46 protein-coding genes (1 of these 46 cut by a window edge) are annotated in these 44892 nt (G+C 73.6%); 14 read left to right on the top strand and 32 right to left on the bottom strand.

Translation table 11 applies throughout. The features are described 5' to 3' along the window. Positions 1 to 439: 439 nt before the first annotated feature. The gene (tyrS, locus tag AB0P35_RS24540; RefSeq protein WP_363514209.1) at positions 440 to 1705 is read right to left on the bottom strand and encodes a tyrosine--tRNA ligase; all 1266 of its coding nucleotides are present in this window, start codon (positions 1703 to 1705) and stop codon (positions 440 to 442) included. Between the two features lie 246 nt (positions 1706 to 1951). On the opposite strand from tyrS, the gene AB0P35_RS24535 reads away from it, so the two are divergent. Beyond that, entirely contained in the window at positions 1952 to 2461 is a 510-nt protein-coding gene (locus tag AB0P35_RS24535) for an HNH endonuclease (protein ID WP_363514190.1), read from the top strand. Between the two features lie 108 nt (positions 2462 to 2569). Here the strand turns inward: AB0P35_RS24535 and AB0P35_RS24530 are convergent, their stop codons facing one another. From AB0P35_RS24530 to AB0P35_RS24500, 7 genes are all read right to left on the bottom strand, one after another. Next, positions 2570 to 4654: a PQQ-binding-like beta-propeller repeat protein gene (locus tag AB0P35_RS24530; RefSeq protein ID WP_363514187.1), complete on the bottom strand. Its 2085-nt coding sequence runs from the start codon at positions 4652 to 4654 to the stop codon at positions 2570 to 2572. Positions 4655 to 4751: 97 nt separating this feature from the next. Continuing rightward, the gene (locus tag AB0P35_RS24525; protein ID WP_363514184.1) at positions 4752 to 5048 is read right to left on the bottom strand and encodes a 4a-hydroxytetrahydrobiopterin dehydratase; all 297 of its coding nucleotides are present in this window, start codon (positions 5046 to 5048) and stop codon (positions 4752 to 4754) included. A 113-nt stretch (positions 5049 to 5161) separates the two neighbouring features. Beyond that, a complete protein-coding gene (locus AB0P35_RS24520) occupies positions 5162 to 5923 on the bottom strand; it encodes a sulfite exporter TauE/SafE family protein (protein WP_363514181.1) in 762 nt (253 codons plus the stop codon). Positions 5924 to 6065: 142 nt separating this feature from the next. After that, entirely contained in the window at positions 6066 to 6890 is an 825-nt protein-coding gene (locus AB0P35_RS24515) for an NAD(P)H-binding protein (RefSeq protein WP_363514178.1), read from the bottom strand. Between the two features lie 106 nt (positions 6891 to 6996). Beyond that, positions 6997 to 7989 carry an SPFH domain-containing protein gene (locus AB0P35_RS24510; protein ID WP_095872634.1) on the bottom strand — a complete coding sequence of 331 codons (993 nt, stop codon included), beginning with the start codon at positions 7987 to 7989 and terminating at the stop codon, positions 6997 to 6999. A gap of 9 nt (positions 7990 to 7998) precedes the next feature. After that, positions 7999 to 8409 (bottom strand): NfeD family protein, encoded by a 411-nt coding sequence (locus AB0P35_RS24505; protein WP_179419536.1) that lies wholly within the window; start codon positions 8407 to 8409, stop codon positions 7999 to 8001. A gap of 203 nt (positions 8410 to 8612) precedes the next feature. Continuing rightward, complete coding sequence (locus AB0P35_RS24500) at positions 8613 to 9404, bottom strand: ABC transporter ATP-binding protein (protein WP_095872636.1); 792 nt, start codon at positions 9402 to 9404, stop codon at positions 8613 to 8615. A 199-nt stretch (positions 9405 to 9603) separates the two neighbouring features. Between AB0P35_RS24500 and AB0P35_RS24495 the strand changes: the two genes are divergently transcribed. Further along, positions 9604 to 10413, top strand: coding sequence for a hypothetical protein (locus tag AB0P35_RS24495; RefSeq protein ID WP_363514174.1), 810 nt, complete (start codon positions 9604 to 9606; stop codon positions 10411 to 10413). A gap of 93 nt (positions 10414 to 10506) precedes the next feature. Here the strand turns inward: AB0P35_RS24495 and AB0P35_RS24490 are convergent, their stop codons facing one another. The 3 genes from AB0P35_RS24490 to AB0P35_RS24480 form a co-directional block, all read right to left on the bottom strand. Then, positions 10507 to 11136 carry a response regulator transcription factor gene (locus AB0P35_RS24490; protein ID WP_095872638.1) on the bottom strand — a complete coding sequence of 210 codons (630 nt, stop codon included), beginning with the start codon at positions 11134 to 11136 and terminating at the stop codon, positions 10507 to 10509. 10 nt (positions 11137 to 11146) lie between these two features. Then, the gene (locus AB0P35_RS24485; RefSeq protein ID WP_363514171.1) at positions 11147 to 12298 is read right to left on the bottom strand and encodes a GAF domain-containing sensor histidine kinase; all 1152 of its coding nucleotides are present in this window, start codon (positions 12296 to 12298) and stop codon (positions 11147 to 11149) included. Between the two features lie 123 nt (positions 12299 to 12421). Then, positions 12422 to 15064 (bottom strand): FHA domain-containing protein, encoded by a 2643-nt coding sequence (locus AB0P35_RS24480; RefSeq protein ID WP_363514168.1) that lies wholly within the window; start codon positions 15062 to 15064, stop codon positions 12422 to 12424. Positions 15065 to 15222: 158 nt separating this feature from the next. Here AB0P35_RS24480 and serB point away from each other — a divergent pair, with 158 nt between their 5' ends. Further along, positions 15223 to 16479 carry a phosphoserine phosphatase SerB gene (serB, locus tag AB0P35_RS24475; RefSeq protein WP_095872641.1) on the top strand — a complete coding sequence of 419 codons (1257 nt, stop codon included), beginning with the start codon at positions 15223 to 15225 and terminating at the stop codon, positions 16477 to 16479. 104 nt (positions 16480 to 16583) lie between these two features. On the opposite strand, the gene AB0P35_RS24470 is transcribed toward serB, so the two are convergent. The 3 genes from AB0P35_RS24470 to AB0P35_RS24460 form a co-directional block, all read right to left on the bottom strand. Then, positions 16584 to 17111, bottom strand: coding sequence for a histidine phosphatase family protein (locus AB0P35_RS24470; RefSeq protein ID WP_095872642.1), 528 nt, complete (start codon positions 17109 to 17111; stop codon positions 16584 to 16586). Between the two features lie 88 nt (positions 17112 to 17199). Beyond that, entirely contained in the window at positions 17200 to 17322 is a 123-nt protein-coding gene (locus AB0P35_RS24465) for an SGM_5486 family transporter-associated protein (protein ID WP_257018993.1), read from the bottom strand. Between the two features lie 43 nt (positions 17323 to 17365). Next, positions 17366 to 18646, bottom strand: a complete 1281-nt coding sequence (locus AB0P35_RS24460; protein ID WP_363514163.1) for an MFS transporter — start codon at positions 18644 to 18646, stop codon at positions 17366 to 17368. Positions 18647 to 18759: 113 nt separating this feature from the next. On the opposite strand from AB0P35_RS24460, the gene AB0P35_RS24455 reads away from it, so the two are divergent. Beyond that, entirely contained in the window at positions 18760 to 19428 is a 669-nt protein-coding gene (locus tag AB0P35_RS24455; RefSeq protein WP_363514160.1) for a FadR/GntR family transcriptional regulator, read from the top strand. A gap of 147 nt (positions 19429 to 19575) precedes the next feature. Here the strand turns inward: AB0P35_RS24455 and fabI are convergent, their stop codons facing one another. Together fabI and fabG are read right to left on the bottom strand one after the other, a co-directional pair. Next, positions 19576 to 20343, bottom strand: coding sequence for an enoyl-ACP reductase FabI (fabI, locus tag AB0P35_RS24450; protein ID WP_095872645.1), 768 nt, complete (start codon positions 20341 to 20343; stop codon positions 19576 to 19578). Positions 20344 to 20346: 3 nt separating this feature from the next. After that, positions 20347 to 21066, bottom strand: coding sequence for a 3-oxoacyl-[acyl-carrier-protein] reductase (fabG, locus tag AB0P35_RS24445; RefSeq protein WP_095872646.1), 720 nt, complete (start codon positions 21064 to 21066; stop codon positions 20347 to 20349). Positions 21067 to 21364: 298 nt separating this feature from the next. Here fabG and AB0P35_RS24440 point away from each other — a divergent pair, with 298 nt between their 5' ends. The 6 genes from AB0P35_RS24440 to AB0P35_RS24415 all read left to right on the top strand — a co-directional run bounded on the left by AB0P35_RS24440 (position 21365) and on the right by AB0P35_RS24415 (position 27198). Beyond that, a complete protein-coding gene (locus AB0P35_RS24440) occupies positions 21365 to 22501 on the top strand; it encodes an MBL fold metallo-hydrolase (RefSeq protein WP_363514156.1) in 1137 nt (378 codons plus the stop codon). Positions 22502 to 22661: 160 nt separating this feature from the next. Beyond that, the gene (locus tag AB0P35_RS24435; protein WP_363514154.1) at positions 22662 to 24194 is read left to right on the top strand and encodes a TldD/PmbA family protein; all 1533 of its coding nucleotides are present in this window, start codon (positions 22662 to 22664) and stop codon (positions 24192 to 24194) included. Continuing rightward, positions 24194 to 25591 carry a metallopeptidase TldD-related protein gene (locus AB0P35_RS24430; RefSeq protein ID WP_363514151.1) on the top strand — a complete coding sequence of 466 codons (1398 nt, stop codon included), beginning with the start codon at positions 24194 to 24196 and terminating at the stop codon, positions 25589 to 25591. Before AB0P35_RS24435 ends, AB0P35_RS24430 begins: the two co-directional genes overlap by 1 nt. A 36-nt stretch (positions 25592 to 25627) precedes the next feature. Then, positions 25628 to 26173, top strand: a complete 546-nt coding sequence (locus tag AB0P35_RS24425) for an RNA 2'-phosphotransferase (protein WP_363514205.1) — start codon at positions 25628 to 25630, stop codon at positions 26171 to 26173. An 86-nt stretch (positions 26174 to 26259) separates the two neighbouring features. Then, positions 26260 to 26661 (top strand): DUF3099 domain-containing protein, encoded by a 402-nt coding sequence (locus AB0P35_RS24420; RefSeq protein ID WP_363514148.1) that lies wholly within the window; start codon positions 26260 to 26262, stop codon positions 26659 to 26661. Positions 26662 to 26943: 282 nt separating this feature from the next. Further along, entirely contained in the window at positions 26944 to 27198 is a 255-nt protein-coding gene (locus AB0P35_RS24415; protein ID WP_363514145.1) for a hypothetical protein, read from the top strand. Between the two features lie 26 nt (positions 27199 to 27224). On the opposite strand, the gene moaA is transcribed toward AB0P35_RS24415, so the two are convergent. From moaA to AB0P35_RS24395, 4 genes are all read right to left on the bottom strand, one after another. Then, the gene (gene moaA, locus AB0P35_RS24410; protein ID WP_095872652.1) at positions 27225 to 28214 is read right to left on the bottom strand and encodes a GTP 3',8-cyclase MoaA; all 990 of its coding nucleotides are present in this window, start codon (positions 28212 to 28214) and stop codon (positions 27225 to 27227) included. 157 nt (positions 28215 to 28371) lie between these two features. Then, positions 28372 to 29982, bottom strand: a complete 1611-nt coding sequence (locus AB0P35_RS24405) for a cation acetate symporter (protein WP_363514142.1) — start codon at positions 29980 to 29982, stop codon at positions 28372 to 28374. Then, the gene (locus AB0P35_RS24400) at positions 29979 to 30341 is read right to left on the bottom strand and encodes a DUF485 domain-containing protein (protein ID WP_363514139.1); all 363 of its coding nucleotides are present in this window, start codon (positions 30339 to 30341) and stop codon (positions 29979 to 29981) included. The genes AB0P35_RS24405 and AB0P35_RS24400 overlap by 4 nt, the downstream gene beginning before the upstream one ends. A gap of 227 nt (positions 30342 to 30568) precedes the next feature. Beyond that, positions 30569 to 31612, bottom strand: a complete 1044-nt coding sequence (locus tag AB0P35_RS24395) for a zinc-dependent alcohol dehydrogenase family protein (RefSeq protein ID WP_095872655.1) — start codon at positions 31610 to 31612, stop codon at positions 30569 to 30571. A 170-nt stretch (positions 31613 to 31782) separates the two neighbouring features. Between AB0P35_RS24395 and AB0P35_RS24390 the strand changes: the two genes are divergently transcribed. Both AB0P35_RS24390 and AB0P35_RS24385 read left to right on the top strand, forming a co-directional pair. Next, the gene (locus AB0P35_RS24390; protein ID WP_095872656.1) at positions 31783 to 32793 is read left to right on the top strand and encodes a DEDDh family exonuclease; all 1011 of its coding nucleotides are present in this window, start codon (positions 31783 to 31785) and stop codon (positions 32791 to 32793) included. A gap of 17 nt (positions 32794 to 32810) precedes the next feature. Further along, the gene (locus AB0P35_RS24385; protein ID WP_363514135.1) at positions 32811 to 33608 is read left to right on the top strand and encodes an SURF1 family protein; all 798 of its coding nucleotides are present in this window, start codon (positions 32811 to 32813) and stop codon (positions 33606 to 33608) included. A gap of 17 nt (positions 33609 to 33625) precedes the next feature. On the opposite strand, the gene AB0P35_RS24380 is transcribed toward AB0P35_RS24385, so the two are convergent. Further along, complete coding sequence (locus AB0P35_RS24380; protein ID WP_363514132.1) at positions 33626 to 34171, bottom strand: hypothetical protein; 546 nt, start codon at positions 34169 to 34171, stop codon at positions 33626 to 33628. A 134-nt stretch (positions 34172 to 34305) separates the two neighbouring features. Between AB0P35_RS24380 and AB0P35_RS24375 the strand changes: the two genes are divergently transcribed. Further along, complete coding sequence (locus AB0P35_RS24375) at positions 34306 to 35067, top strand: SDR family oxidoreductase (RefSeq protein WP_363514129.1); 762 nt, start codon at positions 34306 to 34308, stop codon at positions 35065 to 35067. A gap of 33 nt (positions 35068 to 35100) precedes the next feature. Here AB0P35_RS24375 and AB0P35_RS24370 read toward each other — a convergent pair whose 3' ends face one another. The 9 genes from AB0P35_RS24370 to AB0P35_RS24330 all read right to left on the bottom strand — a co-directional run bounded on the left by AB0P35_RS24370 (position 35101) and on the right by AB0P35_RS24330 (position 42048). Continuing rightward, complete coding sequence (locus AB0P35_RS24370) at positions 35101 to 35724, bottom strand: alkaline shock response membrane anchor protein AmaP (RefSeq protein WP_363514126.1); 624 nt, start codon at positions 35722 to 35724, stop codon at positions 35101 to 35103. Beyond that, the gene (locus tag AB0P35_RS24365; RefSeq protein ID WP_363514123.1) at positions 35721 to 36503 is read right to left on the bottom strand and encodes a DUF6286 domain-containing protein; all 783 of its coding nucleotides are present in this window, start codon (positions 36501 to 36503) and stop codon (positions 35721 to 35723) included. The genes AB0P35_RS24370 and AB0P35_RS24365 overlap by 4 nt, the downstream gene beginning before the upstream one ends. Then, positions 36500 to 36838: a hypothetical protein gene (locus AB0P35_RS24360; RefSeq protein ID WP_363514120.1), complete on the bottom strand. Its 339-nt coding sequence runs from the start codon at positions 36836 to 36838 to the stop codon at positions 36500 to 36502. Before AB0P35_RS24360 ends, AB0P35_RS24365 begins: the two co-directional genes overlap by 4 nt. Further along, positions 36835 to 37026 carry a hypothetical protein gene (locus tag AB0P35_RS24355; RefSeq protein WP_095872663.1) on the bottom strand — a complete coding sequence of 64 codons (192 nt, stop codon included), beginning with the start codon at positions 37024 to 37026 and terminating at the stop codon, positions 36835 to 36837. Before AB0P35_RS24355 ends, AB0P35_RS24360 begins: the two co-directional genes overlap by 4 nt. Positions 37027 to 37071: 45 nt before the next feature. Continuing rightward, positions 37072 to 37527, bottom strand: a complete 456-nt coding sequence (locus AB0P35_RS24350; protein ID WP_095872664.1) for an Asp23/Gls24 family envelope stress response protein — start codon at positions 37525 to 37527, stop codon at positions 37072 to 37074. 175 nt (positions 37528 to 37702) lie between these two features. Then, entirely contained in the window at positions 37703 to 38509 is an 807-nt protein-coding gene (locus AB0P35_RS24345; RefSeq protein ID WP_095872665.1) for an enoyl-CoA hydratase/isomerase family protein, read from the bottom strand. A gap of 272 nt (positions 38510 to 38781) precedes the next feature. Continuing rightward, positions 38782 to 39015: a helix-turn-helix domain-containing protein gene (locus tag AB0P35_RS24340; RefSeq protein ID WP_179419346.1), complete on the bottom strand. Its 234-nt coding sequence runs from the start codon at positions 39013 to 39015 to the stop codon at positions 38782 to 38784. Between the two features lie 321 nt (positions 39016 to 39336). Further along, positions 39337 to 40935: a ribosomal protection-like ABC-F family protein gene (gene abc-f, locus AB0P35_RS24335; protein WP_363514115.1), complete on the bottom strand. Its 1599-nt coding sequence runs from the start codon at positions 40933 to 40935 to the stop codon at positions 39337 to 39339. 195 nt (positions 40936 to 41130) lie between these two features. Further along, on the bottom strand, positions 41131 to 42048 hold the full coding sequence (locus tag AB0P35_RS24330) for a hypothetical protein (RefSeq protein ID WP_363514112.1): 918 nt from the start codon (positions 42046 to 42048) through the stop codon (positions 41131 to 41133). Between the two features lie 343 nt (positions 42049 to 42391). On the opposite strand from AB0P35_RS24330, the gene AB0P35_RS24325 reads away from it, so the two are divergent. Continuing rightward, positions 42392 to 43477, top strand: a complete 1086-nt coding sequence (locus AB0P35_RS24325) for a glycosyl hydrolase (RefSeq protein WP_363514109.1) — start codon at positions 42392 to 42394, stop codon at positions 43475 to 43477. Here AB0P35_RS24325 and AB0P35_RS24320 read toward each other — a convergent pair. Together AB0P35_RS24320 and AB0P35_RS24315 are read right to left on the bottom strand one after the other, a co-directional pair. Further along, positions 43454 to 44608, bottom strand: coding sequence for a GNAT family N-acetyltransferase (locus tag AB0P35_RS24320; protein ID WP_363514106.1), 1155 nt, complete (start codon positions 44606 to 44608; stop codon positions 43454 to 43456). The two genes, AB0P35_RS24325 and AB0P35_RS24320, sit on opposite strands and share 24 nt — an antisense overlap. Then, a protein-coding gene (locus AB0P35_RS24315) for a lipopolysaccharide biosynthesis protein (RefSeq protein ID WP_363514103.1) crosses the window boundary here: on the bottom strand, positions 44605 to 44892 show its 3' end. The gene runs 360 nt beyond the window's last position; 288 of the gene's 648 nt are visible here — the last part of the coding sequence; the start codon falls outside the window, past its right edge; its stop codon occupies positions 44605 to 44607. The genes AB0P35_RS24320 and AB0P35_RS24315 overlap by 4 nt, the downstream gene beginning before the upstream one ends.

Here is a 44892-nt window from a genome sequence, read left to right as displayed (position 1 = left end):
AAACGGACCGGCCGGGGATGTCAACATATCTGGCGTTGACTTTTGGCACGCTGTTGAGTTCTCAAGGAACGGACACTTCCTTCGGACCGCCTTCCAGCGGACCCTCCGGGCGTTTCGCTCTTTCGTGTTTCCAGCTTATCAGATCCGCCGCTCGGGCTTTTCCGACTCGCTTTTGCCTTTCGGCTTTCGCCTTTCGGCGCCCCGAACTCTAGCAGAGTTTTTGGCGCACATTTCCCCGGACGATTTCTCGAATGGGTGTGCGACGGTCGACTCGTCGGAGGGAGGGGGCCGTTACCGGTTCGCAACCAGTTTCGGCGACTCGTCCAACGTTAGGGCACCGGGCAGCCAGCGTCAAACACGCGGGGCCGGATCTGGCTGGATCCGGCCCCTGTGGGGTGTCGCGGCAGCTCAACCGCAGTGCGGTTCAAGCCACCTGACGTCAGTTCGACGCGAGCTCGACGGCGGCGAGGTTGCGCTTGCCGCGCCGCAGCACGAGCCAGCGGCCGTGCAGCAGGTCGTCGGCGGCGGGCACGGCCTCCTCGTCGGTGACCTTCGCGTTGTTCAGGTAGGCGCCGCCCTCCTTGATGGTGCGGCGGGCACCGGAACGGCTCGGGGCGAGCCCGGTCTCGACCAGCAGGTCGACGACCGACTGCAGCTCCGTGACCGTGGCCTTCGGGACCTCGGCGAGTGCCGCGGCCAGGGTGGCCGGCTCCAGGTCGGCGAGGTCGCCCTGGCCGAAAAGCGCCTTCGAGGCGGCCACCGCGCGCTCGTACTGCTCGGCGCCGTGCACCATCGAGGTGAGCTCCTCCGCCAGCGCCCGCTGGGCGAGGCGGGCGGCGGGCCGCTCGGCGGTGTCCCGCTCCAGCTGCTCGATCTCCTCCCGCGAGCGGAAGGAGAAGATCCGCAGGAAGTTGGAGACGTCCCGGTCGTCCGCGTTCAGCCAGAACTGGTAGAAGGCGTACGGGGTGGTCAGCTCGGGGTCGAGCCAGACCGTGCCGGACTCGGTCTTGCCGAACTTGGTGCCGTCGGCCTTCACGATCAGCGGGGTCGCGAGCAGGTGGACGGACTTGCCCTCGGCCTTGCGGATGAGGTCGCTGCCGGCCGTGAGGTTGCCCCACTGGTCGCTGCCGCCGGTCTGCAGGGTGCAGTTGTAGCGGCGGTTCAGCTCCAGGTAGTCCATGCCCTGGAGGATCTGGTAGCTGAACTCGGTGTAGCTGATGCCGGCGTCGGAGTTCAGCCGGCGGGCGACCGCCTCCTTGGCGATCATGTTGTTGACCCGGAAGTACTTGCCGACGTCGCGCAGCAGGCTGATCGCCGACATGCCGGACGTCCAGTCCAGGTTGTTGACCATGCGGGCCGCGAACTCGCCCTCGAAGTCGAGGAACTTCGCGATCTGGCCGCGCAGGCGGTCCACCCAGCCGGCCACCGTCTCGGGGTCGTTGAGGACGCGCTCGGCGGTCGGCTTCGGGTCGCCGATCAGGCCGGTGGCGCCGCCGACCAGGCCGAGCGGCAGGTTTCCGGCCAGCTGCAGGCGCTTCATGGTGAGGATCTGCACCAGGTTGCCGAGGTGCAGGCTGGGCGCCGTCGGGTCGAAGCCGCAATAGAACGTGACCGGGCCGTCCGCGAACGCCTTGCGCAGTGCGTCCTCGTCGGTGGACAGGGCGATCAGCCCACGCCACCGCAGCTCGTCGACGATGTCCGTCACGGTCACGCTTCTCCTTCGGTCGCGTCCGACGGTGTCCGCGGCCCGCCGTGGGCCCGCGCCGGACGACTCCAGCGTTCTAGAGAGTACGCGCATCCGGCCAGCGGGTTTTCGCTCGGATGCGGGGCGGACGGAAATTCCGTTGTTGCCGTGGCCGCGGCCCTTCACAGTGGACACACCGCCGAGAGCGGCAGTGACGGGACGGTCGTGCCCTGGCGGTGCGGCCGCACAGGGGAGGTGGCCTGAACAATGCGCAACACACTGGTACTGAACGCGAGCTACGAGCCGCTGACGACGGTGTCGCTGAAGCGCGCCGTGGTGCTCGTCCTGCAGGACAAGGCGGTCGTCGAGCACGCCCATCCGCTCGGGATGGTGCGCGGTACCGGTGTGGCCGTTCCGGTCCCCCGGGTGATCAGGCTCAACCGCTACGTGCGGGTGCCGTTCCGACAACACGCCCCGTGGTCGCGGCGCGGTGTCCTCGTCCGGGACCAGCACCAGTGCGCCTACTGCGGCCGGCGGGCGAGCACCGTCGACCACCTGGTGCCCAGGTCGCGCGGCGGCGCCGACAGCTGGATGAACACCGTGGCCGCGTGCCCGGAGGACAATCAGCGGAAGGCCGACCGGACGCCGGAGCAGGCCGGGATGAGGCTGCTGCGGCGGCCGTTCGAGCCGACGCCGGAGGCGACGCTGATGCTCGCCCTCGGACTGCGCGGCAGTGAGCTGCGCGAGCTCGCCGCCTGGCTGCCGGCCAGCGCCTGACCGGTCCGGACAGGACCGGGCGGGGCGCACGGACGGAACGCCGCAGGCCGGCCCGATCGGGGGACGGGCCGGCCTGCGGCGTTCTTCGTGCCGGTGGCGGGACGGGCGTCAGCCCTTGGCCTGGAAGGCCGTGGCGGTGCCGAAGTTCGCCGAGTGCTCGGGGAGCACCACGACCTTGTCGCCCGCCGAGAGCACCCGGCCCGTGCTGAGCAGCGAGCCGGTGCGCTGCGGGAAGGCACCGCCCTGGGTCTCCTGGCCGCCCGTGAGGGCGAAGCGGCTGATGTGCGCGGGCTGGTCGAGGCGCTCGTCGACGGCGAGCAGCAGACCGCCGCCGTCCAGGCCGACCGCTCGGGACTTGCGCTTCTCCGCGATCGCGGTCGTCCAGGCCGGCTTGCCGGTGGCGAGGTCGTACGCGACGACCGCGGTGGCGGCGCCGCCGTCCGCGGGCCCGACGGCGGTGACCATGGTGTTCTCGTGGAAGAAGACGGTCGGCACGGTGTCGAAGGTGCCGCGCGCGGTGTCCAGGCGGCCGGCGTCGCCGGTCACCGGGATCTCGGCTGCCGGGTCGCCGGAGGGGCCCCAGGCGAAGATCCGGTCGTCGGTGGGCTTCTCGCCGCTGGTGGCGACGACGGCGGGCTCGGCGGAGAGCACCCGCACGGTCTTGGGCTTGTTGTTCAGCCCGCGCCACCACTTCACCTTGCCGTCTGCCGCGTTGAGCGCGACCGCCTGGTCGGTGGGGGTGCTGTCGGCGCAGCTGCTGTGCAGGACGACCGTGGCTCCGCCCGCCCCGCCGGACAGGCTGCAGAACTTGCCCTGGCCGGTGTACTGCCAGAGGTCCTTGCCGTCGGCGGCGGCCCAGGCGAAGACCTTGTCCTCGCCGACCGCGACGACCTTGTCGTCGAGGACGGAGACCTCGGCGTCGTAGCCGTCCTTGGTGTCGGAGAGGTTCTTCGTCCAGGCGGTCTTGCCGGTCTTGCTGTCGACGGCGGCGAGGACGGTGCAGGGGCTCTTGGAGTCGCTGCCGGTGCGGAAGAGCACGCCGCCGAGGCCGGCGGTGTTGACGGTCGGGGAGAGCCCGCAGGGGGCGGCGCCCTGGGTGGGCGCGGTGACCGTCCAGGTCGGCTTGCCGTCGGCGAGGGCGTAGGCCTGCACACCGGAGCCGTCGGCGCGAACGACCGCGTCGGCGGTGATCCAGCCGCCGGCCAGGGTGTCGTCGGCTGCGGCGGCCGAGGCGGGCTTGGCTGCCCAGGCCTTGGCGTGCGCGACGGTGTAGCTGCGGGCGGCCGCGGTGTCGGCCCCGCCGTCGGACTTTTCGCCGTCGTCACCGCCGGTCGCCAGGATGCCGGCGGTGACCAGGACGGCGAGCGCAGCGGCGCCCGCGCCGGCCCGTATCAGCAGGGTGCGGCGGCCGGGGCCGTGGTCCGCGGAGACGACGGAGGTCGCGGCGGCCCGGGCGCGGTCCACGAGCGAGCGGCGCCCGGCGCGGTCCTCGTCGTCAGGGTCCCGGGGGCGGTCCTCGCCGCGGGTGACGGTGTAGGGGCTGAGGGTCGGCGCGGCGGTGCCCGCCGGGTCCTCGTCCGGGGCGGCCGGGAAGGCGTCCGGGTGGCCGTCGGTGTCCGGGAAGGCCGACTGCTCGGTCTCCTGCGTCTGGGTCGGCCAGCTGCTGTACGCCGGGTCGGTGCTCGGCGTGTGGAGCGGCGGCTCGGGGGTGATCTGCGCGTACGGGTCGGCGGTACCGGCGGAGCTGGCGCCGTAGGGCGCGTAGGGATCGGTGTACGCGGCGGCGGCCTGGTACGGGTCGCCGGTCTGCTGCTGCGGGAACTGCTCGTAGCCGCCTGCGTAGTAGCCCTGCGCCGGGTAGCCCTGCTGCGGGTATGACTGCTCCGGGTAGCCCTGCGCTGTGTAGCCCTGCTCGGTGTAGCCCTGCTGCGGGTAGGACTGCGTGGCCTGGCCGGTGGTGTCCCACGCGTTCTGCTGCTGCCAGGCCTGCTGGTCGGCGCCCGGCTGCCAGGCCTGCTGGTCGCCCGCGGCCTGGTGGGGCTGCTGCTGCCCGGCCGCCCACGGGTCGGCCGGCTGGTCCGCCTGGGGCTGGTACCAGGCCTGCTGCTGGTAGTCGTGGCCGGCTTCGGGCTGCTGCCCGGCGCCGTTGTGCGGGTACCCCTGGTCATAGGTCCGGGGAGGGTCCTGAGCCATGAAATCCGTCCGTCCCGACTGCTGCTGCAAGCGCCCAGCATCTCATGGCGGCCCGAGCACCCCGCCGGAACGGGGTGCCCCGCGGACTGACCCTGCCTCAGGAGGTTGTGCGCAGCACGTCGTCGATGCGGCCGGCGAGCGTGGTGTCGAGGCCGGTGAGGCCGCCCGCGCTGTGGGTGGAGAGGTTGAAGCGCAGGGTGCGCCAGCGGATGTCGATGTCGGGGTGGTGGTCGAGTTCCTCGGCGGCGACGGCGACGGTGTCGACGACCCGGATCGCGGTCAGGAAGCTGGCGGTCTCGGCGGTGCGGACGATCGCCTCACCCTCGCGGTGCCACTCTGGCAGGGCGGCCAGGGCCGCGGTGATCTCGTCCTCGGTCAGCCGGGTTCGGCTCACGGGTGCTCCCGGTGGGTCGGTGGCGGGCCCGCGGCGGGCGGGCCGCCCGCCGCGGGGGTGCGTCACAAGGAGCATAGGAAGGCGGGGGCCCGGCGGCCGGACGACACGGGGAGTCAGGTGAGCAGGAGCCGGGTGACGGCGGCGAGGCCGACGACCACGATGACGCCGCGCAGCACGGGCGGCGGCAGCCGGCGTCCGACCTTGGCGCCGAGCTGGCCGCCGACGACCGATCCGGCGGCGATGAGCAGCACGGCCGTCCAGTCGATGGGGGCGACGAAGAGGAAGAAGACGGCGGCGACGCCGTTGACGATCAGCGCGAGGACGTTCTTGGTGGCGTTGATCCGCTGCATGTCGTCCTGGAGCAGCATGCCCATCAGGGCGAGCAGCAGGACTCCCTGGGCGGCGCCGAAGTAGCCGCCGTAGACGCCGGCCAGCAGGACGCCGGCGAAGAGCAGCGCGCCGCCCTCGGCGCTGCCGCCGCCGTGGCCGCGCCGGGCGGCCACCGCACGGGACACCCGGGGCTGGATCACCACGAGGACGAGGGCGCAGAGGATCAGCGCGGGAACGATGGTGTCGAAGGCGCTGCTGGGGAGCTTGGTGAGCAGGTAGGCGCCGGTGAGGCCGCCGATCAGGGAGGCGGTGCCGAGGCGGAGCAGCCGGTGGCGCTGGCCGACGAGCTCGCGGCGGTAGCCGATGACGCCGCTGATCGAGCCGGGGACCAGGCCGAGGGTGTTGGAGACGTTGGCGGTGACGGGCGGCAGGCCGAGGGCGAGCAGCACGGGGAAGGTGATCAGCGTGCCGGAGCCGACGACGGTGTTGATGGTGCCCGCGCCGACACCCGCCAGCAGCACCGCCAGCGCTTCCCAGACCGTCATCCCCGATTCCCTCCTTCGGTCCTGTCAGTAAGGATCATGCCGGAGGAGGGACGGCCGGGCCAGGGGTGATCCACGATCCGGACCGCGGGCCGGACGGGCCGGCCCCGCGGGGCGGCGGGCCGCTCCCCGGGGCCGGCGCGGATCACCCGGCCGGCGCGCGGTCGGCGGATGCGCGGTCGGCGGATGCGCGGTCGGCGGATGCGCGGTCGGCCGGTGCGGCGGCGGTCTCGCGGGCGAGCCAGTCGGCGAACGTCACGGTGCCGCGGGTGTCGGGCCGCTGGGTGGTCAGGCCGCCGGCGCGCAGCGCCCGGCCGACGGCTCCGGGCAGCGGCAGGGGCAGTTGCAGGGCGCGGCGGCCGGTGACGGCGCGCCAGGTCCGGGCGAGCTCGCGGGCGTCGGTGGTCTCCGGGCCGGCGGCCTCGATCCGGCCGAGGCGGGCCGGCTGCTCGGCGGCGTCGGCGACCGCGCGGGCGGCGTCCTCGGCGGCGATGGTCTGCAGCCGGGCGCGGGGCACGGTGAGCAGGCGCCACCGGCCGAGCAGGCCGAACATCTCGGCGAGCAGTTCGTGGAACTGGGTGATCCGGACGACCGTCCACGGCACCGGGCCCTCGGTGACGGCCCGCTCCTGGTCGGTCTTGACCCGGTAGTAGCCGACCGGCACCCGGTCGCAGCCGACGATGGAGACGCAGACGTGGTGGGCGACGCCCGCGGCCCGTTCGGCGGCGAGCAGGTTCCGGGTGCCGTCGACCAGGGTGCGTTCGGCACCCTTCGCCGAGCGGCTGTTGGCGGCGTCGACCACGGCGTCGCAGCCGGCGAGCGCCGCGGCCAGTCCGGCACCGGTGGTCAGGTCGACCGGGTGCTCGGGCGAGCGGCGGCTGAGCACCCGGACCTCGTGTCCGCGTGCGCGCAGTTCCTCGGTGACGTGGTGTCCCAGCGTCCCCGTTCCTCCGACGATGGCGATTCTCATACCAGGGGGACGAGACGGCCCGGCCGAACGTGACATACGGGTCCGGCCTGCGCCTCCCGTGCGGGAGGCGCAGGCCGGAGCGGTTCGCCGGGGCCCTACGGCCGGGTCACTCGGGGTCGATCCGCGGGTACTCGCGGGTGGTCTCGACCCGGGGGCGGGCGACGTTCTTGGTCTCGGTGTCCACCGGGCGCGGGGCGGCGGCGGAGGCCGGGCCTGCGCCGTTGCCGCCGGTCAGGCCGGTGAAGGCGCCGCCGAGGCCCTTGAGCGCGTCGCCGACCTCGCTGGGGATGATCCACAGCTTGTTGGAGTCGCCCTTGGCGAGCTCGGGCAGGGTCTGCAGGTACTGGTAGGCGAGCAGCTTCTGGTCGGCGTCGCCCTCGTGGATGGCCTCGAAGACGGTGCGGATCGCAGCGGCCTCACCGTCGGCGCGGAGCACCGCGGCCTGCGCCTCACCCTCGGCCTGGAGGACCGCGGCCTGCTTCTCACCCTCGGCCCGCAGGATCTGGGCCTGCCGGGCGCCCTCGGCGGTGAGGATCGCGGCACGCTTGTCGCGGTCGGCACGCATCTGCTTCTCCATCGAGTCCTGGATGGAGGTCGGCGGCTCGATCGCCTTCAGCTCGACGCGGTTGACGCGGATGCCCCAGCGGCCGGTGGCCTCGTCCAGGACGCCGCGCAGGCCGGCGTTGATGACCTCGCGGGAGGTCAGGGTGGACTCGAGGTCCATCGAGCCGATGATGTTGCGCAGCGTGGTGACGGTGAGCTGCTCGATGGCCTGGATGTAGCTGGCGACCTCGTAGGTCGCGGCCCGCGGGTCGGTCACCTGGTAGTAGATGACGGTGTCGATGTTGACGACCAGGTTGTCCGACGTGATGACCGGCTGCGGCGGGAACGGCACGACCTGCTCGCGGAGGTCGATGCGGTTGCGGATGGTGTCGATGAACGGCACGACGATGTTGAGACCCGCGCTCAGCGTGCGGGTGTAGCGTCCGAAGCGCTCCACGATCGCCGCGCTGGCCTGCGGGATCACCTGGATCGTCTTGATCAGGGCGATGAAGGCCACCACGACCAGGACGAGCAGCACGATGAGGACGGGTTCCACGATTCTCCCCTAGACGACCAGGGCGGTGGCGCCCTGGATTTCGACGACGTCGACCTGCTGCCCCGGCTCGTAGACACTGCCGGGGTGGAGTGCCCGGGCCGACCAGATCTCGCCGTTGAGCTTGATCCGGCCGCCCTCCCCGTCGACCTTCTCCTGTACGACTGCGGTGGCGCCCTGGAGCGCCTCGATGCCCGTCTTGATCGCCGGGCCCTTCTGCAGCTGGCGGTACGCGATCGGGCGGACGAACACCAGGAGCGCGACCGACACCGCGACGAACACCAGGAACTGCGGCACCACCCCGGCCCCGAGGGCCGCGGTGATCGCCGCGGCGCCGGCCCCGATCGCGAACATGGCGAACTCGGGCATCGCGGTGACTACCAGCGGTATACCGAGGCCGACGGCGGCGAGGAGCCACCAGATCCAGCTGTCCACAGGGCCATCCTAGGGAGGGGGAAGCTTGTGACGCCTAGCTTCCCGCAGGTGAACAGGCGGAAACCGGTCGTACGCGCGGCAGATCCGTGTTCAGCGGAGTTCAGTGGTTCAGGGCCCCGGGGGCGGTGCGCCGAAACGGCCGCCGGGCCGCGCGCCCGGTGCGGGTGCGCGGCCCGGCGGCCGTCGGCGGGTCAGCCCAGCGGCAGGCCCTGCGCGGACCAGCGGTCGCCGTGGCGCTCCAGGGTCAGCGGCAGGCCGAAGCAGAGCGACAGGTTGCGGGCGGTCAGCTCGGTGTCGATCGGACCGGCGACCAGCACCTTGCCCTGGCGGATCATCAGGACGTGCGTGAAGCCCGGTGCGATCTCCTCGACGTGGTGGGTGACCATCACCATCGAGGGCGCGTACTCGTCCTGCGCGAGCGCGCCGAGGCGGCGCACCAGGTCCTCGCGGCCGCCGAGGTCGAGGCCGGCGGCCGGCTCGTCCAGCAGCAGCAGCTCGGGGTCGGTCATCAGCGCGCGGGCGATCAGGGTGCGCTTGCGCTCGCCCTCGGAGAGGGTGGCGAACTTGCGGGTGGTGTAGCCGGCCATGCCGAGCCGGTCCAGCAGGGCCAGCGCGCGGGCCTCGTCGCTGCTGTCGTACTGCTCGTTCCACGTGGCGGTCATGCCCCAGGCGGCGGTGAGCACGGTCTGCAGCACGGTCTGCTCGCCGGGCAGCTTGTCGAACATCGCGGCACTGGCGAGGCCGATCCGGGCGCGCAGCTCGAAGACGTCGACCGAGCCGAGCTTCTCGCCCAGCACCGCGGTGGTGCCGGCGGTCGGGAAGAGGTAGGTGGAGGCGACCTGCAGCAGGGTCGTCTTGCCCGCGCCGTTCGGACCCAGGACAACCCAGCGCTCGCCCTCGGCGACCGACCAGGAGACCCGGTCGATCAGCGCGCGACCCTCCCGGACCACGGAAACGTCGACGAGCTCCAGCACGTCACTCATGCCTAGCCTTCCCCAATGCAGATGTCGGCCGTCCGAGGCCGGCGGCATCGGGCCTCGGGGTGCGGTCCAGTGGTCTCGACAGTCGGTGCGCGCGGGCAGCGTACTCCCGCCGGTCCGGCGGGCGGGACGGGATGCGCCGCGCGCAGCACAGCCCAAACCTACGCCACGCGGGTGGCGGAGTTGTCCGTAGGCTGGCGGGATGCTCGCCACACCTGCCGACAATCCCTACCAGGAGCCGCGCTCGGGCCGGCTCACCGCCTGGGGCAACGCCCTGCTCGCCGGTGCCGTGCCGCCCGACGACGCCGCCACCGCCGTGCTCGGCGGCGACGAGTCCCACCGGGTCACCGGGCTGCCCGGCGACAGCGAGGGCGAGCTGCACGGCCTCACCTGGGCGCTCGGCCGTCTCCGCGTCCTCGGTGTCCGCGGGCTGCGGCTCGCCCTGCCCAGCGCCGGGCACCTGCTCGGCCTCACCGGGCCGGCGCCGTTCAACACCGAGGCGATGGCCGCGGGCGAGGCGGTGCTGGCCGTCGGTGTGCCGATCGGGCTGGTGCCGGAGGTCAACGTGTTCGGGCCGGAGGGCGACCGCTCGGCGACCGTGCTGTGGCGCTGCTCGGAGGTCAACGACACCCCGCCGGCCGACGTGCCCTCGCTGCACGAGGCCGAGTTCGAACTCGCGGACGGCCTGCGGCAGGCCACCGTCCTGCTCACCCGCCTCGACGTGGCGGGTGCCGGACCGGAAGCGCTGCAGGCCCTGGACGCGTACCGCCGCCGCGGGCACGCCGAGCTGCTGGCGCCGGGGTATCCGGCGCGGGCCGTGCGGGTGCTGGAGTCCGCGCGGCAGGTGTCGGCCCTGCTCTCGATCGCCGCCGGCGGGCACGGCGCTGCCGTCTCCGCCTCCGAGATGGCGGCCCGCCGCGAGGTCCTCGCCCCACTGGAGCGGACGGCCCGCCGCGCCCAGGTCGCCGCCTACAACGCCCTCGTCGACGAACCGCGCCAGGGCAACCCGTAGGGGCGCGTGGGGGCACCTGCCGTCGTGATGGCCGCAGCCGGATCGCGCAGTTCCCCGCGCCCCTGAGGGCGCGCCCTCAGCGAGTGCTCTGCCCTAGGCCTCGGCGTTGCGGACGGCCCAGAGCGCGGCCTGGGTGCGGTCGGCGAGGTCGAGCTTCATGAGGATGTTGGAGACGTGGGTCTTCACCGTCTTCTCGGAGAGGTGCAGGGCACGGGCGATCTCCCGGTTGGAGCGGCCGTCGGCGATGTGGCCGAGCACCTCGCGCTCGCGTTCGGTGAGGGTGCCGCCGCGGCCCTGCGCGGGCCGCGGCCCGTCGTCGGAGAGCAGCGCCTCCGCGAGTTCGGGCTGGAGCAGCACGTGCCCGGCGTGCACCGAGCGGATGGCGCCCGCGAGGGCCTCCGGGTCGACGTCCTTGTAGACGTAGCCGGCGGCGCCGGCCCGCAGGGCGGGGACGACGGTGCGGTGCTCGGTGAAGCTGGTGACGATCAGGACCCTCGCCCGGTTGCCCTGGTCGCGGAGCATCTTGAGGGCCTCGATGCCGTCGACACCGGGCATCTTGAGGTCCATCAGCACGACGTCGGGGGCGAGCTGCTGGGCCAGGGCGGCGCCCTCGGCGCCGTCCGCGGCCTCGCCGACGACCTCGATGTCGTCCTGGACCTCCAGGAAGGTGCGCAGTCCGCGCCGGACCACCTGGTGGTCGTCCACCAGCAGGACGCGGATCATCGTCCGGCTGTCAGGCACCGGGGACCTCCATCTCCACGACCGTCCCCTTGCCCGGGGCCGACTCCAGCATGAGGGTGCCGCCGACCGCGGCCGCGCGGTCACGCATCGAGACCAGGCCGAGGTGGCGGCCGGCCCGCCGGACGGAGTCCGGGTCGAAGCCCTGCCCGTCGTCGGCGACCCGCAGGACGGCGCCGCGGGCCGGGGTGCCGGCGAGCGAGACGTCGACGGTGCGGGCGCCGGAGTGCCGCAGCGCGTTGTGCAGGGCCTCCTGGGCGACCCGCAGCACGGCGGCCTCCTGCGCGGCGGGCAGCGCCTTCATGTGCCGGGCGGTGAAGCTGACGGCGGCGGTGTGCGCGCGGTCCAGCACCTGGACCTGGGAGGCGAGGGTGGCGGTGAGGCCGTCCTCCTCCAGCGCGGCGGGCCGCAGTTCGACGACGACGGCGCGCAGTTCGTCGGCGGCCTCGGCGGCGAGCCGGGCGACCTCGGCGAGTTCGGCGCGGGCCCGGGCCGGGTCGCGGTCGACGAGGGTGGCGGCGGCCTTGGCGGTGAGGCGCAGCGAGAAGAGCTTCTGCGAGACGGCGTCGTGCAGGTCGTGGGCGATGCGGGCGCGCTCGCCGGCGAGGGTGAGTTCACGGCTGCGCTCGTAGAGGCGGGCGTTGGAGAGGGCGAGGGCGGCGTGCGCGGCGAGGATGCGCAGGAGTTCCTCGTCGTGGGCGGTGAATCCGCCGGCCTTGTTGGCGAGGAAGACGGCGCCGAGGATCTCGGTGCCGTCGACGATCGGCATGCCGAGGAAGTCCTTGAGCTCGGGGTGCGCGGCGGGCCAGCCGCCGAAGTCGGGGGCGGTGCGGACGTCGCCGAGCCGGGTGGGCGTCAGTTCGTGGAGCATGGCGGCGAGGACGCCGTGCTGGCGGGGCAGCGGGCCGATGGCGCGCCACTGCTCGTCGGTGACGCCGTCGACGACGAACTGGGCGAAGCCGCCGTGGTCGTCGGGGACGCCGAGGGCGGCGTACTCGGCGCCGAGCAGCGCGCGGGCCGAGGCGGTGATCCGCCGGAGCACCTCACGGACCTCCAGGTGGCGGCTCATCGCGAGCACGGCGGTGCTGATCGCCTCGATCCCGCCCAGGCAGGGGTCGCAGGCGGGGGCGGGTTCCTCGGGCGGCATGTCCCCCACGCTACCGCCGGGCGGGCGGCCCGGGCATGAGGCGACCGGCCTAGGTCCCGGGGCGTACGGCGACGGGCGGCGCCCCCTGTCCGGGGGTGCCGCCCGTCGTGTGCGGTGCGGGTGTCAGCCCTTCTGCATGACCTCGGGCTCGTGGCGGCGCAGGAACCGCTGGACGAGGAGGGCGAGGCCGACCGAGATGGCGATCAGGGCGAACCAGTTGAGGAAGAGGTGGCCGACGGTGTGGTCCCAGAGCGGGTCGACGACCGGCGTGGGCGGGCGGACGTCGGTGTTGTAGGTGACGGCGGAGGTGTGGGCCAGGTCGAGGGTGTTGCCGCTCGCGGCGAGGCCCCAGCGGCCGGGCATCAGCCAGGCGAACTGCTCCAGGCCGGGCTTGTCGAAGACCTGGAAGATCGCGCCGGTGAAGACCATCTGGATGATGGCGAACATGACCAGCAGCGGCATGGTCTTCTCGGCGGTCTTGACGAGCGCCGAGATGGTCAGGCCGACCAGCATCGAGGTGAAGCTCAGCAGGATCACGCCGATCGCCATCTCGGCGGCGGGCATGCTCTTCAGGAGCAGGCCCTCGGCGGGCAGGTCGCGGGTCTTGAAGGCGATCGCGGAGATCACGCCGCCCTGGACGAAGCTGACCAGGCCGAGCACGACGATCTTGGAGACCAGGTAGGCGGACCGGGACAGGCCGGTGGCGCGTTCCCGTTCGTAGATCGCCCGTTCCTTGATGAGTTCGCGGACGGAGTTCGCCGAGCCGGAGAGGCAGGCGCCGAACGCGACCACGAGCAGGATCATCTTGGCGATGTCGTTGCGTCCGGAGGCGCAGGCGGCCAGGCCGCACTTGTCGGGGATCAGCACCGAGACGCCGCCGAGGACGAGCGGCAGCACCAGGGAGAGCAGCATGAAGCCCTTGTCGGAGCCGATGACCGCGAGGTAGCGGCTGATCAGCGTCCACAGCTGGGAGCCCCAGCTCTGCGGCTTCGGCGGGCGGGCCTGGGCGAGCGGCACGCTCGGGGTGGCGTGCGGGACGGCGGCGTCCACGTCGGCGGAGTACTGCCGGTAGTGGACGGAGCCCTTGTAGCGGCCGGCCCAGTCGTGGTCCGGGTAGTTCTCGAAGGCCTGGAAGACGTCGGCCCAGGTCTCGTAGCCGAAGAAGTGCAGGGCCTCGGACGGCGGGCCGAAGTAGGCCACCGAGCCGCCCGGCGCCATCACCAGCAGCCGGTCGCAGAGCGCGAGTTCGGCCACCGAGTGGGTGACGACGAGGACCGTTCGGCCGTCGTCCGCCAGACCCCGCAGGGTCTGCATGACCTCGCGGTCCATGCCCGGGTCGAGGCCGGAGGTCGGCTCGTCCAGGAAGATCAGCGAGGGCTTGGTGAGCAGCTCCAGGGCGACCGAGACGCGCTTCTGCTGGCCGCCGGAGAGCGCGGTGATCCGGTTGTCGGCGCGCTTGTCCAGGCGCAGCTCGTACAGCACCTCGTCGATGCGGCGCTCGCGCTCGGCGGCCTCGGTGTCGCCGGGGAAGCGCAGCCGGGCGGCGTACTTGAGGCCGCTGCGGACGGTGAGCTCCTTGTGCAGGATCTCGGACTGCGGCACCAGGCCGATGCGCGAGCGGAGCTCGGCGAACTGCTGGTACAGGTTCTGGTTGTCGTACAGCACCTCGCCGCGGTCGGCGGGGCGGTAGCCGGTCAGGGCGCGCAGCAGGGTGGACTTGCCGGAGCCGGACGGGCCGATGACGGCGACCAGGGACTTCTCCGGGACGGCGAAGGAGACGTCGTTGAGCAGGACCTTCTTGCCACCCTTGAACTCGACCTCGACGGTCAGGTGGCGGGCGGAGAAGGTGACGGCGCCGGTGTCGACGAACTCCTGCAGCTGGTCGCCGACCAGCACGAAGCTGGAGCGGCCGACCGTCAGGCGGTCCTGCGGGCCCATCAGCTGACGCTGCACCGGCTGGCCGTTGAGGAAGATTCCGTTGTGGCTGCCGAGGTCGACGATCTCCCAGCGGCCGTCGGCGAGCTGCCGCAGCTCCGCGTGGTGCCGGGAGACCTGCAGGTCGGAGACGACGATGTCGTTGTCCAGGGCGCGGCCGATGCGGATGGTGCGCATGCCTGCGGTGAGGCTGCGCACCATGGTCGGGTTGCCGAGCCCGTTCGGCAGCGGCGGCTGGCCCTGCTGCGGGATGTGCGCCTGCGGCGGGACGGGCGCGTGCTGCGGGTGGGCCTGGTGCGGCACGACGGGCTGCGGGGCCGGGGTGTCCCACTGCTGGTGGACGGGCGGCTGCGGGTGCTGCGCCCAGGGCTGCTGGGCGGCGGGCGGCTGCTGGGCCGGGGCCTGGTGGGCGACCGGCGGCTGCGCGGCCCGGCTGGTCACCGCCTCGTGCACGCCCTGCTGCGGCGCGGCCGCGTGGGCCGGCGCGGAGAAGGCGAGCCGAGGGCCGTTCTCGGCATTGCCCAGGTGCACGACGGCTCCCGGGTGGAGCGGCACGTGCTGGGTACGGGCGCCGCCCGTGTAGGTGCCGTTGGTGGAGCCGTGGTCCTGCAGCTGCCAGCCGGCGCCGTCGAAGGCGATGGTGGCGTGCCGCCAGGACACCCGGGCGTCGTCGAAGGCGAAGTCCGAGGCCGGATCGCGTCCGATGGTGTACGCGCGGCCCGGTTCCAGGACGGTCTGCTGGCCGTTGAGCTCCAGTACGAGTTGCGGCACGTCCGCCTGCCCCCGCTCTCTCGGTCCCCCGATTGGCTCCCCGCATGGGGAGTTGCGCATGTGATCTGACGGGGGAATCATTCCAGCCCCGCGGCCGTACCTGAAAGTCACCTCGGCGTTTGTGACCGGGCGGCAACGAAACCGGGGCAGCCGTGTCGTCCCAGCGTGCGGACGCCCGGCGTGGCCCGCGGCCGGGGCCGGGTAGCGTGGGAGTCACCATGAACGCGACTGATCCGGCCGCCGAGCCCGGCCCCGCCCCGCAGCCACGGACCGACGACGAGCGGACGCTGCTCGTCAAGGTGTTCGGCAAGGACCGCCCCGGTATCACCGCGGGCCTGTTCGCCACGCTCGCCGAGTACGGCGTGGACGTGATCGACATCGAGCAGGTCGTCACCCGGGGCCGGATAACGCTGTGCGCCCTGGTGACGCCGCCCTCCGGACGGGGTTCCGACGGCGGGCTGCGCGCGACCGTGCACCGCTGGGCCGAGGACCTGAAGCTGCAGGCCGAGATCATCTCCGGCATCGGCGACAACCGGCCGCGCCGGGAGGGCCGCTCGCACGTCACCGTGCTCGGCCACCCGCTGACCGCCGCCGCGGTGGCCGCGCTGGCCGGTCTGGTGAGCGAGGCCGGCGGCAACATCGACCGGGTGTTCCGCCTCGCCAAGTACCCGGTGACGGCGGTGGAGCTGGCCGTCTCCGGCCTGCCGACCGAGGTACTGCGGGCCCGGCTGGCGCCGGAGGCCGCGGCGCTGGGCGTGGACATCGCGGTGGTCGGCGCCGGCCTGCACCGCCGGGCCAAGCGCCTGGTGGTGATGGACGTGGACTCCACGCTGATCCAGGACGAGGTGATCGAGCTCTTCGCCGCGCACGCCGGCTGCGAGGAGAAGGTCGCCGAGGTGACGGCCGCCGCGATGCGCGGCGAGCTGGACTTCGCCGAGTCGCTGCGCGCCCGGGTCGCGCTGCTGGCCGGGCTGGACGCCGCGGTGGTGGAGAAGGTCCGCACCGAGGTCCGGCTGACGCCGGGCGCCCGCACGCTGATCCGGACGCTGAAGCGGCTCGGCTACCAGGTGGCGATCGTCTCCGGCGGGTTCACCCAGGTCACCGACCACCTGGTCGAGCAGCTGGGGCTGGACTTCGCCGCCGCCAACACCCTGGAGGTGGCGGACGGGAGGTTCACCGGGCGGGTCACCGGCGAGATCGTGGACCGCGCGGGCAAGGCCCGCTGGCTGGCCCGGTTCGCCGAGCAGGCCGGGGTGCCGCTCGCGCAGACGGTGGCGATCGGCGACGGCGCCAACGACCTCGACATGCTGAACGCGGCCGGGCTGGGCGTGGCCTTCAACGCCAAGCCGGTGGTCCGCGAGGCCGCGCACACCGCGGTCAACGTGCCGTTCCTGGACACCGTGCTCTACCTGCTGGGCATCACCCGCGACGAGGTCGAGGCGGCGGACGAGCTGGACGGCAGCGTCACCGACTGAGCCGCCGACCGAGCCGGTGCCTCACGCCCGGCAGCACACTCACCGCCGGCAGCACGAAGGGTGGCTCGGGCATCCGCCCCGGCCACCCTTTGCCGTGTCCGCCGTCAGTCCTGCGGCGTGTGGTACGAGTCCAGCTTGGCCACTCCCGGCTCGACCGACTTCCACGGCCCGGCGAAGCTGAGGACCGCGATCGCCGCGGTCGGGAAGCTGCTGAGCCGGAGCCGGTTGAGCGCGTCCACGTCGCCCTCGTCGCCGGCGAGGACCTGGGTGAGGCCGAGCACGCCGGGGTTGTGGCCGACCAGGATCAGGTCGGCGAACTCGTCCGGGGTCTCCTGGAGCACCGCGATGATCTCGCCCGGGCTGGCCTCGTACACCCGGTCCTCGTAGACCGTACGGCGCGGGCGCTTGGGCAGTTCGTGCGCCGCCAGCTTCCAGGTCTCCCTGGTGCGCAGCGCGGTGGAGCAGAGCACGTAGTCGGGGTTGATGCCGGAGTCGGTCAGCCAGCGGCCCGCCTCCGGCGCCTGGTGCCTGCCGCGGTCGGCCAGCGGCCGCTCGTGGTCGGCCACCTGGTTCGGCCAGTCGGCCTTGGCGTGACGGAGAACGATGATCCTTCGGGGTGTGTCGGCGCTCATACCCCTAGAGCTTTGCAGAAAATGCGCGGCCGGGCGCGGGGTCCGTGCGGTCGCCACCCGCAGGAGTGGGGACGGCGGACGGACCCCGTCAGCCCAGGCGGGCGGCGACCATGGCGATCACGGCGACGAGCACGACCACACCGGCGATCGCGCCCAACAGCTGGAGCAGCTTCTTCTGGCCGTCCTGCGGCTCGGGTTCGAGAACTGGCATGCGCCGAGTGTCGCATTCCGCCGCTTCCGTCCGGAAACCGGGGTCAGGCCGCGGCCGGGACGCGGGGCAGTTCGTCCTCGATGTGCCGCGGACGGCCGGCCAGTGCGCCGAACGCCATCTGCGGCACCAGCAGCACGGCCAGCAGGCCCAGCGGCAGGTACCAGCTGCCGGTGGCCTGGTAGACCGCGCCCACCGCGATCGGGCCCGGGATGGAGATCAGGTAGCCGACGCACTGCGAGAACGCGGACAGCCGCGCCACCCCGCCGGGCGTCCGCGCGCGCAGGCCGATCATGGTGAGGGCCAGCGGGAAGGCGCACATCGACAGGCCGACCAGGCAGGCCCACAGCCAGGAGGCGGTGCCCGCGGCGAACGCCAGACCGGTGTAGCCGGCGATCCCGCACACGCCGAGGACCACGACGAACAGCCGCTGGTCGCCGCGCCGCGCGGCGAGGTTCGGCAGCACGAACGAGGCCGGCACGCTGACCGCCATGACCAGGGCGAGCAGCACCCCGGAGGCACCGTCCGAGACCCCGGCGTCCTGGTAGATCTTCGGCAGCCAGCCCATCGTGGCGTACGCGCTGGTGGCCTGCAGGCCCAGGAAGACGGCGAGGGCCCACGCGGTGCGGCTGCGCACGATCGGGACGGTCCGCTCGGCGGCGGCCGGTTCCTCCCCCGCCGCCGAGGAGCGCTCGCGGCGCAGCAGGGCGACCACCAGCCACAGCACCAGGGCCACGGCGCCGAGCGCGGCCCAGACCCCGAGGCCGGCCCGCCAGCTGCCGCCCATCGCGGTGGTCAGCGGCACGGTGGCGGCGGCGGCCAGCGAGGTGCCGACCGACAGGGCCATCGAGTAGAGGCCGATCATCGGGCCGACCCGCTCCGGGAAGTACCGCTTCACCACCACCGGGAGCAGCACGTTGGAGACCGCGACGCCGGCCAGGGCGACCGCGGTCAGCAGCAGGAAGACGGCGGTGCCGCCGGCGAAGGACCTGGCCAGCACGCCGAGGGTGATCGCGCCCATGCCGGCGGCGACCACGGTGATCGGGCCGAGCCGCCGGGCGAGCGCGGGGGCCGCCAGGCCGAGCACGGCGAAGCAGAGCGAGGGCACCGCGGTGAGCAGGCCGGCGACGCCGGCGCTCATGCCGAGGCCGGCCCGGACGTCGTCGAGCAGCGGCCCGAGGCTGGTGACCACGGGACGCAGGTTGACGGCGGCCAGCGCGATGCCGGCGGCGAGGAGTGGGGTGAGGAGACGGGCGCGGGTGGGCGCGGGCGCGGCCGGGACGGGCTCGGCGCGGCGGTGGGTGGCGGAGTCCGCTGCGGTCGACATAGCGCCCATCATAGAATGATGGGACGAATGCTCACGCCAGAACGTCGCGAACCGGCTAAGGTCTGAGGCTCCCTCCCACGGGGAGCGAGGAAGAGGAGTAGGAGTCCGAGTCCATGGCGCTGTCGTCCACCCGCCGCACCCCGCTGTCCGATCAGGTCATCGCGCAGCTGCGGGCCCAGATCACCTCGGGCGAGTGGCCGGTCGGCTCCCGCATCCCCACCGAGGCCGCGCTCGTCGAACAGCTCGGGGTCGCCCGCAACACCGTCCGCGAGGCCGTCAAGGCACTCGCCCACAACGGCCTGCTCGACATCCGGCAGGGCTCGGGCACGTACGTGCTGGCCACCAGCGAGCTCGCCGGCGTGATGCACCGGCGGTTCGCCGACGCCGACCAGAGCCAGGTCGCCGAGCTGCGGGCCACCCTGGAGATGTCCGCCGCCGGGCTCGCCGCCGGCCGGCGCACCGACCGCGACCTGGAACTGCTCGGCGCGACGCTCGAACGCCGCGAACACGCCTGGCACTCCGGCGAACCCGAGGACTTCGTGCAGGCCGACGCCGCCTTCCACCAGGCGGTCGTCGCGGCCGCCCACAACGAGGTGCTGGCCGCGGTGTACGCGGACCTCGGGGAGGTCATGCGGGCGCACCTGCGGCACGACGTCGGCCCGGAGCTGATCGCCGAACGGTACGTCGGCCACGACGGCATCCTCGACGCCATCCGCCACGGCGACGCCCAGCGGGCCTCCTTCGAAGCCGGCCGCGCCATCGGCGCCTGCGGCAGCGAGTAGGCCCGACCACAGGACACCCGACCACAGAACAGGGCGCGGGGGACTGCGCGGGTCGGAAGACAGCTGAGCTCAGCTTCTCCCGCCGCGCGCAGTTCCCCGCGCCCCTATTGGTTCACCCGGTCATTGGTTCACCCGGTGTGCAGGCTGTCAGGCGCCGATCGCGTGGAGGCCGCCGTCGACGTGGACGATCTCGCCGGTGGTCTTCGGGAACCAGTCCGAGAGCAGGGCGACGACGCCGCGGCCGGCCGGCTCCGGGTCGGAGAGGTCCCACTTGAGCGGCGAGCGGGTGCTCCAGGTGTCGGCCAGCGCGCCGAAGCCCGGGATGGACTTGGCGGCCATCGAGCCGATCGGGCCCGCCGAGATCAGGTTGCAGCGGATGTTGCGCTCGCCGAGGTCGCGGGCGAGGTACCGGTTGGTCGCCTCCAGGGCGGCCTTCGCCGGGCCCATCCAGTCGTACTGCGGCCAGGCGAACTGCGCGTCGAAGGTCAGGCCGACCACCGCGCCGCCGTCCTGCATGAGCGGCAGCAGCGCCATGGTCAGCGACTTCAGCGAGAAGGCGGAGACCTGCATGGCGGTGGCGACGGACTCCCACGGGGTGTTGAGGAAGTTGCCGCCGAGCGCGTCCTGCGGGGCGAAGCCGATCGAGTGGACGATGCCGTCGAGGGTCGGCAGGTGCTCGCGGACCTGGTCGGCGATGCCGGCCAGCTGCTCCTCGCTGGAGACGTCGAGCTCCAGGACCTTCACGGGCTTGGGGAGCTTCTTGGCGATGCGCTCGGTCAGGCTCGGCCGCGGGAAGGCGGTGAGGATGATCTCGGCGCCCTGCTCCTGGGCCAGCTTCGCGGTGTGGAAGGCGATGGACGACTCCATCAGCACACCGGTGATCAGGATGCGCTTGCCCTCAAGGATTCCACTCATGGTTCAGTGACCCATGCCCAATCCGCCGTCGACGGGAATGACGGCTCCGGTGATGTATGCGGCCTCGTCGGAAGAGAGGAAGCGGACCGTGGCGGCGACCTCGGAGGGCGCGGCGTAGCGGCCGAGCGGCACGCCGGACACGATCTCCTTGCGGCGATCCTCGCTGAGCACCGCGGTCATGTCGGTGTCGACGAAGCCGGGCGCGACCACGTTGATGGTGATGTTGCGCGAGCCGAGCTCGCGGGCGAGGGAGCGGGCGAAGCCCACCAGGCCGGCCTTGGAGGCGGCGTAGTTGGCCTGGCCCGGCGAGCCGAGCAGGCCCACCACGGACGAGATCAGCACCACGCGGCCCTTGCGGGCGCGGAGCATCTTGGTCGCGGCGCGCTTGACCACCCGGAAGGTGCCGGTGAGGTTCGTGTCCAGGACGGAGGTGAAGTCGTCCTCGGACATGCGCAGCAGCAGGGTGTCCTTGGTGATGCCGGCGTTGGCGACCAGCACCTCGACGGCGCCCTGCTTCTCCTCGATCTCCGCGAAGGCGGCGTCGACCTGGGCCGCGTCGGTGATGTCGCACTTGACGGCGAGGACCTCGTGCGCGGCCAGCTCGGCCGGGACCTCGCCCGAGCGGCTGGTGATGGCGACCTTGTCGCCGGCTTCGGCGAAGGCCTTGGCGATCGCGAGGCCGATGCCCCGGTTGCCTCCGGTGACGAGAACCGAGCGGCTCAACGATCCACCTCTCTCCGTAGTTGGCGGCGGCCCGTCGAGCGGCGGCCGGTTGGCCGCCGGGCCGCAGCGGTACGCCGGTGACGCGTACGCACTGTGACGCTATCGGTCCTGGTGAGCCCGCGACGAATCGACCTCCCACAGGTCCGTCCGGCGGGAACTGTCGCTTCCCGACAACGCGTCCGACTTGGACGGGAACAACCGGCCGGGCCGTACCCGTTGCCCTCTGGGCGGCGCGGTCCCGGGCCGCACCATCAGCGAGGCCCGGCACACGGTCGGTGACGAGAGAGCGGGAGCACGGATGACCGAGGCACAGCCCCCCAGTTCCACCGGGCGGCAGGGCCGCCTGCTGGCCCTCACCGCGCTGGCGGCCGCGGTGGGCGGCGCGGCGTGGGCGCTGCGCGACCTGCCGGCGGCGTTCGGCGGCCGGCCGGACGGCGAGCGCGAGGAGCGGATCCGCCGCTCCCCGCAGTACCGGGACGGCGTGTTCCACAACGCCGAGTCCGAGCTGGCCAGGCCGTCGATGCCGGGCGCCGAGACGGTGCGCCGGATGCTGCTCGACCGCGACGGGCGCCGGCCGTCCCTGCCGGTGCCGACGGTCCGTCCCCGGCACGGCGAGCGGCCCGCCGAGGGCGTGGAGGTCGTCTGGTACGGGCACGCCTCCGTCCTGGTGGAGATCGAGGGCGCCCGGGTCCTGCTGGACCCGATCTGGAGCGACCGCTGCTCGCCGTCCGCGCACGTCGGCCCGAAGCGGCTGCACCCGGTGCCGGCCGACCTGGCGGAGCTGCCGCCGGTGGACGCGGTGCTGATCTCGCACGACCACTACGACCACCTCGACATGGCCACCGTGAAGCGGCTGGTGACGCTGCAGTCCGCGCCCTTCCTGGTGCCGCTGGGCATCGGCAGCCACCTGCGGCGCTGGGGAGTGCCGGAGCACCGGATCATCGAGCTCGACTGGGACGAGACCTGCACCCTGGGCCCGCTCACCCTGACGCTCACCTCGGCGCACCACTTCTCCGGCCGGGGCACCACCCGCAACACCACGCTCTGGGGCTCGTGGGTGATCGCCGGGCCGAACCGCAAGGTGTACTACACCGGCGACTCCGGCTACTTCGAGGGCTACGCGCGGATCGGCGAGGAGCACGGCCCGTTCGACGCCGCGCTGGTGCAGATCGGCGCGTACGACGAGGCCTGGGCCGACATCCACATGACGCCGGAGGACGCCGTCCGCGCCCACCGCGAGCTGCGGGCGGGGCTGCTGGTGCCGGTGCACTGGTGCACCTTCAACCTGGGCCTGCACCCGTGGGCGGAGCCGATCGAGCGGCTGCTGGTGGAGGCCAAGGCGCAGGCCGTACCGCTGGTCGTGCCGCGGCCCGGCGAGCGGGTCGACGTGGACCAGCCGCAGGAGCTCGACGGCTGGTGGGAGACGGTCGCCTGACGGCTCGTCCGGCGACCGCCCGGGGCGCGCGCCGCGCCCCGGGCAACACGCCCACGGCAAATCCGCTGGCTACCGGAGCGGTCGACGGTCCATGATGCGATGCGGGTTCCCCTGCCCGGGGGTGCCCGCCGCCCCCAGACCGTTCGACCCAGGGAGCCCGATGCCGCCCACAAGCCGCGCCGTCGACCCGCTGTTCCTCGGCTATCCGTTGCACGCCCTCGCCGACGCCGCCCTCACACGGGCCCGCGAACTCGGCGCCGGCCACGCCGACTTCCGCCTGGAGCGGGTCCGCAGCGCCTCCTGGCGGCTGCGCGACGCCCGCCCCTCGGGCACCTCGGACTCGGTGCAGCTCGGCTTCGCCGTCCGCGTGCTGCTGGACGGCGCCTGGGGCTTCGCCGCCGGGGTCGACCTCACCACGGACGCGGCGGTCCGGGTCGCCGAGCAGGCGGTCGCGGTGGCCCGGCTGTCCGGCGGCATCAGCCGCGCGGCCGGGTCCGAGGACGTGGTGGAGCTCGCCGAGGAGCCGGTGCACGCCGACGCGGTCTGGGTCTCCTCGTACGAGGTCAACCCCTTCGAGGTGCCGGACGCCGAGAAGACCGCCCTGCTCGCCGACTGGAGCGGCCGGCTGCTCGCCGCGGAAGGCGTCTCGCACGTGTCGGCGGCCCTGCTGACGGTGCAGGAGAACAAGTTCTACGCGGACACCTCGGGCACCGTCACCACCCAGCAGCGGATCCGGCTGCACCCCTCGCTGGAGGCCACCTCCGTCGACGAGCGCACCGGCGCCTTCGACTCGATGCGCACCCTGGCCCCGCCGGCCGGCCGCGGCTTCGAGTACCTGCGCGGCACCGGCTGGGACTGGGACGCCGAACTCGCCGAACTGCCGGTGCTGCTGGCCGAGAAGATGAAGGCGCCGAGCGTCACGGCGGGCCGCTACGACCTGGTGGTCGACCCGTCCAACCTGTGGCTGACCATCCACGAGTCGATCGGCCACGCCACCGAGCTGGACCGCGCGCTCGGCTACGAGGCCGCCTACGCGGGCACCTCCTTCGCCACCTTCGACAAGCTCGGCACGCTCGCGTACGGCTCCGGGCTGATGCACGTCACCGGCGACCGCACCGCCGAGCACGGCCTCGCCACCATCGGCTACGACGACGAGGGCGTCGCCACCCAGTCCTGGGACCTCGTCAAGGACGGTGTGCTGGTGGGCTACCAGCTCGACCGGGCGATGGCCCGCCTCAAGGGCCTCGGCCGCTCCAACGGCTGCGCCTTCGCCGACTCCCCCGCGCACGTCCCGGTGCAGCGCATGGCGAACGTCTCGCTGCAGCCCGCGGCCGGCGGCCCCGACACCGGCGGGCTGATCTCCCAGGTGGAGAACGGCCTGTACATCGTCGGCGACCGCTCCTGGTCGATCGACATGCAGCGCTACAACTTCCAGTTCACCGGCCAGCGCGCCTACGCGATCCGCAACGGCCGACTGGCGGGCCAGGTCAAGGACTTCGCCTACCAGGCCACCACCACCGACTTCTGGGGCTCGATGAGCGCCGTCGGCGGCCCGCAGACCTACGTGCTCGGCGGCGCCTTCAACTGCGGCAAGGCCCAGCCGGGCCAGGTCGCGGCGGTCAGCCACGGCTGCCCGTCCGCGCTGTTCCGCAACGTCAACGTGCTCAACACCCAGCAGGAGGCCGGTCACTGATGAGCGCCATCAAGCCCCACGAGCTGGTCGAGCGCGCCCTGGAGCTGTCCCGCGCGGACGGCTGCGTCGTCATCGCCGACGAGGAATCCACCGCCAACCTGCGCTGGGCCGGCAACGGCCTCACCACCAACGGTGTCACCCGCGGCCGCCGCCTCACCGTGATCGCCACCGTGGACGGCGCCGAGGGCACCGCCTCCGGCGTGGTCTCCCGGGACGCCGTCACCCCGGACGAGGTGGAGTCGCTGGTGCGGGCCGCCGAGGCCGCCGCCCGCGACGCCGGGCCCGCCGAGGACGCCCAGCCGCTGATCCCCGCCCGCCCCGCGTCGGCCGACTTCACCGCGCCGCCCGCGGAGACCTCCGCCGACGTCTTCGCGGCCTTCGCCCCGGCGCTCGGCGAGGCCTTCGCCCGGGCCCGCAAGAACGGCGAACTGCTGTACGGCTTCGCCCGGCACGAGGTGACCAGCAGCTACCTCGGCACCTCGACCGGCCTGCGGCTGCGGCACGACCAGCCCACCGGCACGGTCGAGCTCAACGCCAAGACCGCCGACCTCAGCGGCTCCGCCTGGGGCGGCGCCGCGACCCGCGACTTCACCGACATCGACGTCACCGAGCTGCACACCGGGCTCACCCGGCGGCTCGCCTGGGGCCGCAAGCGGATCGACCTGCCGGCCGGCCGCTACGAGACGCTGCTGCCGCCGTCGGCCGTCGCCGACCTGCTGGTCTACCTCAGCTGGTCCTCCGGCGGCCGGGACGCCTTCGAGGGCCGCACCGTCTTCTCGAAGGCGGGCGGCGGCACCCGGATCGGCGAGCGGCTCAGCCCGCTGCCGCTCACCCTGCGCTCCGACCCGGCCGAGCCCGGCCTGGAGGCCGCGCCGTTCGTCCTCACCCACTCCTCGGGCGACAACGACTCGGTCTTCGACAACGGCCACCCGCTCGCCGCCACCGACTGGATCCGCGACGGCGAGCTGGCCAACCTGCTCACCACCCGGCACTCCGCCGGGCTGACCGGCCTGCCGCTGCACCCGCCGGTCGACAACCTCGTCCTGGAGACCGCCGACCAGTCCTCGGCGCCCACCCTGGACGAGATGATCGCCCGCACCGAGCGCGGCCTGCTGCTCACCTGCCTCTGGTACATCCGCGAGGTCGACCCGGCCACACTGCTGCTCACCGGCCTCACCCGGGACGGCGTGTACCTGGTGGAGAACGGCGAAGTGGTCGGCGCGGTCAACAACTTCCGGTTCAACGAGTCGCCGGTCGACATCCTCGGACGGATCACCGAGGTCGGTCGCACCGAGCGCTGCCTGCCCCGAGAGTGGGGCGACTGGTTCACCCGGGCGGCGATGCCGCCGGTGCGGGTGGCCGACTTCAACATGAGTTCGGTCAGCCAGGCCTCCTAGCGGGGCCGGGCGACGGGGGGAGAGGTACCCGACATGATGGACGAGAAGCAGACGGTCAGAGTCTCCAAGCGGCTGTCCCGCATCCTGCGGCACGACCCCGGGTCGGTCGGCATCACCCTGGACGGGGCCGGCTGGGTCCGGGTGGACACCCTGCTCGCCGCGCTGGCCCGGCAGGGCCGCGCGGTCAGCCGGGCCGAGCTGGACCACGTCGTGGAGACCAACAACAAGCGCCGTTTCGCCTTCTCCGAGGACGGCCTCTCGATCCGCGCCAGCCAGGGCCACACGGTCGACATCGACCTCGGCCTGCCGCCCAGCGACCCGCCCGCGGTGCTGTACCACGGCACCACCGGGCGGGTCCTGGAGGCGATCTTCCGCGAGGGGCTGCGTCCGATGGCCCGCCAGGACGTGCACCTCTCCGCGGACACCGAGACGGCCGTCCGGGTCGGCTCCCGGCACGGCCGCCCGGTCGTCCTGGCCGTGGACGCCGCCGGGATGTCCCGCGACGGCCACGAGTTCCGGGTCAGCGCCAACGGCGTCTGGCTCACCGACACCGTCCCGCCCGGGTACCTGCGGAAAGCCTGAGCCCCCGGCCCCCTGTGACCGTCGGCACGGCGTACCGTGAAGAGGCCGCACCCGCGGGGGCGCGGTGACGGACGAAGGCGGTAGCGATGGCGAAGAGCGCCGGCAACGGGCAGGTCTTCCGGATCACCGGGGCCCGGAGCAGCCTCACGGAGGACGTGCGGGGCCGCCAGCGGCGGTACGTGATCTCGATGCTGCTCCGCACGGTGTGCGTGCTGCTCGCCGTGATCCTCTGGGACGTCCAGCGGTTCGTGGCCTTCGCCGCGCTGGCCGGCGCCGTGCTGCTGCCGTACTTCGCGGTGGTGATCGCGAACGCCGGCCGCGAGCGGGCCCCCGGCCTGCCGAGCACCTTCGCGGTGCCGCCGGAGACCCCGCTGATGCTGGGCCCCGGCGGGACGGGCGGCGGCGGGCGCCCCGCCGAGGGCGGCGACGCGGGCCCGCGCGCCGACCGGGACGGCACGGACGGCCCGGACGACCCGGCCTCCGGCTGAGACGCATACGGACGCATCGCCCGATCCGTCCGCTTCTGTTGGCTTTCGCCCGGCAGAACCCTCAGCGGAGCCTCAGATTAATCATGAAAGGCCTAGCCACGCGGGGGTTCCGGCGTGACATACTGCGTACGCGCTCCGCATCCCCCGTCGGAGCGACAGACCGACGCCGGGCGGCTCCCCCCGTGGCTGCCCGGCGTCGTCATGCCCGCGTGCGGGAGCGCCTTCCGGGGGTGCGAGACTGGCCGTGACAGCTCCGGCAGCTCCCCCCAGGACGGCCCCACCATGGACACCCCCACCCTCGGCCTCTTCGGCACCACCGGCGCCCCCGCCGGCCCGGACGGCCCGCCGGTCTGCTCGGCCAAGGGCTGCCGCGGGACCGCCGCGTGGGTCCTGGTCTGGAACAACCCCAAGCTGCACACCCCGGACCGCCGGAAGACCTGGCTGGCCTGCGACGAGCACCGCGAACACCTCTCGCAGTTCCTCGGCGTCCGCGGCTTCCTGAAGGAGGTCGTCCCCTTCGCCGACTTCGAGGGCTGAGCGGGACCACCCGGGGCGCGCCTCGATCAGCCGCCGATGGCGGACATCGGGCGGTCGGGCTGGTGGAAGGTCGGGTCGTCGATGCCGGCACCGGCCTTCTTGCCCCACATGGCCTTCCGCCAGAGCTCGCCGATCTCCTCGTCGCCCGCGCCCGAGCGGAGCGCCTCCCGCAGGTCGGTCTCGTCGGTGGCGAACAGGCAGTTGCGGATCTGGCCGTCGGCGGTGAGCCGGGTGCGGTCGCAGGCCCGGCAGAACGGTCGGGTGACCGAGGCGATCACGCCGACCCGGGCGGGGCCGCCGTCCACCAGCCAGCGCTCGGCGGGGGCCGCGCCACGGGCCGCGGTCGGCTCCGGGGTGAGCTCGAAGCGGGTCCGCAGCAGGACGAGGATCTCCTCCGCGGTGACCATCTGCGAGCGGTCCCAGCCGTGCTGGGCGTCCAGCGGCATCTGCTCGATGAATCGCAGCTCGTAGCCGCGCTCCAGACACCAGGCGAGCAGGTCGGCGGCCTCGTGGTCGTTGACGCCGCGCATCAGGACGGCGTTGAGCTTCACCGGGGTGAGCCCGGCGGCCTCGGCGGCGGCCAGGCCGTCCAGCACGTCCTGGTGGCGCCGGCGCCGGGTGAGGGTGTGGAAGGTCTCCTCGTCGAGGGTGTCCAGCGAGACGTTGACCCGGTCCAGGCCGGCCCGCTGCAGGGCGGCGGCGGTGCGGGCGAGGCCGATGCCGTTGGTGGTCAGCGAGAGTTCGGGGCGGGGCTCCAGCTCGGCGCAGGCGGCGACGATGCCGACCAGGCCGGGCCGCAGCAGCGGTTCGCCGCCGGTGAAGCGCACCTCGCGCACCCCGAGGTCGCGCACCGCGATGCCGACCAGCCGGACGATCTCCTCGTCCGTGAGCAATGACGGCTTCGCCAGCCACTGCAGGCCCTCCTCGGGCATGCAGTAGGTGCAGCGCAGATTGCAGCGGTCGGTGAGGGACACGCGCAGATCCACGGCCTGTCGGCCGAAGGTGTCGAGCAGCATCGCGGCCCCCTTTCCCGAAGCCTGTGTTCCGTGGCGCCCGCGGCCCGGAAGACCGCGGGCCCGGCCGCCGTTGCGGGCGGGCCGGGCCAGCTTATCGATCGGGGCGGTGCCCGTCCGGGGTCCGTCCGGTCGGTGGGCTCCGGTCGGCGAACTCCGGTCAGTGGGCGCCGAGCCCGGTGAGCGAGCGGACCTCCAGTTCAGCGTACTTCGCCGGGTCGGCGGTCTCCTTGGAGAGCAGAGTGCCGATCCAGCCGGCCAAGAAGCCGACCGGGATGGAGACCAGGCCGGGGTTCTCCAGCGGGAACCAGTGGAAGTCGACGTCGGGGAACAGCGAGTTCTTGCCACCGGAGACGACGGTGGAGAACACCACCAGGGTGACGGAGGTGATCAGGCCCGCGTAGACGGAGCTGACCGCGCCGGCGGTGTTGAAGCGCTTCCAGAACAGCGAGTACAGCAGGGTCGGCAGGTTGGCGGAGGCGGCGACCGCGAAGGCCAGGGCGACCAGGGCGGCGGCGTTCAGCTTGTCCGCGAAGATCGACAGCAGGATGGCGATCGCGCCGATCGCCACCGCGGCCAGCTTGGCCGAGCGGACCTCCTCCTTCTCCGAGGCCTTGCCCCGGCGGATCACGTTGGCCCACAGGTCGTGGGCGAAGGAGGCCGAGGAGGCGAGGGTGAGGCCGGCCACGACGGCGAGGATGGTGGCGAACGCGACCGCGGAGATCACCGCGAGCAGGATCGCCCCGCCGGTGGAGCCGGCGCCACCGCCGAGCTGCTCGGCGAGCAGCGGGGCCGCGGTGTTGCCGGCCGCGTTGGACGCCTTGATGGCCTTCGGCCCGACCAGCGCGGCCGCGCCGAAGCCGAGCGCCAGGGTCATCAGATAGAAGCCTCCGATGATGCCGATCGCCCAGAGCACGGACTTCCGGGCGGCCTTCGCGGTGGGCACCGTGTAGAAGCGGACCAGGATGTGCGGCAGGCCCGCCGTGCCCAGCACCAGGGCGAGGCCGAGGCTGAGGAAGTCCAGCTTGGTGGTGCCGGTGGCGCCGTACTTCAGGCCGGGCTCCAGGAAGGCCGCGCCCTTGCCGCTGGCCTCGGAGGCAGCGCCGAGCAGGCTGGACAGGTTGAAGTGGTACTTGGCGAGCACCAGGACGGTCATCAGTGCGGTGCCGGCGATGAGCAGCACCGCCTTGACGATCTGCACCCAGGTGGTGCCCTTCATCCCGCCGATGGCGACGTAGATCACCATCAGCGCGCCGACCGCGACGATCGTCCACCGCTTGGCGCCGTCGCCGCTGACCCCGAGCAGCAGGGCGACCAGCGAGCCGGCGCCGACCATCTGGGCCAGCAGGTAGAAGATCGACACCACGATGGTGGAGACGCCGGCGGCGGTCCGCACCGGGCGCTGGCGCATCCGGAAGGCCAGCACGTCGGCCATGGTGTAGCGGCCGGAGTTGCGCAGCGGCTCGGCGACCAGCAGCAGGGCGACCAGCCAGGCCACCAGGAAGCCGATGGAGTAGAGGAAGCCGTCGTAGCCGAAGAGCGCGATGGCGCCGGCGATGCCGAGGAACGAGGCCGCCGACATGTAGTCGCCGGAGATGGCGAGGCCGTTCTGGAAGCCGGTGAAGCCGCGGCCGCCGGCGTAGAAGTCGGCGGCGTCCTTGGTCTGCCGGCCGGCCCAGATCGTGATGCCGAGGGTGGCGGCCACGAAGAGGCCGAACAGGGTCATGGTGAGGCCGCGGTGGTCGCTCGCGGCGCTGGCCAGCTGGATCATTCGGCGGCCTCCCGGGGGGCGTGGACGGCGGCGGCGGAGTGGCTCTCGCGGATCGCCCCGGCGGGCGGGTCGAGCCGCCGGTCCGCGTAGCGGGCGTACCAGGCGGCGATGGCGAAGGTGGAGGCGAACTGCAGCAGGCCGAGCACCAGCGCGGTGTTGACGTGGCCGACCACCTTGGCGGCCATGAACGCCGGTGCGTAGCTCGACAGCAGCACGTACAGCAGGTACCAGATGATGAAGCCGATGGTGACCGGGAAGGCGAAGCTCCGGAAGGCGGACCGCAGTCCGCGGAACTCCTCGCTCTCCTCGATCCGTTGCACGTCTACGGCGGCGGCCTCGGCGGCCGGTGGAGTGTCCACGCGGTGTCTCCTGACGTCGGCGGGGTGCGCGGGTGGATCACTGGGGCGTGAGGGGCATCACAGGCACGGTGCGGCTGCATGCTAGATCCACCGCACCGCGCGCGACAGCGTCCGCGCACGATCGGCCGCGGGCCGTCCCCGATCTGGCCGAAAATCGTCAGCGCGAACACCGGGGCGGCGCCGCGTGCGCGGCACCGCCCCGGTGGTTCAGGCGTGGTGAGGGAGCGTCAGAAGGAGATCCGGACCTTCAGCGCCTCGCGGTCGTGCATGGCGCGGTAGCCGTCCGGCACGCCGTCCAGGTCGACGGTGCGGTCGAAGACCAGGCCCGGGTCGATCGCGCCCGACAGCACGTCCGGCAGCAGCTCGGGGATGTAGGCACGGGCGGGGGCGACACCGCCGGCCAGCGCCACGTTCCGGCCGAACATCTGCGCGATGTCCACGCCGGCGCTGCCGCCGTGCGGCACGCCGACGTAGCCGACCGCGCCGCCGTCCCGGGCGATCGAGATCGCGGTGCGCATCGACTCCTCGGTGCCGACGGCCTCCAGGACGGCGTGCGCGCCCTGACCGCCGGTCAGCTCCTTGACCGCCTCGATCGCGGCCTCGCCGCGCTCGGCGACCACGTCGGTGGCACCGAAGCTGCGGGCGATCGCGGTGCGCTGCTCGTGCCGGCCCAGCGCGATGATCCGGCCGGCGCCGAGCCGCTGGGCGGCGAGCACGCCGCACAGGCCGACCGCGCCGTCGCCGACCACGGCCACCGTGGCGCCGGGCCGCACCCGGGCGGCGACCGCAGCGTGGTGGCCGGTGCTCATCACGTCCGAGAGGGCGAGCAGGCCGGGCAGCAGCTTCTCCTCGCCGGCCGCCTCCTTCGGCAGCTTGACCAGGGTGCCGTCGGCGAACGGCACGCGGACGGCCTCGCCCTGGCCGCCGTCGGAGCCGACCTCGCCCCAGAAGCCGCCCTCCGGGCAGGAGGTGTGCAGGCCCTCGCGGCAGAAGTCGCAGGTGCCGTCGGACCAGACGAAGGGGGCCACCACGAAGTCACCGCGGGTGAAACCGGTCACCTCGGAGCCGACCTCCTCGACGATGCCGAGGAACTCGTGGCCGATCCGCTGCCCGGCGACCCGGGACGCCACGCCCCGGTACGCCCACAGGTCGCTGCCGCAGATGCAGGCGTTGACCACCCGCACCACGGCGTCGGTCGGCCGCCGGACCACCGGGTCGGGCACCTCCTCGATCCGGATGTCGTTGGGGCCGTGGATCACGGTGGCGCGCATGGGGCTTCCTTACGGGGTGCGGGGGTGGTTCGTCGGGGTGCTGACGACCCGGGGAGGGTCGCGAGGATGTACGACCGCTCCGACGACCACTCTATTCCGGCCCGGTCGGGGCCACCGCCCGCCGCCGATCGGCCCGGCCCCGACACCGGTCGGCCTTAGAGTGGTGCACCATGCATGCGATCGAGTCCCCGCGGGACGGCCTGGCCGCCCTCGCACCCCTCCCGGCGCCACGCCCCGCCGCCGAGGCCGGCACCGGCTTCGCCGTCGTCGACGTCGAGACCACCGGGCTCGGCCGTGCCGACCGGGTCGTCTCCGCGGGCGTGTACCAGCTGGACGCGCAGGGCGAGGTGACGGCGCACTGGTACACCCTGGTCAACCCGGGCCGCGACCCCGGGCCGGTGTGGATCCACGGGCTGACCGCCGAGATGCTGGCCGACGCCCCGACCTTCCCCGAGATCGCCGGGGAGCTGGCGGACCGGCTGCGCGGCCGGGTCATGGTCGCGCACAACGCGCTGTTCGACTGGAACATGATCGCCCGGGAGTTCGCCCGCGCCGGGCTGCGCGCCCCGGTCGAGCAGCGGCTGTGCACCATGGTGCTCTCCCGCGATCTTGGCCTGCCGCTGCCCAACGGCAAGCTGGCCTCACTGGCCGCGCACTTCGGGGTGCGGCAGCAGCAGGCGCACAACGCGCTGGACGACGCCCGGGTGCTCGCCGAGGCGTTCCGGCCCAGCCTGCAGCTGGCCCGGGAGTTCGGGGTGCCGCTGCCGCTGACCACCTGCGTGGCCGTCACCGACCTCGGCGAGGACTCCCCCGCGCCGTCCCGCGGCCCCTCCTGGTCGTCCTCCTACCGCCCGAGCCGCAAGCGGCCGGCCTGCCCCTACCCGAACCCGGGCCGCTGGCTGGACGGCTCCCCGCTGGTCCAGGGCATGCGGGTGGCGATCACCGGCGACACCGCCACCGAGCGGGAGGTGCTGGAGGACCGCGCGATCGAGGCCGGCCTGCACATCGCGACCTCGGTGAGCCGGCTCACCAGCCTGCTCGTCACCAACGAGCCGGGCAGTTGGAGCGGCAAGGCCCGCAAGGCCCGCGAGCACGGCACCCCGGTGGTCGGCGAGGACGCCTTCCTCCAGCTGCTGCGGGAGGTCGCACCCCACCCCGGTGTCCGGTCCGCGGATCAGTAGGGCGTAGCGTGCCGGGTGTGTACCGATTTCTGCTGTCCCGGCGCTGGGCGGTCATCACGCTGACCGTGCTGCTGCTGATCCCCGTCATGGTCCGGCTGGGGTTCTGGCAGCTGCACCGGCACGAGGCTCGGGTCGCCCGCAACGACCTGATCGCGCGCAGCCTGAAGGCGGCGCCGGTCGCGTTCGACTCGCTGTCCTCCCCCGGGTACGCCGTGCCGGGCGACCTGACCTGGCGCACGGTGACGGCCACCGGTACGTACGACGCCGCGCACGAGTTCGTCGTCCGCGGCCGCACCGAGCCGGACGGCAGCAGCATCGGGTACTTCGTGGTGACGCCGCTGCGGCTGGCCGACGGCCGCGGCTCGGTGCTGGTCAACCGGGGCTGGGTGGACTCCGGCACCGATGCCACCAGCTACCCGGCGGTGCCGGCGCCGGCCGGCGGGCAGGTCACCGTGACCGGCCGGCTGCGCGCCGACGAGACCACGGCCAGCAGCGGCATCCGGGACCGCGGCGGCCTGCCGGACCGGCAGTTCAAGCTGATCAACAGCGCACAGCAGGCGAAGGTCACCGGCGCCACCGTGCTCGGCGGCTACCTGGAGCTGGCCTCCGCCACCCCGGCCGTCGGCGACTCCCCCGTGCTGCTCGGCGAGCCCAACCACTCGGACATCGGCCCGCACATGGCCTACGCCGTGCAGTGGTGGCTGTTCGCCGCGCTGGTGCCGGTCGGCCTGGTGGTGCTGGCCCGCCGCGAGGCCAAGGAGCGGGCGGCCGAGCTGGCCGCCGCCGCGCCGGCCGCGGAGCTCGCGGACGCGTAGCCGGCGGCCGGGCCGGCTCAGTGCTGGGTGTTCCAGAAGCCGATCGCGAGGGCACCCCACCAGCCGAGCTGGGAGACCAGGGCCGAGAGGGCGCCGCGCAGCAGCAGCCGCCGCTTCGGCCGGCCGGCGCCGCCGGCCTCCAGGCGTCGGGCCAGGGCGGTGGCGTGCACGCCGTTCAGCGCGATCATCAGGACGAGCAGCAGCTTGACCTGGGTGAGCCGGGAGTCGAGATGCGGCTCCAGCAGGATGCCGCTGAGGGTGAGGCCCGCGAGGCCGGCCCAGACCGGCACGTGCAGCGGCGCGGTGGACTCGACGACCTGGGCGAGCGTGCGGCGGCCGAGCAGCCACAGCACACCGAGGTAGTCCACGGCCAGGACGGCGCCGAAGCCGACCACCAGCGAGACCAGGTGTCCGAAGAGCGCCGCGGTGTGCAGTGAGGCGTCGGCCTGCACGTGGCCCGCCGTCCAGGCGCTGCCGGCCCACAGCAGGCAGAGTGCGACGGAGACCAGCAGACAGCGGGCGACCGTCCCGGAGAGCGGGGCGATGTCGTCGGACTCGGTCATGGTGGTGCTCCGTGGGGGGCGGGGGAGGGTGAAAGCGAGGTTAGGTTTCCCTAAGTCCCGCCCGCGCGTCAACCCGGCACCACGGGGTGAGACCCGGTCCGCACGATCCGGACCCGACCGGGGAGGATGGGCGCATGGATCTCGGACTTCAGCAGAAGGTGTACGTACTGACCGGCGCGACCCGCGGCCTGGGGCTGGCCTCCGCGCGCGAGCTGGTCGCCGACGGCGCCCGGGTGGTGGTCAGCGGCCGGCACGAGGAGTCGGTGGCCGCGGCGGTCGAGGAACTCGGCGGGCCGGAGCACGCGCACGGCGTGGTCGCCGACAACGGCGACCCGGCCGCCGCGGGGCTCCTGGTTGAGGCCGCCCGCGAGCGGTTCGGCCGCTTCGAGGGCGTGCTGATCAGCGTCGGCGGGCCCACCGCCGGTCCGGTGCTCCGGGCCGAGGACGAGGCCTGGCGCGGCGCCTTCGAGTCGGTCTTCCTCGGTGCGCTGCGGATCGCGCGGACGGCCGCGGCGGAGCTGGCGGAGGGCGGCGTGATCGGCTTCGTGCTGTCCGGCTCGGTCCGCGAGCCGATCGCCGGCCTCGGCATCTCGAACGGCCTGCGGCCCGGCCTGGCGATGGCCGCGAAGTCGCTGGCGGACGAGCTCGGCCCGCGCGGGATCCGCGTGGTCGGCCTGATGCCGGCCCGGATCGACACCGACCGGGTCCGCGAGCTGGACGAGCTGAGCGGCGACCCGGCGGCGGCCCGGGCGCGGGCGAGCGCGGCGATCCCGCTCGGCCGCTACGGCACTCCGGAGGAGTTCGGCAAGGTCGCGGCCTTCCTGCTCTCCCCCGCGGCCTCCTACCTCACCGGCGTGATGGTGCCGGTGGACGGCGGCGCCCTGCGCGGTCTCTGACGGCACGTCCGGAGTCGCCGACGCCGCGCGGGCTCACACCACGCGGGGCGGCTTGGGCCCGGCGCCCGGGCGCCGGGCCGACACCTTGAGCCGGATCCGGCAGGGCAGTTCGGCGAGGCCGAGGCTCGTCCGGGCGTTCTCCAGCGGTCCGGCGTCGAGCGCGCGCACCACCCGGGCGGTGTCCGAGCCCGGCACCGTCCGGACGGTGGAGCGCATCAGCAGCCGGTGCGAGGCGCCGGTCACCTTGACGGTGACCTTGTCGACCTCGGGCAGGTCGATCACCTCGGTCTCCACCGCGTCCTCCAGGGCGCGTTTGCGCATCCGCAGTGCCACGCCGTCGCCGCCTGGGACGGGCACCGTGACGGTGCTGGGGCCGGCTCGGTGCAGCTGCGCGTACAGCCAGGCGAGCGCGCCGGTCACCACCAGGGCCGGGACGCCGATGGCCACCGGCCACCACCAGTCCTGTCCGGACCAGTGGTGGCGGGTGGCGGCGCTGAGCACCGGCTGGTGCGGCGAGGTGAGCGGCCAGCCGTCCGGCATCGCCGCGTTCAGCCTGCCGTACAGGTCGAGGCCGCCGGCCAGCACCAGCAACCCGCCGATCAGCAGGGCGAGTCCGGTCACCGCGAGGATCGTGCGGTTCACCGCGGACATGGTCATCGGGGGGCCTCCTGCGCGAGCCGGCGGTGGCCGTGCCGCCGGTCCTCCGGCCGCGACGGGCGGAAGGGCTGGATCCGCAGGTCGAGCCGGTACGGGCCGAGCAGCGGCACCTTGGCCAGCTCCTCGCGCAACTCCTGTTCCACCACGATGGGTTCGGCGCTGCCACTGACGGTGGCGACGGCCCGTCGGCGGCCCGCCTTCACGGTGCACCGCTCGACGCCGTCGATCCGCGCGGCCCGGGCCGAGACCAGCGTGGCCACCCCGGCACGGTCGATCGCCGCACCCGGCCGGAGCAGCGGGAGCCAGTGGCGCAGGCCCGGGGCGAAGGCCAGCCAGCAGAGCAGCAGCCCGAGCGCGGCGGCGCCGCCCGCGATGCCGAGCACCCATGGGTCGTCGAGGTGACGGGTCGCCAGTTCCCTGGTGAGGTCGGCCCGCCACTGCCGGGCGGCGTGTCCGGCGCGGACGGCGATCGCGTCGTACAGCGCCGCACCGCCCGCGACCAGCAGGCAGGTCACCACCACGGCGGTGACGGCGGTGCGCGGTGACCGCGGCCGGTGCGGGCGGCCGTACGGCACGGTCGGCGGCCACTCCTCGGGCCCCGCCTCGCCGGGCACCGCCCCGGCGTGTGCCAACTCCGCCTCCAGGCCGATCCGTTCGGGCATGACGACGCCGGATTCGAGGAGCTGCTCGGGGCTCGCGGCGGCGGGTTCGCCCGGCTCGCCGCCGGCCGTCTCGGCGCCGTCCGGGTCGGGGCCCGGCGGGGGCGGCGGCACGCTCACCGGGCCGGCTCCGGGACGAGGCGCTCGACCAGCAGGGCGACCTCCGACACCGGCGTGCCCGTGAGTTCGGCGACATGGCCGGCGGCGGCGTCCCGGCAGAGGTGGGAGAGCCCGGCGAGGTCGGCCGGGTAGGGCAGGTCGAGGTGGAGGGTGACCCGGGCGGTGCCGCGGACCACCAGCACGGTGGCCCGCGGCGGTTTGCCGCGGGCCGTCCGGGCGGCCCAGACATCGGCGAGGGCCTGCCGGACGGCCTGTTCGGCCAGCCGGGCGTAGACCCGGTCGGCGATCTTCAGTCGGCCGCGGCGGGCTGCGGGAACGGCCGCGGCGGCCGTCACCGCCGGCGCTCCCGGCCGCGGATCAGGTCGCCGAGGTCGCCGAGGTCGATGTCGCCCTCCAGCAGCCGCCCGACGACGAAGCCGACCGCCCCGAGGACGGCGACCAGCAGGAAGGCGGCGAAACCGCCGAAGTACCCGGCGAAGCCCAGGGCCATGCCGGCCACCAGGCCGACCAGGGCCAGGTTCATCCGCTCCTCCTCGTGTACGGCGGCAGGTGGTGCTGCGGTGCTGCGCTACTGGACGCGGCCGGCCGGCTCCTCCTCGTCCGGCTCGTCCGGCAGGTGCACGTCGTTGACGGAGATGTTGACCTCGACGACCTCCAGGCCGGTCATCCGCTCGACCGCGTCGATGACGTTGGCCCGGACCTCGGCGGCGAGCGCGGGGATGACCACCCCGTACTCGACGACCAGGGCGATGTCGATGGCGGTCTGCTTCTCGCCGACCTCGGCCTTGACGCCGCGGCCGGCACCGGACTTCGAGCCGGGGACGCGGTCGCGGACGGCGCCGAAGCTCCGGGTGAAGCCCGAGCCGAGGGCGTGGATGCCGGAGATCTCCCGGGCGGCCATCCCGGCGATCTTCTCGATCACGCCGACGGCGAGCGCGGTGCGGCCGCGCTCCGAGGCGAGGGTGGCCTCGTCGGACGAGGCGTGGCCCTTCTGCAGGTCGGCGGGGGTGGGTGTCTGCGGCATGGCGGGGTCTCCTGTGTCGTCTCCAGCTATATCGCAAATCAGCCCAACTCTGACATTTCGCCGCACGGGCCGCGCGTCGAGGACGGCACGGGACGGCACCGGACGGCCCGCGGGCCGCAAACGCCGAGGGCCCGGACCGCCTCTCGGCGGTCCGGGCCCTTGGGGCACGCGTCGGTCAGTCGCCGATGCCGGCGAGGTCGCGCATCCGGCGGTGCTGGGCGGCCCGCTCGGCGGCGCGCTGCTCGTCGTACGAGCGGCCGCCGGCCCCCTGCAGCAGGGCCTTGGTCTCGATGACCGCGTTGCGCGGCGCGGCGAGCAGCGCGCTCGCGAGGTCGCGGGCGGCGCCCTCCAGCTCGTCCGCCGGGACGGCCAGGTTGGCCAGGCCGATGGCGACGGACTCCTCGGCACCGACCCAGCGGCCGGTGGCGCAGATCTCCAGCGCCCGGCCGTAGCCGACCAGGTCGGTGAGCGGCTTGGTGCCGCCGAGGTCCGGGACGAGGCCCAGCGAGGTCTCCTTCATGGAGAACTGGACGTCGTCGGCGACCACCCGCAGGTCGCAGCCGAGCGCCAGCTGGAAGCCGGCGCCGACCGCGTGGCCCTGGACGGCGGCGATGGTGACCACGTCGGGGCGGCGCCACCAGGTGAAGCCCTCCTGGTACTCGGCGATCGCGGCCCCGGTCTCCTCGTCCGTGGCGGCGGCGAGCTTCAGGAAGGAGTGCTCACCGGGGATGCCCTCCGGGGTGAACATCTGGCGGTCCAGGCCGGCCGAGAAGGAGACGCCCTCGGCGCGGAGCACCACCACCCGGACGGTGGCGGGCAGGGTGCGGCCGACCGCGGCGAGCGCGCGCCACATCGCCGGGCTCTGCGCGTTGCGGCGCGCGGGGTTGCAGAGCGTGACCAGCGCCAGCTCGCCCTCGACGTCGAGCCGGACGCCGACCTGCGCCCAGTCCTGGGGGTCGGCACCGGTGGCGGGAGCGGTCATGGGGGTTACCTCCAGGAGGGACTGTTGGGGCTACTGGAGAGTAACAAAACCGGGGACGGCCGAACAGGGCCGCGCCGGAAACGACGAACGGCGGTCCGGGAGACCCGGCCGCCGTTCCGTCCGCACGTGCCGACCGCGCCTCGGGCGCCGCCGACCACCGCGCGACAGTCGGTCCGACTCGGCTGCTCCACCGCCGGACCGCCGCTCGTCCACTGCCGGACCGGGGACGTTCCCCGTCCGCCCGGCACAGAATCGTCGTGTCTGATGAACCGTCAGGAACCCGCCGCAGCAGTCGCCTTGCTCTTGCCGCGCGTCGCACCGCCGCGGCCCCGGAGATTGACCCCGGACTCGCTGAGCATGCGGTGCACGAAGCCGTAGGAGCGACCCGTCTCCTCCGCCAGCGCGCGAATGCTCGCCCCGGAGTCGTACTTCTTCTTGAGATCGGCCGCGAGCTTCTCACGCGCGGCACCTGTCACCCGGCTGCCCTTTTTCAGAGTCTCGGCCACCCGTGCCTCCTCGTAGCTGTGCTCGGTCAGATTCCCATGATCACCCATAGCCAGTCTCCTGGCCACCCATTCGACAAGGTCTGTCCCGGGAAAGCGGAGTCTGCCGGTGGTACCCGCAGTGCACAAGGGCGCTCACCCTGGGTGCACGCGCCCCCGCCGCGATCCGGCGCCGGGCACGAACGGGCTGATCAGAACGCGACGGCCCCGCCGCGAAATCGCGGCGGGGCCGTCGTCAACACCGTCACCGGAACCCCCATTCCCGCGCCCCCGCGGAGACCGGGATTTCTACGGAGAACAGCTGAGCCGGCGTCTACTCGGCACTCAGGCCAGCGACACGAGGTCCGCGTACGCGGGGCTCCAGAGGTCCTCGACGCCGTCCGGCAGCAGGATGATCCGCTCCGGCTGCAGCGCGTCGACCGCGCCCTCGTCGTGGGTGACGAGCACGACGGCGCCGGTGAAGGAGCGCAGCGCGCCGAGGATCTCCTCGCGGCTGGCCGGGTCCAGGTTGTTGGTCGGCTCGTCGAGCAGCAGCACGTTGGCGCTGGAGACCACCAGGGTCGCCAGGGCCAACCGGGTCTTCTCACCGCCGGAGAGCACGCCGGCCGGCTTGTCGACGTCGTCGCCGGAGAACAGGAACGAGCCGAGGATCTTGCGGATCTGCACCAGGTCGGTGTCGGGCGCGGAGGAACGCATGTTCTCCAGCACCGTGCGGTCCGGGTCGAGGGTCTCGTGCTCCTGCGCGTAGTAGCCGATCTTCAGCCCGTGCCCGGGGATCACCTCGCCGGTGTCCGGCTTCTCCACCCCGGCGAGCATCCGCAGCAGGGTGGTCTTGCCGGCGCCGTTGAGACCCAGCACGACGACCTTCGAGCCGCGGTCGATGGCCAGGTCGACGTCGGTGAAGATCTCCAGCGAGCCGTACGACTTCGACAGGCCGGAGGCGGTCAGCGGGGTCTTGCCGCAGGGGGCCGGGTCCGGGAAGCGCAGCTTGGCGACCTTGTCGGAGACCCGTGCCTGCTCCAGGCCGGAGAGCAGCTTCTCGGCCCGGCGGGCCATGTTCTGCGCGGCCACCGTCTTGGTCGCCTTGGCCCGCATCTTGTCGGCCTGCGCGTTGAGCGTGGCGGCCTTCTTCTCGGCGTTGGCGCGCTCGCGCTTGCGGCGCTTCTCGTCGTCCTCGCGCTGCTGCTGGTACTGCCGCCAGCCCATGTTGTAGATGTCGATGGCGGCGCGGTTGGCGTCCAGGTAGAAGACCTTGTTGACGACCGTCTCGACCAGGTCGACGTCGTGCGAGATGACGATGAAGCCGCCCTTGTAAGTCTTCAGGAAGTCCCGCAGCCAGGCGATCGAGTCGGCGTCGAGGTGGTTGGTCGGCTCGTCGAGCAGCAGGATGTCGGCGTCCGAGAAGAGGATCCGGGCCAGCTCGACACGGCGGCGCTGACCGCCGGAGAGGGTGTGCAGCGGCTGGTTGAGGATGCGGTCCGGCAGGCCCAGCGCGGCCGCGATGGTCGCCGCCTCGGCCTCCGCCGCGTAGCCGCCCTTGGTGAGGAACTCGGTCTCCAGGTTGGCGTACTTCTTCATCGCCCGCTCGCGGGTGGCGCCCTGGCCGTTGGCCATCCGGTCCTCGTTCTCGCTCATCTTGCGCAGCACGGTGTCGAGGCCGCGGGCGGACAGGATGCGGTCCTTGGCGAGCACGTCGAGGTCGCCGGTGCGCGGGTCCTGCGGGAGGTAGCCGACCTCGCCGGTGCGGGTCACCGTGCCGCCGGCCGGGATGCCCTCGCCGGCCAGCACCTTGGTCATGGTGGTCTTGCCCGCGCCGTTGCGGCCGACCAGGCCGATCCGGTCACCGGGGGCGATGCGGAAGGAGGCGGACTCGATGAGGACGCGGGCGCCGGCGCGCAGCTCCAGGGCGTTCGCGGAAATCATGGCTGGGTCTCTCCAGGGACGGGGGCGGGGCCCGGCGGCCGGGCGGAATGCAGGCGGAAGGGCGGGGCGGCGGCGGGCCTTGGAAAGCTCGCCGACCGGCGCCTATTGCCCGGGGAACACAGCCATACGGCCCAGTCTACCGGGCGCCCGGAGATTCCCCCGTGGAGTGCCGGGCGCACCCGGCCGCTCCGCCGGTCAGTCCGCCGGACAGCCCTCCTGCGGGGCGACCGCCGCGAACGGCAGCTCGGGGCTGGCACAGACCGTCTCCGGGGCGCCGCGCCGGGTGTCGAAGACCTTGGTGCCGAGGATCGGACCGTCCTCGATCGTCACCCGGTGCCCGTCCAGGCGCTTGAGCACCACCTCAGGCCCGGCGTTGAGCTGCCAGCCGCGGCCGGTGAGCCGGAAGCCGTTGATGCCGCCGGGCAGCGGCTTGCCGGTGCCCTGGCCGGTGGCGCAGGTCCGCGGCACCAGGACCGCGTTGTCGGTGTGCACCGCGCGCAGCGGGTCGTAGGAGCAGCTCTGCGGCGGGCGGGAGTTGAACCGCAGGTCGCCGTCGCGGTCGCGGAAGCCCATGGTCAGCGAGGGGGTGACGACGGCCACCCAGGGCTCGTCCTCCAGCGCGGGCTGCAGCGCCGCGGCGGCGCGGCGGACGGCGGTGGCCTGCTTCTGCTCCTCGGTGCGGTCGGCGGCGCCGGGCTCGCCGTCCGCGCGCAGCCAGTCGGCCAGGCCCGGGACGGCCCGGTGCCAGCGCACCTGGTGGTCGCTCGGGCGCACCGAGGTGATCAGGCCGTCGTCCCAGACCACGACCGCGTTGTCACCGGCCATCGCGAGGTGCAGCGCGGTGGCGTCCTCGCGGCGGTACGACCACAGGTGCTGGCCGCCGGCGCGGTCGTACGCCTCCAGGCCCGGGCCGACCCGCAGCTCCAGCCCGCCCGCGTCCAGGACCTGCGCGCCCACCGGGCTGGCGTCGGCGACGCCGGGCTCCGCCACGCGGTCGCCGAACGGCACCGGGCGGTTGGCGTGCGCGGCGGCGCCCGCGCCGAGCACGAGCGCGGCGGCGAGCACGGGCAGCACGGATCGGCGGGTCAGGCTTCGCAGCGGCTTCCAGGACACGGGCGGAGCGTACCTGCCGCACGCGTGTACGTCAGCCGGAATTCGGGGCGCCCCACGGCTGTGCGCCGCGCCACGGCGGGGCCCCGCGGGCCCGCCGGAGCTGCGGCGGAGGGCCGCGGCGTGCGCTCCGCCGGGCCGGCGGAGCGCACGGGGACGGGCCTGCCACTGTTACACAGGTGGTACAGGGCGCACCGAGATGATCACTGAGTGTGGCCCGCGGCCGGCGTCGGGCCGCTCGCGCGTACGAAACCGCCACTTTCGGGTGATATGGGAAATTTCTGACGGCCTGTGGGCCTACTGTCGGAACAGCAGCACCTGCCCCCGCCCCGTTCCCGGAGTGCCCATGCGATTCGGCCGACTCGCGCTGGCCGCCGCCGCGCTCCTGCTGGTGACCACCGCGAGCGTGCCCTCCGACACACCGCTCAGCCAGACCGGGCGGCACGACGTCTTCTCCGCGGACGACGCGGCGGACGGGCGGCACGGCGCCGCGCCCAGGCCCGCGGTGCTGCGGCCGCCGCACGAGGTGCCCTTCGGCGCCTTCGTCGGCTCCTGGGACACCTACATCCCGCAGATCGACAAGCTCTCCGCCTGGCTGCGCGGCGCCGACCTGCAGGTCGGCCACACCTACCTGGCGGGCAACGGCTGGGCCGACGTCGAGGGCGAGAACCAGGTGCTGGGCCTCTGGTCGCAGTGGCGGCTGCGCGACCCGGCCCGCACCCTGGTGCTCGGCGTGCCGATGCTGGTGCCCAACGAGGGCAACCTGAGCGACGGGCAGGTGGCCGAGCTGCTCGGCCGCGGCAACAAGGGCGAGTTCGACCAGCACTTCCTCAAACTCGCCCGGAAACTGGTCGCGTTCGGCGGCGGCGACACCGTCCTCACCCTCGGCTGGGAGATGAACGGCACCACCTACAGCTCCCGCTGCCGGCCCGACCCGGCGGCGTGGAAGGCGTACTGGCGCCGGATCGTCACCGTGATGCGCTCGGTGCCGGGCCAGCACTTCCGGTTCGACTTCACCCCCACCCGCGGGCTCGACGCGATCCCGTGGACGCGCTGCTACCCCGGCGACGACGTGGTCGACATCATCGGCATGGACGCCTATGACATGCCCGCCGGGGCGAGCTTCCAGGAGATGGTCACCGAGCCCTACGGGCTGCAGGACCAGGTCGAGTTCGCCGCCCGGCGCGGCAAGCCGGTCTCGTACCCGGAGTGGGGGCTGTTCCGCAACGGCGACAACCCCGAGTACGTGCGGCGCATGGTCGAGTGGATGCGCACCCACGACACCGCCTACCAGACCGTCACCGACTACTGCCCGCACGGCTTGTGGGGCTGCGACCGCAACCGGCGCTCGGCCGCCGTCTTCCGGCAGCTGATGTCGGGCTCCAAGGGCGCGCCGGGCGGGGTGGCCTCACGCACGCCCGCGGGCCGCTAGCGCCTCCTTCAGCCGCGGCAGCCGCGCGTTCAGCACGTCCACCGCCGTCTGCCGGGCCAGCACCCGCAGCGCGAGGACGGCAGCCGCGGGCCCCGGGCCCGCCGGGCCGACCACCAGCCACTCGTTGCGCAGCCCGTCCGGGCGCCAGTGCTGTTTGTACGGCTCCCGGCCGCGCAGCAGGCTGAGCACCGGGATGCCCGCCGCCCGGACCTCGTCCAGGGCCGCGCCGAACACCATCCCGGCGATGTCCAGGCGCTCGCGCAGCCGCGGATGGGCGCCGTACAGGTAGAGGCCGCCGAAGGACGGGCACATCACCACCAGACTCACCGCGACCAGCTCGCCGTCCAGCCGGAAGCGGTGCACGGCGGCCCGGCCGCGGGCGGCCATCGACGCGGTCGACTCGGTCAGGTGCGCCGCGAACCGCGCCGTCCGGTGCTCGGCGGTGACCCCGCGCTCCCGCCACTGCAGGAAGTGCAGCCGCAGCAGCTCGGCCACCGCCTGCGGGACCTCCTCCGGCGGGGCGGTGTCCACCTCCACCCCGGACGCGGCGATCCTCCGCAGCTTGACCCGGCTGCGCTGGGCGGTCCTGCCGGACAGCCGCTTCACCAGCTCCTCGACCGGCAGCGCGGGCAGGTGCTGGCAGAGCGAGTCCCGGAAGTGCCGGACGGTGCCTCCGTGGTGGGCGAGCACCCGCTGCACCGCCGCCTCCGGGTGCACCTCGCGCAGTTCCAGGCTGTGCCAGGGGCGGCGCAGCGGCAGGGCGGCGGCCAGTTCGGCGGCGGCCCGCTCGTCGCAGTCGTCGTCGAGCAGCACATCGGTGAAGTCGACGAGGCCGCCGCCGAGGTTGGTCAGACCGCCCAGTGCCCCGCGGCGGCGCAGCGCGGCGGCGGCCACCAGCCGGCCGTTCCGGCGGACGAGCACCAGCACCAGCGCGCCGGGCCGGCCGTACCGGCGCCACCAGGAGCGCAGCCAGGCGCCGTCCTGGAAGGGCGTGGCGGTGCGGCAGCGGAGGGCGAGCGCGTCCCACTCGGCGGCGATCCGGTCGAGGGCGTCGTCACCGCGGTCCACCTCGGCCGTCCAGACCTCGGCCGGTGCCTCCGGGCGGGCCGGGGCGGGGGTGTCGGTGGTCATCGGACGGCTCCGGCGGCTTGCCGTTCCGGTGACTGCCCGGGCACCGGCGCCGTGTCCCTGCGCTCCCCGGCCCCGGTGCCCGGCTCCGCGGGGCGGCGTCGGGCCGCCATCGCGAGCGCGCCGACCAGGACGCCGGCCGCGGCGCCCACCGCGGTGTCCAGCGCGGCGGAGGGCGAGGAGGGCCCGTCCGGCGAGGCGGCCCGGGCCAGCGGGACGAGCTTGACGCCGGTGTCCTGGCTGCTGGTGTTGGCGAAGGCGATCAGCGAGGTGGCCACCGCGTCGGC

Origin of the sequence: Kitasatospora sp. NPDC085879, assembly GCF_040686255.1 — a bacterium.
Lineage (GTDB): Bacteria > Actinomycetota > Actinomycetes > Streptomycetales > Streptomycetaceae > Kitasatospora.
The sequence above is the reverse complement of the archived record's forward strand: the minus strand, read 5'-3'. Positions and strand labels throughout refer to the sequence as shown.

Excerpts from the sequence above, each read along its gene's own strand:
- AB0P35_RS24535 (WP_363514190.1), top strand. The coding sequence starts at position 1,952 with ATGCGCAACACACTGGTACTGAACGCGAGCTACGAGCCGCTGACGACG.
- AB0P35_RS24530 (WP_363514187.1), bottom strand. The coding sequence starts at position 4,654 with ATGGCTCAGGACCCTCCCCGGACCTATGACCAGGGGTACCCGCACAAC.
- AB0P35_RS24520 (WP_363514181.1), bottom strand. The coding sequence starts at position 5,923 with ATGACGGTCTGGGAAGCGCTGGCGGTGCTGCTGGCGGGTGTCGGCGCG.
- AB0P35_RS24515 (WP_363514178.1), bottom strand. The coding sequence starts at position 6,890 with ATGAGAATCGCCATCGTCGGAGGAACGGGGACGCTGGGACACCACGTC.
- AB0P35_RS24500 (WP_095872636.1), bottom strand. The coding sequence starts at position 9,404 with ATGAGTGACGTGCTGGAGCTCGTCGACGTTTCCGTGGTCCGGGAGGGT.
- AB0P35_RS24495 (WP_363514174.1), top strand. The coding sequence starts at position 9,604 with ATGCTCGCCACACCTGCCGACAATCCCTACCAGGAGCCGCGCTCGGGC.
- AB0P35_RS24490 (WP_095872638.1), bottom strand. The coding sequence starts at position 11,136 with ATGATCCGCGTCCTGCTGGTGGACGACCACCAGGTGGTCCGGCGCGGA.
- AB0P35_RS24485 (WP_363514171.1), bottom strand. The coding sequence starts at position 12,298 with ATGCCGCCCGAGGAACCCGCCCCCGCCTGCGACCCCTGCCTGGGCGGG.
- AB0P35_RS24480 (WP_363514168.1), bottom strand. The coding sequence starts at position 15,064 with ATGCGCAACTCCCCATGCGGGGAGCCAATCGGGGGACCGAGAGAGCGG.
- serB (WP_095872641.1), top strand. The coding sequence starts at position 15,223 with ATGAACGCGACTGATCCGGCCGCCGAGCCCGGCCCCGCCCCGCAGCCA.
- AB0P35_RS24470 (WP_095872642.1), bottom strand. The coding sequence starts at position 17,111 with ATGAGCGCCGACACACCCCGAAGGATCATCGTTCTCCGTCACGCCAAG.
- AB0P35_RS24465 (WP_257018993.1), bottom strand. The coding sequence starts at position 17,322 with ATGCCAGTTCTCGAACCCGAGCCGCAGGACGGCCAGAAGAAGCTGCTC.
- AB0P35_RS24460 (WP_363514163.1), bottom strand. The coding sequence starts at position 18,646 with ATGTCGACCGCAGCGGACTCCGCCACCCACCGCCGCGCCGAGCCCGTC.
- AB0P35_RS24455 (WP_363514160.1), top strand. The coding sequence starts at position 18,760 with ATGGCGCTGTCGTCCACCCGCCGCACCCCGCTGTCCGATCAGGTCATC.
- fabI (WP_095872645.1), bottom strand. The coding sequence starts at position 20,343 with ATGAGTGGAATCCTTGAGGGCAAGCGCATCCTGATCACCGGTGTGCTG.
- AB0P35_RS24440 (WP_363514156.1), top strand. The coding sequence starts at position 21,365 with ATGACCGAGGCACAGCCCCCCAGTTCCACCGGGCGGCAGGGCCGCCTG.
- AB0P35_RS24435 (WP_363514154.1), top strand. The coding sequence starts at position 22,662 with ATGCCGCCCACAAGCCGCGCCGTCGACCCGCTGTTCCTCGGCTATCCG.
- AB0P35_RS24430 (WP_363514151.1), top strand. The coding sequence starts at position 24,194 with ATGAGCGCCATCAAGCCCCACGAGCTGGTCGAGCGCGCCCTGGAGCTG.
- AB0P35_RS24425 (WP_363514205.1), top strand. The coding sequence starts at position 25,628 with ATGGACGAGAAGCAGACGGTCAGAGTCTCCAAGCGGCTGTCCCGCATC.
- AB0P35_RS24420 (WP_363514148.1), top strand. The coding sequence starts at position 26,260 with ATGGCGAAGAGCGCCGGCAACGGGCAGGTCTTCCGGATCACCGGGGCC.
- AB0P35_RS24415 (WP_363514145.1), top strand. The coding sequence starts at position 26,944 with ATGGACACCCCCACCCTCGGCCTCTTCGGCACCACCGGCGCCCCCGCC.
- moaA (WP_095872652.1), bottom strand. The coding sequence starts at position 28,214 with ATGCTGCTCGACACCTTCGGCCGACAGGCCGTGGATCTGCGCGTGTCC.
- AB0P35_RS24405 (WP_363514142.1), bottom strand. The coding sequence starts at position 29,982 with ATGATCCAGCTGGCCAGCGCCGCGAGCGACCACCGCGGCCTCACCATG.
- AB0P35_RS24395 (WP_095872655.1), bottom strand. The coding sequence starts at position 31,612 with ATGCGCGCCACCGTGATCCACGGCCCCAACGACATCCGGATCGAGGAG.
- AB0P35_RS24390 (WP_095872656.1), top strand. The coding sequence starts at position 31,783 with ATGCATGCGATCGAGTCCCCGCGGGACGGCCTGGCCGCCCTCGCACCC.
- AB0P35_RS24380 (WP_363514132.1), bottom strand. The coding sequence starts at position 34,171 with ATGACCGAGTCCGACGACATCGCCCCGCTCTCCGGGACGGTCGCCCGC.
- AB0P35_RS24375 (WP_363514129.1), top strand. The coding sequence starts at position 34,306 with ATGGATCTCGGACTTCAGCAGAAGGTGTACGTACTGACCGGCGCGACC.
- AB0P35_RS24370 (WP_363514126.1), bottom strand. The coding sequence starts at position 35,724 with ATGACCATGTCCGCGGTGAACCGCACGATCCTCGCGGTGACCGGACTC.
- AB0P35_RS24355 (WP_095872663.1), bottom strand. The coding sequence starts at position 37,026 with ATGAACCTGGCCCTGGTCGGCCTGGTGGCCGGCATGGCCCTGGGCTTC.
- AB0P35_RS24350 (WP_095872664.1), bottom strand. The coding sequence starts at position 37,527 with ATGCCGCAGACACCCACCCCCGCCGACCTGCAGAAGGGCCACGCCTCG.
- AB0P35_RS24345 (WP_095872665.1), bottom strand. The coding sequence starts at position 38,509 with ATGACCGCTCCCGCCACCGGTGCCGACCCCCAGGACTGGGCGCAGGTC.
- abc-f (WP_363514115.1), bottom strand. The coding sequence starts at position 40,935 with ATGATTTCCGCGAACGCCCTGGAGCTGCGCGCCGGCGCCCGCGTCCTC.
- AB0P35_RS24325 (WP_363514109.1), top strand. The coding sequence starts at position 42,392 with ATGCGATTCGGCCGACTCGCGCTGGCCGCCGCCGCGCTCCTGCTGGTG.
- AB0P35_RS24320 (WP_363514106.1), bottom strand. The coding sequence starts at position 44,608 with ATGACCACCGACACCCCCGCCCCGGCCCGCCCGGAGGCACCGGCCGAG.